The 55,181-nt window shown below is 42.6% G+C and carries 72 protein-coding genes and 1 pseudogene (1 of these 73 running past the window's edge); 59 read left to right on the top strand and 14 right to left on the bottom strand.

Annotated elements, in window-relative coordinates:
- Positions 1-17 precede the first annotated feature (17 nt).
- Complete coding sequence (locus AC4EG4_RS00980; protein ID WP_490986686.1) at positions 18-953, top strand: aminoglycoside phosphotransferase family protein; 936 nt, start codon at positions 18-20, stop codon at positions 951-953.
- Between the two features lie 209 nt (positions 954-1,162).
- Positions 1,163-1,378, top strand: coding sequence for a hypothetical protein (locus AC4EG4_RS00975; RefSeq protein ID WP_490978142.1), 216 nt, complete (start codon positions 1,163-1,165; stop codon positions 1,376-1,378).
- Between the two features lie 69 nt (positions 1,379-1,447).
- Here AC4EG4_RS00975 and AC4EG4_RS00970 read toward each other — a convergent pair whose 3' ends face one another.
- Entirely contained in the window at positions 1,448-2,140 is a 693-nt protein-coding gene (locus tag AC4EG4_RS00970) for a DUF3169 family protein (protein ID WP_490986685.1), read from the bottom strand.
- Positions 2,137-2,343 (bottom strand): helix-turn-helix transcriptional regulator, encoded by a 207-nt coding sequence (locus tag AC4EG4_RS00965; RefSeq protein WP_490978144.1) that lies wholly within the window; start codon positions 2,341-2,343, stop codon positions 2,137-2,139. Before AC4EG4_RS00965 ends, AC4EG4_RS00970 begins: the two co-directional genes overlap by 4 nt.
- A gap of 426 nt (positions 2,344-2,769) precedes the next feature.
- Here AC4EG4_RS00965 and AC4EG4_RS00960 point away from each other — a divergent pair, with 426 nt between their 5' ends.
- The 14 genes and pseudogenes from AC4EG4_RS00960 to AC4EG4_RS00895 all read left to right on the top strand — a co-directional run bounded on the left by AC4EG4_RS00960 (position 2,770) and on the right by AC4EG4_RS00895 (position 10,865).
- Entirely contained in the window at positions 2,770-3,681 is a 912-nt protein-coding gene (locus AC4EG4_RS00960) for an NAD(P)/FAD-dependent oxidoreductase (protein ID WP_490986684.1), read from the top strand.
- Between the two features lie 36 nt (positions 3,682-3,717).
- Positions 3,718-4,305, top strand: coding sequence for a class I SAM-dependent methyltransferase (locus AC4EG4_RS00955; protein ID WP_490986683.1), 588 nt, complete (start codon positions 3,718-3,720; stop codon positions 4,303-4,305).
- Positions 4,306-4,526: 221 nt separating this feature from the next.
- Positions 4,527-5,915: a M1 family metallopeptidase gene (locus AC4EG4_RS00950; RefSeq protein ID WP_490986682.1), complete on the top strand. Its 1,389-nt coding sequence runs from the start codon at positions 4,527-4,529 to the stop codon at positions 5,913-5,915.
- A gap of 171 nt (positions 5,916-6,086) precedes the next feature.
- Complete coding sequence (locus tag AC4EG4_RS00945) at positions 6,087-6,644, top strand: ATP-binding protein (protein WP_490986681.1); 558 nt, start codon at positions 6,087-6,089, stop codon at positions 6,642-6,644.
- Positions 6,645-6,867: 223 nt separating this feature from the next.
- Positions 6,868-7,323 carry a hypothetical protein gene (locus AC4EG4_RS00940; protein ID WP_490986680.1) on the top strand — a complete coding sequence of 152 codons (456 nt, stop codon included), beginning with the start codon at positions 6,868-6,870 and terminating at the stop codon, positions 7,321-7,323.
- Positions 7,324-7,438: 115 nt separating this feature from the next.
- A complete protein-coding gene (locus AC4EG4_RS00935; protein WP_490986679.1) occupies positions 7,439-7,927 on the top strand; it encodes a hypothetical protein in 489 nt (162 codons plus the stop codon).
- 26 nt (positions 7,928-7,953) lie between these two features.
- Positions 7,954-8,118 (top strand): hypothetical protein, encoded by a 165-nt coding sequence (locus AC4EG4_RS00930; protein WP_490986678.1) that lies wholly within the window; start codon positions 7,954-7,956, stop codon positions 8,116-8,118.
- A gap of 80 nt (positions 8,119-8,198) precedes the next feature.
- Complete coding sequence (locus AC4EG4_RS00925; RefSeq protein WP_490987170.1) at positions 8,199-8,657, top strand: NUDIX hydrolase; 459 nt, start codon at positions 8,199-8,201, stop codon at positions 8,655-8,657.
- Positions 8,644-9,018 carry an NUDIX hydrolase gene (locus AC4EG4_RS00920; RefSeq protein WP_490986677.1) on the top strand — a complete coding sequence of 125 codons (375 nt, stop codon included), beginning with the start codon at positions 8,644-8,646 and terminating at the stop codon, positions 9,016-9,018. The genes AC4EG4_RS00925 and AC4EG4_RS00920 overlap by 14 nt, the downstream gene beginning before the upstream one ends.
- 7 nt (positions 9,019-9,025) lie before the next feature.
- Positions 9,026-9,166, top strand: a pseudogene (locus AC4EG4_RS00915) (DALR anticodon-binding domain-containing protein); the annotation flags it as partial.
- A 21-nt stretch (positions 9,167-9,187) separates the two neighbouring features.
- Positions 9,188-9,598 (top strand): HIT family protein, encoded by a 411-nt coding sequence (locus AC4EG4_RS00910; RefSeq protein WP_490986676.1) that lies wholly within the window; start codon positions 9,188-9,190, stop codon positions 9,596-9,598.
- A 210-nt stretch (positions 9,599-9,808) separates the two neighbouring features.
- Positions 9,809-10,090: a GNAT family N-acetyltransferase gene (locus tag AC4EG4_RS00905; RefSeq protein WP_490986675.1), complete on the top strand. Its 282-nt coding sequence runs from the start codon at positions 9,809-9,811 to the stop codon at positions 10,088-10,090.
- A gap of 68 nt (positions 10,091-10,158) precedes the next feature.
- Positions 10,159-10,434, top strand: coding sequence for an ArsR/SmtB family transcription factor (locus AC4EG4_RS00900; RefSeq protein WP_490978158.1), 276 nt, complete (start codon positions 10,159-10,161; stop codon positions 10,432-10,434).
- Positions 10,435-10,478: 44 nt separating this feature from the next.
- Positions 10,479-10,865 (top strand): VOC family protein, encoded by a 387-nt coding sequence (locus AC4EG4_RS00895; RefSeq protein ID WP_490986674.1) that lies wholly within the window; start codon positions 10,479-10,481, stop codon positions 10,863-10,865.
- A 51-nt stretch (positions 10,866-10,916) separates the two neighbouring features.
- Here AC4EG4_RS00895 and AC4EG4_RS00890 read toward each other — a convergent pair whose 3' ends face one another.
- Positions 10,917-11,438, bottom strand: a complete 522-nt coding sequence (locus AC4EG4_RS00890; protein ID WP_490987169.1) for a GNAT family N-acetyltransferase — start codon at positions 11,436-11,438, stop codon at positions 10,917-10,919.
- A 193-nt stretch (positions 11,439-11,631) separates the two neighbouring features.
- On the opposite strand from AC4EG4_RS00890, the gene AC4EG4_RS00885 reads away from it, so the two are divergent.
- Complete coding sequence (locus tag AC4EG4_RS00885) at positions 11,632-12,390, top strand: MBL fold metallo-hydrolase (protein ID WP_490986673.1); 759 nt, start codon at positions 11,632-11,634, stop codon at positions 12,388-12,390.
- A 241-nt stretch (positions 12,391-12,631) separates the two neighbouring features.
- Here the strand turns inward: AC4EG4_RS00885 and AC4EG4_RS00880 are convergent, their stop codons facing one another.
- Positions 12,632-13,432, bottom strand: a complete 801-nt coding sequence (locus AC4EG4_RS00880; protein ID WP_490978161.1) for a TIGR00266 family protein — start codon at positions 13,430-13,432, stop codon at positions 12,632-12,634.
- A 117-nt stretch (positions 13,433-13,549) separates the two neighbouring features.
- Between AC4EG4_RS00880 and AC4EG4_RS00875 the strand changes: the two genes are divergently transcribed.
- The 3 genes from AC4EG4_RS00875 to AC4EG4_RS00865 all read left to right on the top strand — a co-directional run bounded on the left by AC4EG4_RS00875 (position 13,550) and on the right by AC4EG4_RS00865 (position 15,039).
- The gene (locus tag AC4EG4_RS00875) at positions 13,550-14,038 is read left to right on the top strand and encodes a cupin domain-containing protein (RefSeq protein ID WP_490986672.1); all 489 of its coding nucleotides are present in this window, start codon (positions 13,550-13,552) and stop codon (positions 14,036-14,038) included.
- 76 nt (positions 14,039-14,114) lie between these two features.
- Positions 14,115-14,378, top strand: coding sequence for a hypothetical protein (locus tag AC4EG4_RS00870; protein ID WP_490986671.1), 264 nt, complete (start codon positions 14,115-14,117; stop codon positions 14,376-14,378).
- Between the two features lie 166 nt (positions 14,379-14,544).
- A complete protein-coding gene (locus AC4EG4_RS00865) occupies positions 14,545-15,039 on the top strand; it encodes a hypothetical protein (protein ID WP_490978164.1) in 495 nt (164 codons plus the stop codon).
- 178 nt (positions 15,040-15,217) lie between these two features.
- On the opposite strand, the gene AC4EG4_RS00860 is transcribed toward AC4EG4_RS00865, so the two are convergent.
- Positions 15,218-15,862 (bottom strand): SDR family oxidoreductase, encoded by a 645-nt coding sequence (locus AC4EG4_RS00860; RefSeq protein WP_490978165.1) that lies wholly within the window; start codon positions 15,860-15,862, stop codon positions 15,218-15,220.
- A gap of 193 nt (positions 15,863-16,055) precedes the next feature.
- Between AC4EG4_RS00860 and AC4EG4_RS00855 the strand changes: the two genes are divergently transcribed.
- Genes AC4EG4_RS00855 through AC4EG4_RS00845 form a run of 3 tightly spaced genes read left to right on the top strand, consistent with a single transcriptional unit; the run spans position 16,056 to position 17,806 of the window.
- Positions 16,056-16,262 carry a hypothetical protein gene (locus AC4EG4_RS00855; protein WP_490978166.1) on the top strand — a complete coding sequence of 69 codons (207 nt, stop codon included), beginning with the start codon at positions 16,056-16,058 and terminating at the stop codon, positions 16,260-16,262.
- A gap of 20 nt (positions 16,263-16,282) precedes the next feature.
- Positions 16,283-17,293: a S66 family peptidase gene (locus AC4EG4_RS00850; protein WP_490986670.1), complete on the top strand. Its 1,011-nt coding sequence runs from the start codon at positions 16,283-16,285 to the stop codon at positions 17,291-17,293.
- A 15-nt stretch (positions 17,294-17,308) separates the two neighbouring features.
- Positions 17,309-17,806, top strand: a complete 498-nt coding sequence (locus tag AC4EG4_RS00845) for a GNAT family N-acetyltransferase (RefSeq protein ID WP_490986669.1) — start codon at positions 17,309-17,311, stop codon at positions 17,804-17,806.
- A gap of 50 nt (positions 17,807-17,856) precedes the next feature.
- Here the strand turns inward: AC4EG4_RS00845 and AC4EG4_RS00840 are convergent, their stop codons facing one another.
- Positions 17,857-18,867: a PQQ-dependent sugar dehydrogenase gene (locus AC4EG4_RS00840; protein ID WP_490986668.1), complete on the bottom strand. Its 1,011-nt coding sequence runs from the start codon at positions 18,865-18,867 to the stop codon at positions 17,857-17,859.
- Positions 18,868-18,942: 75 nt separating this feature from the next.
- On the opposite strand from AC4EG4_RS00840, the gene AC4EG4_RS00835 reads away from it, so the two are divergent.
- A complete protein-coding gene (locus AC4EG4_RS00835; RefSeq protein ID WP_490978170.1) occupies positions 18,943-19,065 on the top strand; it encodes a hypothetical protein in 123 nt (40 codons plus the stop codon).
- 117 nt (positions 19,066-19,182) lie between these two features.
- On the opposite strand, the gene AC4EG4_RS00830 is transcribed toward AC4EG4_RS00835, so the two are convergent.
- The 4 genes from AC4EG4_RS00830 to AC4EG4_RS00815 all read right to left on the bottom strand — a co-directional run bounded on the left by AC4EG4_RS00830 (position 19,183) and on the right by AC4EG4_RS00815 (position 20,925).
- On the bottom strand, positions 19,183-19,497 hold the full coding sequence (locus AC4EG4_RS00830) for a hypothetical protein (RefSeq protein WP_490986667.1): 315 nt from the start codon (positions 19,495-19,497) through the stop codon (positions 19,183-19,185).
- Positions 19,498-19,516: 19 nt separating this feature from the next.
- A complete protein-coding gene (locus AC4EG4_RS00825) occupies positions 19,517-19,726 on the bottom strand; it encodes a hypothetical protein (RefSeq protein WP_490978172.1) in 210 nt (69 codons plus the stop codon).
- Between the two features lie 117 nt (positions 19,727-19,843).
- Complete coding sequence (locus AC4EG4_RS00820; protein WP_490978173.1) at positions 19,844-20,233, bottom strand: ribonuclease HI family protein; 390 nt, start codon at positions 20,231-20,233, stop codon at positions 19,844-19,846.
- Between the two features lie 8 nt (positions 20,234-20,241).
- Complete coding sequence (locus AC4EG4_RS00815; protein WP_490978174.1) at positions 20,242-20,925, bottom strand: queuosine precursor transporter; 684 nt, start codon at positions 20,923-20,925, stop codon at positions 20,242-20,244.
- A gap of 147 nt (positions 20,926-21,072) precedes the next feature.
- On the opposite strand from AC4EG4_RS00815, the gene AC4EG4_RS00810 reads away from it, so the two are divergent.
- On the top strand, positions 21,073-21,270 hold the full coding sequence (locus AC4EG4_RS00810; protein WP_490978175.1) for a zinc-finger domain-containing protein: 198 nt from the start codon (positions 21,073-21,075) through the stop codon (positions 21,268-21,270).
- A 66-nt stretch (positions 21,271-21,336) separates the two neighbouring features.
- Here AC4EG4_RS00810 and AC4EG4_RS00805 read toward each other — a convergent pair whose 3' ends face one another.
- Positions 21,337-21,546, bottom strand: coding sequence for a cold-shock protein (locus AC4EG4_RS00805; protein WP_490978176.1), 210 nt, complete (start codon positions 21,544-21,546; stop codon positions 21,337-21,339).
- A 165-nt stretch (positions 21,547-21,711) separates the two neighbouring features.
- On the opposite strand from AC4EG4_RS00805, the gene AC4EG4_RS00800 reads away from it, so the two are divergent.
- The 5 genes from AC4EG4_RS00800 to AC4EG4_RS00780 all read left to right on the top strand — a co-directional run bounded on the left by AC4EG4_RS00800 (position 21,712) and on the right by AC4EG4_RS00780 (position 26,325).
- Positions 21,712-22,347: an HD domain-containing protein gene (locus AC4EG4_RS00800; protein WP_490978177.1), complete on the top strand. Its 636-nt coding sequence runs from the start codon at positions 21,712-21,714 to the stop codon at positions 22,345-22,347.
- The gene (locus tag AC4EG4_RS00795) at positions 22,344-24,221 is read left to right on the top strand and encodes an ABC-F family ATP-binding cassette domain-containing protein (RefSeq protein ID WP_490986666.1); all 1,878 of its coding nucleotides are present in this window, start codon (positions 22,344-22,346) and stop codon (positions 24,219-24,221) included. The genes AC4EG4_RS00800 and AC4EG4_RS00795 overlap by 4 nt, the downstream gene beginning before the upstream one ends.
- A gap of 26 nt (positions 24,222-24,247) precedes the next feature.
- Positions 24,248-25,378, top strand: coding sequence for a conserved virulence factor C family protein (locus tag AC4EG4_RS00790; protein ID WP_490978179.1), 1,131 nt, complete (start codon positions 24,248-24,250; stop codon positions 25,376-25,378).
- A 137-nt stretch (positions 25,379-25,515) separates the two neighbouring features.
- On the top strand, positions 25,516-25,818 hold the full coding sequence (locus tag AC4EG4_RS00785) for a hypothetical protein (RefSeq protein ID WP_490978180.1): 303 nt from the start codon (positions 25,516-25,518) through the stop codon (positions 25,816-25,818).
- Positions 25,819-26,118: 300 nt separating this feature from the next.
- Positions 26,119-26,325, top strand: coding sequence for a hypothetical protein (locus AC4EG4_RS00780; protein ID WP_490978181.1), 207 nt, complete (start codon positions 26,119-26,121; stop codon positions 26,323-26,325).
- Between the two features lie 196 nt (positions 26,326-26,521).
- On the opposite strand, the gene AC4EG4_RS00775 is transcribed toward AC4EG4_RS00780, so the two are convergent.
- Both AC4EG4_RS00775 and AC4EG4_RS00770 read right to left on the bottom strand, forming a co-directional pair.
- Positions 26,522-26,758, bottom strand: coding sequence for a hypothetical protein (locus AC4EG4_RS00775; RefSeq protein WP_490978182.1), 237 nt, complete (start codon positions 26,756-26,758; stop codon positions 26,522-26,524).
- A gap of 141 nt (positions 26,759-26,899) precedes the next feature.
- On the bottom strand, positions 26,900-27,118 hold the full coding sequence (locus AC4EG4_RS00770; RefSeq protein ID WP_490986665.1) for a hypothetical protein: 219 nt from the start codon (positions 27,116-27,118) through the stop codon (positions 26,900-26,902).
- 289 nt (positions 27,119-27,407) lie between these two features.
- On the opposite strand from AC4EG4_RS00770, the gene pnuC reads away from it, so the two are divergent.
- The 20 genes from pnuC (at position 27,408) to AC4EG4_RS00670 (ending at position 42,246) form a co-directional block, all read left to right on the top strand.
- A complete protein-coding gene (gene pnuC / locus AC4EG4_RS00765; RefSeq protein ID WP_490978184.1) occupies positions 27,408-28,145 on the top strand; it encodes a nicotinamide riboside transporter PnuC in 738 nt (245 codons plus the stop codon).
- Positions 28,146-29,198, top strand: coding sequence for a multifunctional transcriptional regulator/nicotinamide-nucleotide adenylyltransferase/ribosylnicotinamide kinase NadR (nadR, locus tag AC4EG4_RS00760; protein WP_490978185.1), 1,053 nt, complete (start codon positions 28,146-28,148; stop codon positions 29,196-29,198). It begins immediately after the preceding gene.
- Between the two features lie 167 nt (positions 29,199-29,365).
- Positions 29,366-29,608, top strand: a complete 243-nt coding sequence (locus AC4EG4_RS00755) for a hypothetical protein (protein WP_490978186.1) — start codon at positions 29,366-29,368, stop codon at positions 29,606-29,608.
- Between the two features lie 165 nt (positions 29,609-29,773).
- Positions 29,774-29,905, top strand: a complete 132-nt coding sequence (locus AC4EG4_RS00750) for a hypothetical protein (RefSeq protein WP_490978187.1) — start codon at positions 29,774-29,776, stop codon at positions 29,903-29,905.
- Positions 29,906-30,420: 515 nt separating this feature from the next.
- Positions 30,421-30,858, top strand: coding sequence for a BrxA/BrxB family bacilliredoxin (locus AC4EG4_RS00745; RefSeq protein ID WP_490978188.1), 438 nt, complete (start codon positions 30,421-30,423; stop codon positions 30,856-30,858).
- The gene (locus AC4EG4_RS00740; RefSeq protein ID WP_490978189.1) at positions 30,855-31,631 is read left to right on the top strand and encodes a class I SAM-dependent methyltransferase; all 777 of its coding nucleotides are present in this window, start codon (positions 30,855-30,857) and stop codon (positions 31,629-31,631) included. The genes AC4EG4_RS00745 and AC4EG4_RS00740 overlap by 4 nt, the downstream gene beginning before the upstream one ends.
- A 280-nt stretch (positions 31,632-31,911) precedes the next feature.
- On the top strand, positions 31,912-32,505 hold the full coding sequence (locus tag AC4EG4_RS00735; protein ID WP_490978190.1) for a YpjP family protein: 594 nt from the start codon (positions 31,912-31,914) through the stop codon (positions 32,503-32,505).
- Between the two features lie 183 nt (positions 32,506-32,688).
- Complete coding sequence (locus AC4EG4_RS00730) at positions 32,689-33,633, top strand: thymidylate synthase (RefSeq protein WP_490978191.1); 945 nt, start codon at positions 32,689-32,691, stop codon at positions 33,631-33,633.
- 52 nt (positions 33,634-33,685) lie between these two features.
- Positions 33,686-34,183 carry a dihydrofolate reductase gene (locus AC4EG4_RS00725; protein WP_490978192.1) on the top strand — a complete coding sequence of 166 codons (498 nt, stop codon included), beginning with the start codon at positions 33,686-33,688 and terminating at the stop codon, positions 34,181-34,183.
- Positions 34,176-34,916 carry a lysophospholipid acyltransferase family protein gene (locus AC4EG4_RS00720; protein ID WP_490978193.1) on the top strand — a complete coding sequence of 247 codons (741 nt, stop codon included), beginning with the start codon at positions 34,176-34,178 and terminating at the stop codon, positions 34,914-34,916. The genes AC4EG4_RS00725 and AC4EG4_RS00720 overlap by 8 nt, the downstream gene beginning before the upstream one ends.
- A 96-nt stretch (positions 34,917-35,012) precedes the next feature.
- Positions 35,013-35,852 carry a DegV family protein gene (locus tag AC4EG4_RS00715; RefSeq protein ID WP_490986664.1) on the top strand — a complete coding sequence of 280 codons (840 nt, stop codon included), beginning with the start codon at positions 35,013-35,015 and terminating at the stop codon, positions 35,850-35,852.
- A 20-nt stretch (positions 35,853-35,872) separates the two neighbouring features.
- Complete coding sequence (locus AC4EG4_RS00710) at positions 35,873-36,670, top strand: GDSL-type esterase/lipase family protein (protein ID WP_490986663.1); 798 nt, start codon at positions 35,873-35,875, stop codon at positions 36,668-36,670.
- A 13-nt stretch (positions 36,671-36,683) separates the two neighbouring features.
- Positions 36,684-37,259 carry a YpmS family protein gene (locus AC4EG4_RS00705; protein WP_490978196.1) on the top strand — a complete coding sequence of 192 codons (576 nt, stop codon included), beginning with the start codon at positions 36,684-36,686 and terminating at the stop codon, positions 37,257-37,259.
- Positions 37,260-37,275: 16 nt separating this feature from the next.
- Complete coding sequence (gene msrA, locus AC4EG4_RS00700) at positions 37,276-37,806, top strand: peptide-methionine (S)-S-oxide reductase MsrA (RefSeq protein ID WP_490978197.1); 531 nt, start codon at positions 37,276-37,278, stop codon at positions 37,804-37,806.
- Positions 37,803-38,228, top strand: a complete 426-nt coding sequence (gene msrB, locus AC4EG4_RS00695) for a peptide-methionine (R)-S-oxide reductase MsrB (protein WP_490978198.1) — start codon at positions 37,803-37,805, stop codon at positions 38,226-38,228. The genes msrA and msrB overlap by 4 nt, the downstream gene beginning before the upstream one ends.
- A 58-nt stretch (positions 38,229-38,286) precedes the next feature.
- Positions 38,287-38,502, top strand: a complete 216-nt coding sequence (locus AC4EG4_RS00690) for a YozE family protein (protein WP_490978199.1) — start codon at positions 38,287-38,289, stop codon at positions 38,500-38,502.
- Positions 38,503-38,572: 70 nt separating this feature from the next.
- Positions 38,573-39,277 carry a purine-nucleoside phosphorylase gene (gene deoD / locus AC4EG4_RS00685; protein ID WP_490978200.1) on the top strand — a complete coding sequence of 235 codons (705 nt, stop codon included), beginning with the start codon at positions 38,573-38,575 and terminating at the stop codon, positions 39,275-39,277.
- 267 nt (positions 39,278-39,544) lie between these two features.
- Positions 39,545-41,074 (top strand): lmo1851 family serine protease, encoded by a 1,530-nt coding sequence (locus AC4EG4_RS00680; RefSeq protein WP_490986662.1) that lies wholly within the window; start codon positions 39,545-39,547, stop codon positions 41,072-41,074.
- 54 nt (positions 41,075-41,128) lie between these two features.
- The gene (locus AC4EG4_RS00675; protein ID WP_490978202.1) at positions 41,129-42,010 is read left to right on the top strand and encodes a CobW family GTP-binding protein; all 882 of its coding nucleotides are present in this window, start codon (positions 41,129-41,131) and stop codon (positions 42,008-42,010) included.
- Positions 42,007-42,246, top strand: coding sequence for a hypothetical protein (locus AC4EG4_RS00670; protein WP_490978203.1), 240 nt, complete (start codon positions 42,007-42,009; stop codon positions 42,244-42,246). Before AC4EG4_RS00675 ends, AC4EG4_RS00670 begins: the two co-directional genes overlap by 4 nt.
- A 79-nt stretch (positions 42,247-42,325) precedes the next feature.
- Here AC4EG4_RS00670 and AC4EG4_RS00665 read toward each other — a convergent pair whose 3' ends face one another.
- Positions 42,326-43,702, bottom strand: a complete 1,377-nt coding sequence (locus tag AC4EG4_RS00665) for an MATE family efflux transporter (protein ID WP_490978204.1) — start codon at positions 43,700-43,702, stop codon at positions 42,326-42,328.
- 296 nt (positions 43,703-43,998) lie between these two features.
- On the opposite strand from AC4EG4_RS00665, the gene murG reads away from it, so the two are divergent.
- From murG to AC4EG4_RS00620, 9 genes are all read left to right on the top strand, one after another.
- Entirely contained in the window at positions 43,999-45,075 is a 1,077-nt protein-coding gene (gene murG, locus AC4EG4_RS00660; RefSeq protein ID WP_490986661.1) for an undecaprenyldiphospho-muramoylpentapeptide beta-N-acetylglucosaminyltransferase, read from the top strand.
- 29 nt (positions 45,076-45,104) lie between these two features.
- On the top strand, positions 45,105-46,058 hold the full coding sequence (dapF, locus tag AC4EG4_RS00655) for a diaminopimelate epimerase (protein WP_490986660.1): 954 nt from the start codon (positions 45,105-45,107) through the stop codon (positions 46,056-46,058).
- Positions 46,059-46,076: 18 nt separating this feature from the next.
- A complete protein-coding gene (locus AC4EG4_RS00650; protein ID WP_490986659.1) occupies positions 46,077-47,723 on the top strand; it encodes a diguanylate cyclase domain-containing protein in 1,647 nt (548 codons plus the stop codon).
- Positions 47,724-47,968: 245 nt separating this feature from the next.
- On the top strand, positions 47,969-50,785 hold the full coding sequence (locus AC4EG4_RS00645; protein ID WP_490986658.1) for a 2-oxoglutarate dehydrogenase E1 component: 2,817 nt from the start codon (positions 47,969-47,971) through the stop codon (positions 50,783-50,785).
- A 24-nt stretch (positions 50,786-50,809) separates the two neighbouring features.
- A complete protein-coding gene (odhB, locus tag AC4EG4_RS00640; RefSeq protein WP_490986657.1) occupies positions 50,810-52,072 on the top strand; it encodes a 2-oxoglutarate dehydrogenase complex dihydrolipoyllysine-residue succinyltransferase in 1,263 nt (420 codons plus the stop codon).
- A gap of 89 nt (positions 52,073-52,161) precedes the next feature.
- Positions 52,162-52,752: a DedA family protein gene (locus tag AC4EG4_RS00635; RefSeq protein WP_490978210.1), complete on the top strand. Its 591-nt coding sequence runs from the start codon at positions 52,162-52,164 to the stop codon at positions 52,750-52,752.
- 142 nt (positions 52,753-52,894) lie between these two features.
- On the top strand, positions 52,895-53,092 hold the full coding sequence (locus tag AC4EG4_RS00630) for a DUF6501 family protein (protein WP_490978211.1): 198 nt from the start codon (positions 52,895-52,897) through the stop codon (positions 53,090-53,092).
- An 88-nt stretch (positions 53,093-53,180) separates the two neighbouring features.
- Entirely contained in the window at positions 53,181-54,038 is an 858-nt protein-coding gene (locus tag AC4EG4_RS00625) for an AAA family ATPase (RefSeq protein WP_490978212.1), read from the top strand.
- Positions 54,039-54,047: 9 nt separating this feature from the next.
- On the top strand, positions 54,048-55,181 hold the 5' portion of the coding sequence (locus AC4EG4_RS00620) for a vWA domain-containing protein (RefSeq protein WP_490986656.1). It continues 720 nt past the right edge of the window; only the first 1,134 of its 1,854 coding nucleotides appear in the window; it begins with the start codon at positions 54,048-54,050; the stop codon falls past the right edge of the window.

Raw genomic sequence — 55,181 nt, 5'->3', positions numbered from 1 at the left:
AGCGAAGGAGAAGTCCAATGGATGCTAAAACCGTTATAGAAAAGTTCGGATTTCGTGTAAATGAAGAGCCTAAAAGCATTTATCCTTTTTCGCCTGTTTACCGGATTAAAGATGTTAAAAAAGACCTTATTATCAAGAAAACACAGCATCCCATGTTAAAAGCTGAGCGTTTAATGAAATACATAACCAGGTTGAGTGAGCGTGGTGTAAGGATTGTAGTGCCTGTGGCTTTACCAGTCGAAAATCCAATTTCCATACACGAAGATACGTATGTCGTTTATCCATTTATCGATGGAGCGGGATATACAGGAAAGGATTGGGAGATTGAAGAAGCTGGCCGGATGCTTGGCAGGATCCATTCCCTCTCTCCTTCAACGAACGAATATAAACTAGATCCTTATGATGTGTTTGATTTTAATGAAGCTGAAGTGAAAGAAAGTTTCGCACATATTTTAGAACACGCGAAGATCTGGAAGATCAAGATAGGCATAGAGCTAGAAGTGCAGCTGATGCAGTCTGTCCACAGTCAAGATGAATTTAAAAGCAGCAGCTTGCCTCATGTCACAACCCCCCATGATTTCAAAGCGAACAATTTAATTTATACGCCTGAACCTTACTTAGTGGATCCGGACAATGCATGCTGGATCCCTCGCGTGTTTGATTTGGCATTGGTCCTCCTGCTGTTTCATAATGAATTGGACACAGCTCCAGATCAGCCGTTTAGCAGTAAGCAATGGAACCTTTTTTTAATGGGTTACAAAGAATTCATTGTCCTGACGCCAGAAGAGGAAAAATACTGGCAAAAAGCCATTGAGCATGTGTTTCTTGATGAGGTGATGTGGCTGATGGCAGATGTACCGGATGACTGGGACAATCCGGCGCAACGCAATTTGTTCAAAGGCCTATTTGAATTAATGCAAAATCTTGATGTATACAGTATCGCAGAGCAATAGGGAGAGTTTGCTGATCAATCTATTGGGGACTTTTGGTGATGATGGTGAATTAAGATATGCAGAGAGACTGTGCCTAAAAGACATTTACTATTCTATCTGGAGGCCGACACGTGCTATAATGAGAAACTTAAGGCTTTTGAAATCTTTGCCTATAACTGAACGGATGCCAAAAGCCTCCGCTTATCGATCAAATATGGAGGTGTAACAACATGAACAAACGATGGACTTATAAAGAAATTAAAGCATTTGTCGAGAAAAACTCAGACAGTACCTTATTGTCGACGGAATATCACGGTTTTTCTCAAAAGCTGCTGTTTAAATGCGCATGCGGCAATAACTTTGAAAAAACATTTACGAAATTCAACACAAAAAATCAACGTAAATGCGACGTCTGCCAACCGCCAAAAGCGCCTCGCGGGGCGTAATCAATACATAAAACCCTGATTTCTATCAAAAGAAATCAGGGTTTTTACGTTCGTCTTCAATATTTAGGGTTACTTGTTTCGTACACTAATTTGATATTGTGTATTTGTTATTACGAGAACGCTGATGACGATGAAAATACTGAATAGCTGGGATGATTCTGACGCGATCGAGTAAAAAAGAAGCAGTACAACCGCTCCAATCAACAAAGAATTCATTGTCAGATAAGTTTTGTAGAGACCGCCCAACATAATATGTCTTTCACCATCGTCTGAAACCTCCAGCAACTTTTTGGCATAATTTTTGTCGCTGACTGATGGAAGCTCACGGTTTGGATACATTTTTGGGATTAAGTTTTGAATAACAAAGGACATGAAAAAGCTGGAAAATAAGAGGAATATTCCGGGGATTAGCAACCAAAGAGACTGATTAGTTAAGCTGCTCAAGCTTAAGGATGCCAAACCCAACAGCATAGCCAGATTGGAACTAAGATTTGCATCGCTATATTGCCTGTACATTTTTCCTTCTGCTGCATCCTCCTCGTCTCCAGTCAATTTTTGTTGGGTGAGGTTTTGAATACTAAAATACCGATAGATTGAGAACAAGAAGAATAGAACACCCATCGCCAAAATAATAAAATTTATAGCAGGTGCATAGGCTGAAAAGTCTAAGCGGAAATCTTCCTGAAGTGCAACTAGCATTCCAAAAAATCCAATCAATGCACCGATAATAAGTTGACCGCTAATTTTAACTATTTTTTTCATTCCAATTCCTCCTCTTCAAATTGAAAAATCTCTTCTACAGGCTCATTAAAGACCCGTGCAATTTTTGTGGCAATAAGTAAAGAAGGCATAAATTCTCCACGTTCAATCAAGCTCACCGTCTGTCTGGAAATCTTTGCACGCTTTGCCAATTCTGTCTGGTTAATGTTTAACCGTGCACGCAACTCCTTTAATTTTGTTTTCATGTCCTCACCTCTTATAAAACCAAGTGTAAATCATATGTTTCAAAATGACAAGTATATTAGTCAAAATAACGGGTTTGTGTTTAGAAATAACATATCGAATTGCTTAAATTTTCAAGTGGCTTGCAGCAAGAATAAATAAATGACCAATCAATTGCTTGACTGATTATTTATTAAGTGATATCTTTTTGTTAATTAGAGATAAAATGAGTCTTTGATATCTCTGATTGAGAAATACGAAAAAATTTAACTGCTTGTCAATGACTGGATTGTCGAGAAGTCAGATTAAGCCAGGTGTACTTTTTTTTATAGGTGATCAATAAAGGCAAAAACGTGGCTTGTGAATCGGAGGGAAGTCGAAAGCTAAGGGAACAGAGGAAAAGAACCAGCAGAAACTGTATCTAAAACTGACAGAAGGAAGATGATGATATGATAATGGACTGTGCAATAATTGGCGGCGGACCGGCAGGATTAAATGCCTCGCTGGTTCTTGGGAGAGCAAGAAAGAAAATTGTCTTATTTGATGACAACAAGCCACGCAATGCCGTGACTTCGGAAGCACATGGATTTATCACACGCGATGGCATTGATCCGCAGGAATTGAAACGAATTGCGCAAGAGGAGTTGTCCCGTTATCCGGACATCAAAATTGAAAAGCAGCGGGTGTTGCATGTCAGCAAGGAACAAGAGCTTTTCCACATCAAGGCCCAAAATGGCGATCTGTTCAAAGCCAAAAAACTAATTTTGGCAACCGGGTTCAAAGAAATTCTTCCGGACATCAGCCGGATAGAAGAATTTTATGGAACCAGCCTCTTTAGCTGTCCTTTCTGCGACGGCTGGGAGCTCAGAGATCGTCCGCTGGCTGTCATAGCAGAAATACCCGGTGCTTTTCATATGGCCAAAGTAGCTTCCAACTGGACAAACGACCTGGTTTTTTGCACAAACGGAAAGCAAATTCTATCTGAGGAAGAAAAAATAGCTTTAAGTATGAACGGTATAGAAGTCAATGAGAAAACCATTCAGACGCTGATCGGAGAAAATGGAGCGCTAAAAGGAATTCAGTTCGAAGATGGAGAAGTTCTTTCACGGACGGGCGGGTTTGTTGGATCGCAGTGGGTGCAGCCTTCTTCTATTGCCTCTTTACTAGGCTGTGAGCTGAACGAGCGGGGTGGAATTGAAGCCGATCGTTTTCAACGCACCACTGTTAAAGGCGTGTTTGCCTGTGGAGACACCTTGATGGGCGGACCGTCGCAGTTGATCATCGCCGCTGCAGAAGGCAGTATGGCAGGAATTGGCGTTAACGGAGAACTGTTGGAAGAATCGTTTATAACAGTAAGTTGAAATCCACTATTTAAAAGCAGAAGAGGAGAAATGCAAATGCTCAACGAATACGATAAAACACACGGTGCAGCTCACCAGCATGGCAAAGTATCTTACCTGGAAAGTGCAAAAAGAAGAGCAGAGTTCTCACCGGAAGCACTGCTGAATATGATTCCATTAAAAACAACTGATCATCTATTAGATTTTGGTGCAGGCACGGGTTATCTGGCCATACCCGCAGCAAAAAGAGTGGCTGGTCCAGTATATGCACTCGACATCGATCCGAGCATGCTGGAAATGATTCGCGAGAAAGCAAACAGCGAAAATCTTTCCAATGTTGTTCCGATTATGGGAGGCGACGGAGAACTGCCATTACCAGATGAATCCATCGATATAGTTCTTGCTTCATTGGTGCTGCATGAGATCTATCCTCTGACTAAAACGTTAACGCAAATAAAAGATGTACTAAGACCAGGTGGTTATTTAGTCGTCACCGAATTGGAGCCAAAAAATAGTTCAAGCCATAGAGCGCTGAGAATTTCACGAGCTGGAATGGAACAGGAAATAACTGATGCAGGAATGCGCCTAATAGAAAAATTCTTTCCAACCGAAAATATTTATGTATTGATTGCACAAAAATGCTAGCAATAAAGTAAAATATTTATTTTTTTGGTTGTATTAGAGATAACAAATGTCTCTAAAGTATCTAATAGATCAAAGAATTGTATCATTGAGCAAAGAGCAGAGTTTGTATCTGCTCTTTTATTCGTTGTCAAAAACTCCAAGCCAGCACCAAAAACAAATGCTAAAATTGAAGAGTAATGGACGAAAGGTATTAAAAAAAGTAAGGGAACGGGAGATGCAAGATGAAACGGAACATGTGGTTGGGGGTGCTGGCAGCTGTTATAGGTGCAATTGTTTTCTTAATTTTGAAGAACACTTTTTTTTGCGGTGAATGTGGTCAGCAGGAAGCCGAGCGGATTCAAAATGCCACAAATGCAGTTTATGATATTGGGATTGAGTTGAACGAGGCAGATGAATTTCAAGTGGCGGCTTCAGTTGATGTAACGAACGATTCTTCAGACACCTGGTCCGAAATCGGATTTTATTTGGTGCCAAACGCCATGAATTCGAAGGCAACGCCTTTTTATGAAGACGATGATTTGGAAATTGATATTTCCTCTGTAAGTGTTGATGGTCAAGTGGCTGAATTTAATTTGGATAACAATGAGTTGATGGTTGAACTGGCAGCAGATTTGAAAACAGCGTCAAAAGCGAATGTAACCATTGAGTACTCAATGGTGCTGCCGCAAAATGGCATGCGCTTGTCTCAAGTAGACGATAATTATTACTTGGCGCATTGGTACCCAATGCTCGGCCACTATCAAGAGGGCTGGGACATTAAAGATTACGATCCAACCGGTGAGTCTTACGATACCGACTACGGAGATTTTACCGTGAGCTATGACTTGCCCAAGGATTACTTGGTCGCGAGTTCAGCTGAAGATGGCTCTATTGAAGCGGCTGCGGACGGGGTTGTTACAGGGGAAAACATTAAAGATTTTTATTTAGCCATTATGAATCCGGACGAATGGGAATTTGAAACGGTATCAGCCAACAATACAAATTTGCGTGTATTTACCCCGCGCTCAGTGAACATGCTGGAGGAAACGTCTGAACTGGCTGTGGATGCTTATGTCTATTTTGAAGAAAAGATTGGCGATAACCCATTTGGCGAACTGGACATCATCGGCAACAATGGCTATATGGAATACCCGAACATTATTGAAGTGGCTGCAGATGAAGCATCTCAAGAGTCGGTCCTGGTGCACGAAATTGCTCATCAATGGTTTTATTTTATTGTGACGAACGATCCGTACAATGAAGCGTGGCTGGATGAAGGGATAACGGAATTCAGCAGTTCACTTTTTCTCAGCGACTATTATGACGATGAGGAATACGGATTCTGGAGTGCCTCCACAGCCCAGGATTACTATCCGCCGGAAACCTATGTTAATTTGCCGCTTGACCGATTTGAAGACGAGTCATACTACTCCACCATTTACGGCAAGGTGCCAATGCTGCTGAAGGAGTATTTCGACTTGCTGGATGAAGAAGGAGCAGCACTTGAATTCCTTTCGGCTTACTACGAAGAATTTCAGTTCGAGCAAGTGGATACAGAAGCATTTAAAGCGTTTTTTGAAGACTATTTTGAAGGAGACCAAAGCGAGTTTTTGGACAGCTGGTTAGAATAGGAGAACGTTAAGAAGAGAGAGACTCGCAATGAGTCTCTTTTTTTGTGCATTTTCAACTTACTACCATTAAAAAAACGATCTATAAAATTTATATTAAATGGTAAAATATAGAGAATATATTAAAGTAAATTTGACTAAAAGCATAATCGTCTTTAGAAAGGAGTTATTTATATGAGCAGATTTGTGATTGTGACCGTGGGGAAAACCCATAGCGGCAAAACAACTTTTGCTAAAGAATTAGAAAAGAATTTATCTAATTCTATAATAATTGATCAGGACAATCACGCTGAAATTCTCAATACTTATTACCCTGTACTGGTACCCAATCAAGGACCCAATACAATTAAATATGCTCTAACTCAAACTATTGTCGACCATACTGTGAGTGAAACAAATTGTCACATAATTTTATGTAATTCGAACTTAAACCAAAACAATCGCAAAAATCTTCTGAACTATTTTCAAAAAAAAGGATTTTTTAGTGTGATTGTGTATTTTGAAATTCCAGATACCATCCTTGCAAAAAGAATAAAGGCGAGTAAGCGAGACAATAAAATTCTTAGGACGGCTATTTCTTTTGAAGAAGTACTTAAGCAACAAAAAAGTGTCAATGATAACTCGAATAAAGCCCTGATTATAGAAGAGGCCGATCATCTCCTTAGCATAAATAGTGAGAGAGAAGTAGAAGAGGTTATTGCCAAAATTGTAGAATTGCATAAAAATGCTTAATTACCATATCGATCTTGGCGTTTATAAGGAAGGATGCGTATTTAATACCAATTCTGTTCGGAGACAAAATCATTATACATCTTAAGTCTTAGTCTTAAGCCATCCCAAGGCGGATTATTTAAGTGGCCATTCAGTTTAACATGGGTTTAAAGGCATACTTAAATAAAGTCTAGGAGGTTTAGCTATCGATTCGAAAAAAATGCAGTCAGTTAGGAAATATATATTGTTTTCTATTGTGCTGCTGAGTATATGCGCAGCAAGTTTTGGACATTTTTCGAACTCACTTGAAAAAAATCATTTGGTTCAAGGTATCTTAATTGAGGTGTTTCAGCACGATTCAAAAGTGCAGCAGGATTTGAGCAGAGGAGAAGCTACCCTTTCAGCTGAAGAATTCGCGGATCATGCTGTCAAATTTGCGAAAGAGGTTCTGATCTATCCATTCTTCATGCTCCTAATTGCGCTATTCCTTAGTTTAATCGGTTTTTTTACAGTTGAAAATCATACTTCTGTAGCTGCTGGGTTTCTTGCAATGGCCGGTGTTTTTTCTCTTTTTACATTTGTTCCGGCCGCCTTTTTATTTATTGCTTCCAAAAAATCGCTTGAAGCAGAGCAAATATTGACCGTACCCCAAAATAAAGGAAAAATTCAACGCATTTATAGTGTGAGAAAAGAAGCTTAGCGATAAGCTTTTTTTCTTTGGGAAAGATTAACGGCAGAAATTATAGAAAGGAATTATTGAACAAATGGAGAATATAACCAGATAACAATTAAAATCAGAGCGGGTGATGTGCTTGGTGCATAAAATACTCATTTTCTTGTATGTCGTTTCTGTATTAATGACCATTGCGGCGTTCTATGGAATGAATTATATGACTGAACCTGTAAGGGATGATGACTTTCGCGGCAGCAACGGCAATCCTGCCTTCTTTATTGCGGCGGTTGGAATGCCGTTTATTCTGTATTTCTTGTATGGCACGGTGGAATTGTCGATGCGTGCTGCCAACAAATGGCTAAGCCAAAAGGGAAAGTTACTTGGCCTTCTGATCAGCACCAGCTTTATTTTAGCCGTTTCATGGATTACCTTTAGCAGAGCTCACGAATATCGCAATTATATCGTTGCTACAAAGGATGCCTACAGCAATCCGGAACAATTCGCTTTATTTAACGTTTTTTCCAACCATCTCTTTTTCAATCCACTGACATTTATGTTGGCAGTGGCATGTTGTTTCCTAATCGGAACCATCTGGAGTTTCGTGAGAGGAAAGAAAAGACTGATTACGTGACAGCAGAAAGAAAGGAATTCAAGAAAATGCAAAGTTATGTGAGTTATGGTTTGTTATTGATCTTGCTCCTTATATCCTTAGCAACTACTTGGGGTGAAACACATAAGACAATTATGTACAGCATTGCCATTGCTGGCTTGATGGGATTGGTATCGATGAAAATCATTGAAAACAGAGAGAACAATAAATAGTAAATTTGCTAATGCTCTTCAGCCAGTTGTATTCTTACGCTAAATCCATTTGGAGTACAGCCATGAAAGCAGGTATTTTAATGAGAGAACGCGGAGCAGTTATCCTTATTCAAAATAATAAAGTAGCGCTGATCAAACGTGTTAGAAATGGCAGCACGTATTACGTTTTTCCAGGTGGTGGAATAGAACCAGGAGAAACCCCGGAGAAGGCAGCTGAACGAGAAGCAATGGAAGAACTTGGAGTGGAAGTCAAGGTTCTTCGTTGTATTGATCGGATCAATTTCAACGGCATCCACTCCTTTTTTCTGGCAGAAATAAGGGGCGGGAATTTTGGTTCAGGCAGTGGAGAAGAATACATAGATCCTGATCGAAACAGGGGGGCGTATTTGCCGTTATGGGTGGATTTAGACGAATTGGATTCCATAAATATTATTCCAAAAAAGATTGCTGAAAAAATTCAGTCGGAAGGGAATTTGTTAAGTGACCAACGAAAGGATCCTATGGAATGGAGCAGCTGGCATTGTGATGATGAAAAATAAAATGCTGATGGTGAAAGAAAAAGAAACTAAAGGGTGGAGTGTGCCATCAGGCGAAATTGAAAAAGGCGAGAGCCCTGAACAGGCATGTGAAAGAGAGGTTTGGGAAGAAACAGGGTTCACGGTTGAAGTCGAAAAGTCTGTTTACACCAAGAACGTCCGCATCGGCCATTATAAGGTAACCACTTATTATTTTCTTTGCCGGATGACGGATGGACAACTTGCTTATGCAGACCCAGATGAAGAAATCACCGAAGTTGCCTGGAAAACCTACGATAAGTTGTTGGCAATGCAGCATGATTACCCCGAAGATTTGGAAATGCTTTTGTCTTTTTTTGATAAAAATACATTGGAGCTTAAGTGACGGGTAGTTTAACGCCTACTATGCACATATGAAAATCCTGAATGCCGACGAAGAACAAGAGGAGAGGCTGGCATTGGTTCAAGCTGTCACCATCGTTTTAAAAGAAGGATTGAGGCTGCTCGGCATAAAAGCGCCTGAAAAAATGTAGAGGAGAGGAAGGAGGAAAAACATGTCTTACAAAACCGATTGTCCATTTTGCAATCCCAACAAAGATCATAACCAACAGATCGTATTTGAAAACCAAACCTGCTTTTTTCTGCAGCATGACAACGAGCAGGAGGTGCTGGAAGGCAGTGGGGTGATTGTGCCGAAGCTGCACCGTGTCACGACATTTGATTTGACAAAAGAGGAATGGAGCGACACATATGACTTGCTGCATCTAGCCAAGGAATACTTGGAGGCGAAGTTTGCTCCAGATGGTTTCACGCTAGGCTGGAACGTGGGAGATGCGTCCAATCAATCGGTCAAACACAGCCATTTTCATGTCATTCCTCGGTATAGCGATGAACCGTTAGCTGGAAAAGGACTTCGCCACTGGCTGAAAAAAACCGAAAACAAACGAACGAAAGAAAATTTATAGCACAACTAAAGGAGAGTGCTCTCTTAGAAATTACTTATTATGGAATATAAAAATGATATACTAGTTATCTGTCAGAAAAATCACTTTATGGATGCGTCAAGAAATAAACGGTTGCATAGGCATTGCAGTTTCTATCCGGAGGAGGAGTGAGGGTGAAGCAAAAGATAAAAGAATGGAAAACACCGGCTATTCTGCTTGGGTCATTGGGCGTTGCCGGTATTGATACTTGGGGACGCGGGTTTTAAAGGTAAGCCAACCTCCAATAAGAAAGCCGAAGTGGGCTACGGATTTTTGGAACCTTATTGGGGAATGGGCTATGCGACAGAAGCAGTTGAGGGACTCTTAGAATGGGCGTTCAAAACAAATCTAGTTGAAAAGATCGTTGCAGAAGCAAATTCAGATAACATTGGATCGATAAGGGTGTTGGAAAAGATGGGGATGAAAAGGACGAACGAACATGACGGTATGATTTATTGGCAAAAGAACAAGTAGCGTTAAGACCGAATATCGGTCTTTTTATTCACTTGACATGCAACTAAAAGGTTGCTTATAATGGGTGTATGGATAATAAAGATGCAATATTCAAAGCACTCAACGACTCAACGAGGCGTTTGATATTGGACGAACTGTCCGAACGCAATGAAATGACTTTGTATGAACTGACCGTTCGCCTCATTACGAAACACCATCTTACAATTACCAGGCAGGCAATCGCAAAGCACCTTTCCCTGTTAGATGAAGCGGGGCTGGTAAAGTCTACGAAAAAGGGGAAGTATCGGGTTCTGACTTTCGACAAAGAACCATTAGAAAACTTGCTGGAAGGATGGATCAGGTAAGAGTCGTGACATGGAAACCATCTCTAATGAAGGAGGCAAACAGTATGGATATTATTGTAACCAGTTTATTTGTCGAAGATCAGGACAAGGCTTTGGAGTTTTATTCGGAAACCCTTGGCTTTGTCAAAAAGCACGACATCCCAATGGGGGAGTTCAGGTGGATCACAGTTGTTTCTCCCAATCATCTAAGGGGAACCGAGCTTGTGCTCGAACCGAACGCTCATCCTGCTGCAAAAGAATACCAACAAAAGATTTTTGCGGAAGGTGTTCCAGCTACCATGTTTGGCGTGGAAGATGTCCAAAGCGAGTATGAACAATTGCTTGAAAAGGGTGTAAGCTTCACGGTAGAACCAACAGAAATGGGCAACGTCAAAATTGCTGTGCTCGACGACACCTGCGGGAACTTAATCCAACTTGCGCAAATGCTTTAAAAATGGTAAAAATAAAACCGCCTTCAGCTGAGGGTGGTTTTTTGTAGCGATTTAGAGTTTCTCCAATACCTCATTTAGATTTTCCCACTCGTATATCAATTCGTTCAATATTTTCCCGTCGTAGTTCAGCTGAATTTTGTTCACTAGCTTCGCTCCATAATATTCGTAAAAATACTTAGTTTTATTGTCTTCCAGCACTTCTACAAAAATTCGTTCATAATCCAATCTTTTAAATTGCAGAAACAGCGCTTTCAACAGCATTTTTCCAATTCCTTGGCCTTGATAAGCTTCAAGTAAATAGATGGAAGTTAAATCTCCAGATCTCTCCACTGTATTGGTATCTCTTTTCGAAGCAGTGCCAAAGCCGATAATGTCGCCGCTGCTGGTTTCAGCAACTGCCACGTAGTCTTCTATTCTTCCGATATTGCTTTCCCATAAAGCTGTTCGTTTTTCATAGTACAGTCGGTCGAGAAAGCTGCTTGGCATAACGCCTTGGTAAGTCGTTCTCCAACTATCTACGTGAACTTTAGCGATGCCTGAAGCATCTTCTATTGTTGCTTTGCGTATATGCATCATTTCATCCTTCCTGATTTTGTATTAGTTTATAAATAATAACATGGAATAGTCTCAACAATCTGGGCGAACGCAAAAGTTTTCCGCTTAATGAAAAAATAGTATACTGATGATTAGTAGCCGGTATGGGATTAAACTGTCTAATTTCAAAGAACATGTACACTGAGACATTACAGTAAAAGGAGTTGTCTATTTGAAAATCCAACATATCCGAAACGCAACGTTAATCGTTGAATACGCGGGCAAAAAATTTTTAATTGATCCATTTTTAGCACCAAAGGGTACGTATCCGCCTTTTGCGAATTCGGCCAGACAAGATCAAAAAAATCCGTTGATTGATTTGCCAGTTGCCATTGAACATATCGTAGATGTTGACGCCGTGATTGTGACGCATTTGCACTTGGATCACTGGGACGATGCTGCAAAAGAAGCATTGCCAAAAAAAATTAAGCTATATACTCAAAATCAAGAAGATGCTTATGAAATTCAAAAAGCCGGCTTCGATAATGTAGAAGTTTTACAGGAACATACAGTCTTCGAAGAGATTCAATTGACTAAAACAAAAGGCGAGCACGGGAGAGGTGAGGTCCTCAAGCGTATCGGCCTGGTATGCGGTGTAGTATTCAACCATCCTGATGAAAAAACCTTGTATGTTGCAGGTGACACGGTTTGGTACCAGGCAATCCAGGATGAACTAACGAAACACCGCCCAGAAGTGATTGTGCTGAATGCCGGAGACAATCAATTTCTGGAAGGCGGTTCATTGGTCATGGGGAAAGAGGATGTCCACTCTGTTTTTGAAGGAGCTCCGAGTGCTAAAATCATGGCTGTTCACATGGAGGCAGTCAATCATTGGGCTTTATCAAGAGAAGAATTGAAAAGCTTTGCAGATGAAAAAGGAATGGCTGAACATCTAATAGTTCCGGATGATGGAGAAACGTATACTTTTTAAAGCAGCTACAGCTACTAAGTCCATTAGAAACTAAAATTTCTATGATTACATTAATTTGTCAATCCTTTAGCCGTTTCGAATATTTAGGGGAATTGTGTATTTAAATCCCGTTACATTAGTGTATTATTCACTATTACTGTATTTATAAAAGTCAAAAAGCGTCTACTCCTATCCTTGATCAGGAAAGAGTAGACGCTTTTTAGCTTTGCTTTCTTTATGGCATGAATCACAGCTGGAAATATTATCTTCCACCCAGTAGGTCAAACAATCCACCGGCGGCACTGCCTTCACCTTGTGAACGGCCTGCAGGGTTTTGCGGAGCTGCCGCAAACACGCGACTAGCCAGGCGGCTAAACGGCATTGATTGAATCCATACACTGCCGGGGCCGCGAAGTGTTGCAAAAAACAAGCCTTCGCCGCCAAACAAGGCGGTTTTGATTCCTGGAACTGTTTCGATATTGTAATCGACATCACCGGTCATAGCGACTAAACAGCCAGTATCAACTCGGAGCACTTCGCCTTTTTGAAGATTTTTGCGGTAAATGGTGCCTCCAGCATGGACAAATGCCAGCCCATCCCCTTCTAATTTTTGCATGATAAACCCTTCGCCCCCAAAAAAGCCTGCACCGAGTTTACGCTGAAATTCAATACCGATGGAAACGCCTTTAGCGGCGGCCAAGAATGAATCTTTTTGGCAAATGATTTTGCCGTTCAGCATGCTTAAGTCCATCGGAATAATCTTGCCTGGATAGGGAGCTGCGAAAGACACGTGGCGTTTGCCCGTTCCTTTGTTGGTGAATGCTGTCATGAATAAGCTTTCGCCTGTAACAACACGTTTTCCAGCACTCATCAGTTTGCCCATCAAGCCGCTGCCACCGGAACTTTTGGAGCCATCGCCGAAAATCGTCTCCATCGCGATGCCGTCTTCCATCATCATTAATGCGCCAGCTTCTGCGATAACAGTTTCTGAAGGGTCGAGCTCGACTTCCACAAATTGCATATCATCGCCATGCAGTTTAAAATCGATTTCGTGATTGTTCATTCCAATTCCTCCTCGGTTAAACCGGTATTTTTGATATATAATGGATACGTCTAAAGAGATAGAAAGTTTCACTAATTTTTGTGTATGAAAAAATATTTACGAATGGAGAGAGGCGCGATGAATGCAGAAGATTGGATTACCCATCTGGACATGGCAGCACATCCCGAAGGCGGTTACTTTAAACAGTCGTTCGTTTCACCCCAGAAAATTAGCCTGACGACTCATCCGGCAGAACGGAACTTGTACACCAGCATCTACTTTTTGCTGCGGTCGCAGGACATTTCCCATTTTCACAGGTTGAAATCTGATGAACTGTGGTACTTCCATACGGGCAATGCCGTAACCGTTCATATTTTAGATGCGGATGGAAACTACCGGGCCGAAAAGTTAGGGCTGTATTTGGCTGCAGGGGAACGGCCGCAGGTATTGGTGGAAAAAGGCAGTATTTTTGGATCGACGGTCGATGCGGAGAACACATTTTCATTGGTAGGGTGCATGGTTTCGCCAGGCTTTGACTTTGCAGATTTCGAATTATTGCGGCAGGCTGAACTGCTCAAACTCTATCCGCAACAAGAACAAATCGTTAAAAGGCTGGCATACGAATAAATTTCAAGTGCTCTATCGGCGATCCGGGATAAATGCTAGACTTGTGATAGACAAAGAAAAAGGGTGAGGGAGAAAAATGGGCAGTTTTTTATTGATTTTGATTATTGCTGTAGCGATTTTTGTAGGCATTGCATCCAAAAAATACTACGATAAGCCATACATTGTGAATTTTGGCATCGCTCTTATGATGGCGCTGTTGGTTATACAGACATTCCAAATGACGCCTATCGGCGGACTGGGCTATGCCGCAATCGCTTTATGTTCGATTGCCTTTGTGTTCCAGCTGGTGTTGGGAATAAAAAACGTCAAAACCGTATCGCAAAGTGAAAATACCAATTGAAAAATAATGTACGAAGCACCGTTGCGAACGGTGCTTTTTGCATGCATCCGTTTAAGCAAGAGAGGCTTGTGAAGTTGTTTTAAAAATAACGCGCTATGTAACTTTTTTGAGTTTAAGTTCGACTAAAGCAGTACAGGGAAATTTGACAAGAAGGAATGGTAATTCGATGGAAAAAGCATTGATGACTATCACTTTATTTCTATTCTTTTTAATGCCAACACAAAGTCTTGCACTCTCATGTGCAGAGCCTTCTTCGCCAGATAGAGCTTACCGGGAATACGATGCTGTGATTATAGGGACGGTTGAAAAAATCAAGGACCGCAACAGTGTCAAGATTTTAACAATCCGGGTCAATAAAAGTTTTAAAGGTGTAGATGAGAATATGATTACGGTAAAAGAAGATATTATGTGGGGAGAAAGTCAGCTGGATGCAAATTACTTGTACTACCTGAATGCAGAAGGTGGAAAATGGATCCATCCGCTTTGTTCTCCGACAACGGGCAATACAGATTTAGCAGATGAAGTTTTTGCGGATAAAAAGGAGATAGCTTTGCGGGATGGCAATCTTGCTGTGAATGATACAAGAGGCGGAGGAAGGACACTTTTTTTGGAAATGATGATAGTAATACTCGCAACGAGCCGCCTGAAAATGAAAAAATAGAGGGATTTCCAGTTTCCCTCTAAACTATTTGTAAATGTTTCTTAATACTATGTTTGGCAACACGATAGAGCTGGTGTCTCAAAAAAGATGTGAGATGGGAATCCCCACCGCACATCTAATCAGCAATCTCCTGTAATTTTAATCTAAAGTGAATGCTGCCACTTTAAGGTGAAGGCTTCTATAAACGGTTGAGTGCATCCTCGATACCGTCTTCACCAGACACAATTTCAAAAGTTTTATTGTAGACATGCTCATTTCCAAGAGAATGCAGCAGCACACGGGCTACATCTTCTCGTGGAATTTCTCCCGAATCCAGATTTTCAGTTGCTGAAATCTTTCCGGTACCGGGATCGTTCGTCAATAAGCCGGGACGAATAATTGTATAAGTCAATCCACTGGCACGCAAAATGTTATCGGCGTGGTGCTTGGCGACATAGTAATGGGCCATGTCTTCTTTCCACATTTCCCGTTTGTCGGCGTTGATGGCGCTGATCATCAGGAAGCGTTCGGTGCCGGTTTGTTCAGCTGCTTCAATCGTTTTGGCGGCACCATCCAAATCAATCAGCAAGGTTTTGTCTGCGCCTGTAGCACCGCCGCTGCCCGCTGCAAATACGACGGCATCACAGTCTTTCATAGCGTCCGCAATTTCTTCGACACTGCCTTCAAGGCTGGTCAACACGGTTTCCACGCCTAAGCTATTAAAAAAACTGAGTTGCTCTTCTTTGCGGATCATTGCTTTTGGGATATGATCGTCGCTGTCCGCCAACATTTTTACAAAATGACGTCCAATCTGTCCATTTGCCCCTACTACCAACACCTTCATCCGGATCAGCCCCCTCCATTTTTTCTGTACTTACCCATCATATACCCTAAGAAATCCAAATCAAGCTCCACTTTGCTTAGTTTATTCTGAAAAATGACAATTAGTCGAAAAGGGGACTATATTCTCAAGTTAAGTTTAGTATAATGAAAGATATCTTATTAAGTAACTGCTAACCGATTCTAGGAGGAACACAATGGAACCATATACCGAAACCAAAGCAATGAGCAATAATAAAACAACTGCAAAAAGAGAAACACCACCTGATTTTTCACAATTCAAAGGGAAAAGATTAGATAAAGAACCAAGCCGTTTTATGGAAATGCTCGGCTATGTATTTTGGTTTTGTTTGGGTGCCGGTATTTTACTGGCGATGATTTTTTCACTATTCTTTTTCGTTTAAACCAAAAGGGGGACTATTGGATGATTCGTTATCCTGCGAACACCTTCAAGACAATCGGCATCACCGCAACCTCTTCCGGTGTGGGGCCTGAACAGCATCATCTATTGGAACAGGCCATCGCCCGGCAAAAACAGAATGGATTCAACGTGGTCACCGGCGACACGGCTTGGACGCAGGAACTAGCTAAGTCAGCCCCTGCCAAAAAACGCGCCAACGAATTTATGGAAATGATGAATAATCCGGAGATTGATTTAATCGTTCCGCCTTGGGGTGGCGAACTGCTGATTGAAACATTGGAATACTTGGATTTTGCGAAGATGCAGCCAAAATGGGTGCTTGGGTATTCAGATCTCAGTGTACTCTTGTTGGCCATCACCTTGAAAACAGGGCTTGCCACAGCACATGGCACGAACATTGTGGATTTGCGCGGCGAAAAGAGCGATGATACGACCGGACGCTGGTCGGATGTGCTTAAAACAGCTGCGGGAGAAACCGTTGCACAACAATCATCAATACTTTTCCAAAAAGAATGGAATCATCAGAACCCTTCGCCAGTGGTCTTTCATTTAACCGAGCCGACCAATTGGAAAACGGTTTCCGGAAGGGAAGAGACGTTCTCCGGGCGCTTGCTAGGCGGATGCATCGACGTGATTCGTAACTTGACTGGTACACCGTACGGCAACGTTCAAGCGTTTCGGGAACAGCACATCCCTAGTGAAAGGGTCATCTGGTACCTGGAAAATTGCGAGATGTCTGTTGCAGATTTAAAACGGTCGCTGACGGGAATGAAATATGCAGGCTGGTTCGAGAATTGTGCCGGCATTGTTTTCGGCCGAAGTTCTGCAAACATGCCGGTTGAAGGCTATACAGTTGAACGGATGTACCAGGACCTGGCGGAAGAATTAGATCTGCCCATCGTTTACGACATTGATTTGGGGCATGTGCCGCCACAGGTCACGTTTGTCAACGGCGCCTATGCAGAAATTCAAGTCGCAAACGGCAAAGGAACTGTCATTCAAAAATTCAACTAAAAAGGATGTCGGACTATGGAAATACGCCAGTTGGATGCAGAAGACGCCCAAGCTTATTTTGACTTGCGCATAGAAGCATTAAAGGACAGTCCGGACGCCTTTGCTACACGGCTGGAAGACGCCATTCAAAGACCCATCAGCAAAACAGCGGAAAGTTTGGCGTTGGAAAATGCGGTCACATTTGGTGCATTTCAAGATGGTCAACTGCAGGGCAATGTAACGCTTGTTCGCAATGCAGCTCCAAAGCTGGAGCACCGCGCATCCGTTGTCGCTGTATACGTGACACCCAACGCCAGAGGGAATGGGCTTGCCAGCCGACTTATGCGGGAATTGCTTCACTATGCAGCAAAATGGCATGGCTTGGAACGTTTGGACTTGATGGTGGCGAGTGAAAATCTGCCAGCCATCACATTATATGAACAAATGGGCTTTGAAAAATACGGAACAGAAATAAATTCAATGAAAACATCGGAAAAATACATTGATGAAAATTTAATGGTGAAATTTATGTAGCATCAATTCAAGCAAAAAGGTGTATTGGATGGCTCCAATACACCTTTTTGCTATTCATTCAGCTTATACAGATGATCGTCGCCATCAACAGGCGTACCGCGACCATCTGTATTGTTGGTGATAAAATAGACAGAGTCTCCATCTGAATACACATCCCGGACACGGCCAAATCCTTCTACCGAGTCCAAGACTTCAGCACTTTCAGGATCGAGTATCTTAATAGCGGTTCCGCGCAGGGAAGCGACATAAAGAGAACCGTCGTGCATATCCATTCCACTGGGTGCCCAAGTATCGTCAGCGCCGGTAGTGAAAAAAGGCGATTCCAGGCCTTCTTCGGATTCTTCACCTTCGATGGTCGGCCAGCCGTAATTATTGCCTTCTTCAATCATGTTGATTTCATCATTTGCCGATTGGCCGTGCTCGGATGCATACATGGTATCATCGTCCCATGTAATGCCTTGTGGATTGCGATGGCCATGCGAATAAATTTCAAACTCGTTGGAGCTGTTTAGCTTTAAAATTTTGCCATTCACCGAGGCTAAATCTTGTGCAAGTTCGGGCGTCGAAGCATCGCCAATGGTTGCAAATAAGTTGCCTTCCGGATCCAATTCTAAGCGTCCGCCATGGTGAACATTGCCGGTCGGAATTCCTTCAAGTAAAATTTCATTTTCCAGCCATTGCCCGTCTTCCAAAACAAGTGAAACGATTTTATTGTAATCATTGCCTTCACTTTCGTAGACATAGTAGCCATAAGCTTCCTGACTTTCTTCGAAATCCTGTTTTAAGACAAATCCTAAAAATCCAGCTTCCGAAGCATCAGAAAGAGTATCGGAAAAATTGACTTTCTGTCGTGTAAGGGTTCCCTCTCCATCTATATGGGCAACTTGCCCCGTCCGTTCCGAAATGTAAAACTCATCGCCTGCCTTGTTGATTGCCCAGGGCGATTCAAGTCCTGTCGCTACTGCTTCAAAAGGAGCCGTCGCTTCGTCCGGGTTTGGAGCAGCATTGTTGCAGCCTGCCAATAACAGTAGTGAAAATGAGGGGATTAGTATTTTTTTCACAAAAAAACCTCCTTTTTTCCATAATAATAGAATCGTGCCTCAATAGGAAACAATACCTTAAAGGGAGGTGATTCCATGCCGCTGCTCAAAGACGTCAAGGAAACGGAAGAAATCCGCAAAAAGAAAAACCTGATCCGCATTATGACTTGGGTAATCGTAGCTGTTGTGCTGGTACTGGTTTGGTATTTTACTAAATGAAACTTCTTTTTTAAAGTTTACTTACCTACTTTGCCCAAAACCATTTGAATAAACGCTGATTGCATAACAAAGCCCCAAAGGACTAAACTTTCTAAAGTCTTTTGGGGCTTTAAATTATTAGGCTGGCTTTTTTTTCGTTTGAATAATTTCGACGATTGCTATTCCAATTGTGATGCCAATCAATACATTTATGATTAAAGGACTTAAAAACTCATCACGGAAGATCGTGGCAACGGTCAGTATGTAAAAAGCAGCCTGGGTAATTTTAGCGATGCGCGGAACGCCATCTTTCGGGTAGCGCAAGCGTGCCATCTGAAAGACCAGAAAGGCCAGGAGCAATGCCAAATAATGTGGCCAAGCCAAGCTGACCACCACATTGTTAACGATGGCAAATACCAGCAGCGGAATAAAATAAAACAACAGCGATTTCACAATTGGGGCCTCTTTTCGATTATTTTTTCGTGTTGTTTTGCTGTCTGCGGGCAACCAGCAAATACAAATTATAGATGGAAATAATCAATGCAATAGTGACGATGACAACCGAAACTACCGGATAAACCGAAGCTCCGTTTTGCATAATTTCCACCACTCGTGTGTAGATAATCCATGGTCCAATAACCAAAATAAAAATATCAAGTGCAGTACCTAATTTAGTTCTCATTAGTTTCCTCCAATAAAAGATAGTATCTCAATCTTATCAGACTTTAGCTTCAGCGTATGCATCAAAACCATAACAGCCGCCCATATAACTACAGGCGGCTGCCACAGGTTGGACAGATTATTTATGCTTGCGCAGCTCAGTTCTTGCCAACGCATCTGCTGCTCGGTTTTGAGAGTCGGGAATCCATTTAATAAAGCAGTAGTCAAAGTGGCTGCCAAGCTCTAATGCTCTTGCCAGCAGCGGTTTGAACTTGGGATTTTTAATTGAGCCTCTTTCAAACGCATCTACTGTTACCTGGGAATCTGACTTGATGGACACCATTCCTGACGATAAGCCTTTCGCAAGTTCCAGTCCTTTTACGAGCGCGGTAAATTCAGCCGTATGGTTGTCCATTTCTCCTACATATTCGCTCCATTGAATCATATGGCCTTCGCCGCGAATAAAAATGCCTACAGCGCTGACTTGAGGAGCACCGGCAGTTGCCGCATCCACAAACACTTCGAGCATGAGATCACCTACTTTTCGTCAATGGGGTTGATTCGCTTCGCCAAATAGCCGAATGGGGTATCCAAAACGGAGACAATAAATTTCAGCACATAAGTCGAGATGAAAATTTGAAGCCATACATCAAATGGAAATACGCCCCAAAAAGCGATGGAAGTAAAAATAAGCGTATCCAAAAGCTGGCTGATCAATGTCGATCCGTTGTTGCGGATCCAAAACTGGCTGTCTTTAGGAAACATTCTGCGCAGTGCACTAAAGATAATGACATCTAAATGCTGACTGGCAAGGTAAGCGACCATGCTGCCGATGGCGATTTGTGGAATCAATCCGAAAATAGTCTCCAATGAGCCTTGTGCGAAATCACTTTCGGCTGGAATGAACTTAATGCCAAACTGCATGACCAGCACCATGATAAGCAAGGAAGAAAAACCGAGCCATACCGCTTTTTTGGCTTCTTTTTTGCCATACTTTTCATTTAGGATATCAGTTGCCAGAAATGTGGAAGCATACAAACTATTTCCTAAGGTTGCCGTTAGGCCAATAATTTCGATGGTTTTGGTCACTTGAATGTTGGCCAAAACAGTTGAAATGGCGACCCAAGCAAACAAGCCGGTTTTTCCAAAAAACTTATACATGATCAATAATAATACAAAATTGAACAGGGCAAAGCCCAGTCCCCAAAATTCATTAAACAAAAAACTTCCTCCTTAGTTTTGGTAGAGCGGGAATTTGCGAACCGCTTGGTCCCTCTAAAAATATCCTCAGTTAGTATAACTATTGTTGGAATAAAAAACAAATGCGTAGTAGAATGAGGAAATGACGATTTGCTAAGAGGTGACAAAGTGAAAAAAGTTTCCATTATCAACGAAATTGATGAAATGCTGGCTACATATTGTGAAGGCTGCTTTGTGCGGACCCAACTTCGCAAAGACGAAGGGAAAACGGCTGCCCACAGATTTTGCATCAGCAACTGTACAGTCGGCACCCAACTCCAATTCCTTGGAAATGAGCTCAACAAAGTCGGAACCGGTGACAAATAACAAAGTTGTTTTTCTGCAATATAAAAAGCAGGAACGGAATTTCCGTCCCTGCTTTTTTCTATTGTTTTACTCTGAATCAATCTGGATAACATTTGCAGCCTGTGGTCCGCGGTTGCCATCAATAATATCGAATGACACGGTCTTGCCTTCAGCCAATGTCTTAAACCCTTCGCCCTGGATGCCTGTAAAATGGACAAATACATCATCACCATCATTATACTCAATAAATCCGTATCCTTTTTCTGAGTTAAACCATTTCACTGTTCCCTGGTGCATGCGAGTTCCCCCTATTATTGAGTATGCCATGGACCTATAGACGCCATGTTATGGATGGCTATACTATACATGAAGCCTACGAAAACGTCAATAATCGTTGGGAATACAGGCATTCTGGAGTGATTTCAGGTTATAATAGAAGAAACAGGCGATAGGAGCGGAAGCATGGAGCAGCAAAAAATCAAGCAATGCCAAAAGGAAGTACAAAAAATTTACGAGCAGTTTGATGCCAGCCACGATTGGCAGCATATTGAACGCGTCATGAAAAACGCCAAAAAGATTCTTGAGCACGAACCAGCAGATGCTTATATGATCGAGTTGGCCGTGCTGCTGCACGACGTCTCGGACCCGAAATACAAAAAGCCAGGGGAACACCTGGAACAGGATATTTTGGATCGTCTGGAATTGCCGGGTAGACAGCGGCAGCACATCCAGGACATCATTGCATCGGTTTCCTTTAAAGGCGGAAATGGCAGAGCAGCAGAAACCATGGAAGCGAAAATTGTCCAGGACGCAGACCGTCTGGATGCTATTGGGGCGATTGGCATCGCACGTGCATTTGCCTACGGGGGAGCCAAAGGACGAAAGCTATACGATTGGGATGAAAAAGCCCGCACCGAGATGACCGAACACGAATATCGGCAAGCGCAGACGAGCAGCGTGACACATTTTTACGAAAAGCTACTATTGCTGAAAGATCAAATGACGACGGAAACGGGTAGGCAGATGGCTGAAGAACGCCATCAATTTATGCTATCCTTCTTAAAGCAACTACAAACAGAAACGGATGGGAATAAATGAGCCACTTAAATATTACAAAACTAACCAAAACAGTTGGAGCGAAAACTTTATTTAAAGATGTCGAGTTTTCATTGTATCCAGGAGAACGTGCCGGGTTGATCGGCGTCAACGGAACAGGGAAATCGACCTTAATGTCTATTTTGGCGGGATCAATGGATGCTGACAATGTTGTCATGGATCACCCTAAAAAATATCAGATTACGTACTTGATGCAGGAGCCTGAGTTTGATGAGTCCTTGACGGTACTCGAAACAGTATTCTCAGGAAAATCGCCAATTTTGGCGTTGAACCGTGCCTATGAAAATGCATTGAAGAATATGATGGTCGATTCAAGTTCTACGAAATTGCAGGATGAACTGATGGACATCCAGGAAAAAATGGAACAGGAAAATGCATGGGACATCAATGCCTTGGCGAAAACGGCTTTATCAAAACTGGGGATCGATATGTACGACCAGATGGTCAGCGAATTGTCAGGCGGCCAGCGCAAGCGTGTCGCACTCGCGAAAGCATTGATCGAACCAGCAGACTTAATCCTGTTGGATGAGCCTACCAACCATTTAGACGCTGTTTCAACAGAATGGCTACAGGAAACCTTATTGCGTATGGGTTCAGCCATGCTGTTTGTGACGCATGACCGGTACTTTTTAGATGCTGTTTCAACACATATTTTCGAAATTGCCGACCAAACCATGTATACGCATAAAGGAAACTACGGCGATTATTTGGAAAACAAAGCGATTCGGGACGAAATGAACGCTTCGTCTCAACAAAAACTGGAAAACCGTTTCCGGTCTGAACTAAAATGGATTCGCCGAGGGGCGAAAGCTCGTTCAACCAAACAAAAAGCGCGGATTCAGCGTTTTGATGAAATCAAAGAAGATGTGCAAAAAGTAAATGACAATACGTCGCTTGAACTATCAATGCAAAGCCAGCGTCTTGGCAAGAAAATTATTGAGGGCAAGGACATGGGCGTCGCATATGGCGACAAGCAAATTTTCAGCGGCTTTGACTTTCTTTTGCAAGGGGGAGACCGAATCGGCATCGTTGGACCGAATGGCGCCGGCAAATCGACTTTGATGAAAATGTTGGCTGGTGAACTGGAACCGACTACCGGCAAGATGGAATACGGCAGTACCGTGAAAATTGCCCACTTTACACAGCATTTGCCGGAAATGGACGAATCGCAGCGGATGATCGAATACATTCAGGAAACATCAAGTGATTTTGAAGCTGAAAAAGGGGTTCGCTTATCAGCGACTCAAATGCTGGAGCGCTTCTTGTTCCCATCAAATGGACATGGTACGCAAATCGGCAAATTGTCCGGCGGAGAGCGCAAGCGTCTGTATTTATTAAAACTATTGATGGAACAGCCAAATATTTTGTTCCTGGATGAGCCGACAAACGACTTGGACATTCAAACACTTTCCGTACTGGAAGATTTCCTGGAAAACTTCCCGGGCGTCGTTATTACGATTTCGCACGATCGCTTTTTCCTGGACCGCATCGCGCGGAAATTATGGACAACAGGCACTGGGCGTATCGAAGAATACCAGGGCTTATACTCTGAATTTATTAAAGACAAAAGCAATCCAGTGGAACTCGCTGAACAGGAGCTTGTCGAGACGTTTACAGCCCAACCGGTAAAAGCAAAAAAAAAAATGAGCTATAAAGAACAACAGGAATACGACGGCATTCTTGATAAAATTGCACAAACAGAAGCGAAAATCGAATCAAGCGAAGAAGAAATGGCGTTGGCTGGTGCAGATTACGATAAGCTGCAAAAATTGACCCAAGAAGTCAATGCGTTAACGGCCGAATACGATGCTTTGGTCGAACGCTGGACCTATCTTCAGGAAATCGCGGAAGCATGATCTACTAATTGCAGGAGGGATTTTTTGTGAAAATCATTACCATTGAACCAACACCAAGCCCGAATACGATGAAAGTCATCATCGATCAGGAGTTGCCGTTTGGCAAAAGCCATAATTACCATAAGGACAATTTAGAAGGCGCTCCGAAAGAAGTCCAAGAGATGCTCTTGATTGATGGCGTAAAAGGCGTTTACCATGTAGCTGACTTTTTAGCGGTCGAACGCATTTCCAAGTTCGATTGGGAGGCGATTTTGGCGCAAGTCCGTAATGTCTTTGGGGAAGATCGCGAGCACAGCAGCGAAGAAATCGAGTTGGATGAGCATTACGGAGAAGTATATGTACATGTTCAAGAGTTCAAGGGAATTCCGCTCCAGGTCAAAGTCTTTGACAACAGTTCAGAAGAACGTTTTGGCATGCCAGAGCGCTTTGTCGCGGCGATGCAGCTGGTGATGGACCCGACAGAAGAGAACTACCTGCTGCAGCGCAAATGGGCAGATTACGGCGTCCGCTACGGCGATAAAGCGGAGATTGGCAAAAGCATGGTTGAGGAAATTGAAGCTGCCTTTCCGCAAGAGCGTTTAGATGTCTTGACTGCGAAACAAGATGCGGAACAACACGAGGCAGCACCACGTGGACGCAAAATTTCGGCGGAAGAATTCAATGCACCTGATTGGGAAACCCGTTTCCAGCTTTTGGATCAAATGATTGAGGCAGATGCTGATGACTTGCCGCTGCTGTCGCTGGCGTTAGACGATGAAAAAATGTCCATTCGACGCCAAGCAGCTATTTTCCTGGGTGATATCAAGGACAAGGCAGTCGTGCCTTTCGCTGAACGCGCAATGAAAGACAAGAGTTGGGCAGTCCGCAGAACAACGGGGGACACCATCAGTGATCTTGGTTTTGAGGAATTTGAACCGGTTATGATGGAAACCTTGAAAGACAAAAACAAATTGGTTCGCTGGAGAGCAGCGATGTTCTTGTACGAAACAGGAACTGAAGCGGCTTTGCCGGCGTTAAAGCAAGCGCAGGAAGATCCGGAGTTTGAAGTCAAGCTGCAGATCAAAATGGCCATCGCACGAATCGAACAAGGCGAAGATGCGAAAGGGTCCGTTTGGAAACAAATGACCGAAGCACGCCAAGCCATGAAAGACGAATAAGAAAAAGGTCGGGGACTGAAGAGTCCTTGGCCTTTTTCTGTTCCAGATAAATTAAATGTTTCCAAGTGTCCAATAAGAGGTAAAGTGCACCTAAACGATAGAAAATAAGGGGTCATCATTACTAGGAGGAATTTAAAGTGGAAAACAGTGTGTATTCGATGGAAATCTTATATAGCGGCAAGTATGAATCATGGGAGTTTGAAGACCGGCAAAAGCGGGATGCTTTTTATGGCAAGGTAGCCAATCAGTTTGCAGGCCAGAAGGTAACGGAACAGGAAGATCAAGTGGAAGATACGCAAATTGTACAGCTTTCCTCTAATAACTTAGAAATAAAAGAAGACGGAAAATACGACCAGGACACATCTTATGAATGGTTCGAATACGATATTTTCAGCCAAATGCTTGATTTTATTAACAAAGAATACGATAAAAAAGAGTAGCACTTCCAGTACTGTAGAATAAAGCTAAGGGCCAGCGGCATATTGCGATCACATAAAAGTAAAGTAAATGACAAGCAAACTACCTAGTTTAGGTAGTTTTTTTTAGTGTCACAAATACGTTGTTTAAAGACGTGGAATAATACGAATCTCGGGTAAAATAGGTATTTTAAATCACTTTATATATCAAAAGGTATAAAATTACTAAAATTCGTAAAATATATAAAAAAACATTAGGTCCTTATATACGTTTATTGGTAATAAAATTATGATATCGTGTATGTATACATAGGAGGGTTACGCGTGAATCTTACAGTCAATGGGGTCATCTTAAATCACAAAAGAAGTTCGTTAATAATTCGAGAACTTATGCGAGAAGAAGTTGCTGAACATCCAAAAGATGTGGAAGAATTTTTGAAAAACTATACAGTGGAAGAATCAGACAGTTCGATTATACTTCGTCCACCGTCGGTTGAAGGCATTCAAATATCGCTATTCAAGTCATCGTGAAAGATGGCTTTTAATATGGTCTAAGAACTTCACAGAAAAATAGATGAATATATATAAAAGCAATTTGCCGTTCGCAAACAAACGGCAAATTGCTTTTTGGGTTAGCGTTTAAAACAATATTTCATGCGGCTAGTATTTTTGCGGAAACATCGTGCATACATCGTATAATTTTAACTGTCTTTATTATGCTAATGAATCAGCAAGCTTTGTTGGAATCCATTTTGTTAAAAAGTCTTTCAGCAGCTTGGTCGATAGATGTGTAATGTTCCACATAATGGCTTTTACGTGATGTGATCTCTATGATGAATGTGTCTCTGATGCACTTAACGATGAGTGCATCTTCGCCGTCATCAATGGCAAATGTATGGGTGATGGTAGATGTATTGAAATTGCATGTGATAACCAAAAGTTCTTTAATATGATCCAGTTGCATGAAAATCGCTCTCTTTCAAGGTAAGGCATAGCTGTTTCACTTTTAAGTGAATCCAAGGCGAGTTCCATGAAAGGCAATATATTTCACTATCTTCGAGAAAGGCATAAAAAACCTGAAAATGTCAGGGATGGAAAGGTTAAGTCAAATTAACTTGTATTCTACTACTTTCACTGCTTCAGCAAGAGATTCATACAATTCTACTCTTTGATCCATTAAAAAAGTAAGTTCTAAAGTCGAAGTTAAAGGTACGCATCTCGCACGAATCAAACCATTACCATCTTTGCTAAAAACATGAGTGATTTTGGCTGTGTTGTATTGACGCATTGTAGATAATATTTCATTAATTCTTTCCGGGCTCATCGTAATTCCTCGCTTCCACTTTGGAAATTGACTAATAAAAGTCTCGAAGAATCCATTAATATCTGTCGGACCTCACTATAGCATACAAAAGCAAAGTCTGTTCGTCAGGTGAAGCAAGTAGAAACTCATGCAAACGCATCAGGCAAGGAGCATAGGCCCAAAAGATAATATTGTGTGTAGTGAAAAAATATACATCGTGCTAAAAGTAGATGTTATAATTTGGGTATAAAAAATATAGCTTCAAGTAGTGCAAAAAGAGTTGTAACGCATAAAAATTGGAGGAACCGCTATGTCCATTACTGCCACCGAATCAAAATCACATCGATTTTTAAAAGACTGGAGTTTGTTCGAAAAATCTTGGCTTCTTATTTTCACGGCCGTGAACATTTACCTGTTTTTCGCATGGGACGACACATTACTCGGTTTGATCAGCTCTCTCAGCGGTATGCTTTGTGTACTTCTAGTGGCAAAAGGGAAAATCAGCAATTATTACTTCGGCATAATTCAAACATCTACTTATGCCTACATTTCTTTTACATATGGGCTTTACGGAGAGGCGATGCTCAATGGCCTCTTTTACTTTCCGATTCAATTTATCGGACTTTATTTATGGCGCCGTAACACCATAAAAAATAAAAATAGTGTTCAGGGTGAAGATGTAGTTGTTAAAACGATGAATCTACGTTCTTGGCTGTATACTGCAATTGCCATCGTTATAGGAACCATTCTGTACGCCATCTTGCTGGGGACAATCGGTGGACGATCTGTCGGTCTTGATTCTGCAACAAATGTATTGTCTGTTACTGCACAAATTTTTATGCTGAAGCGCTTTGCCGAACAATGGCTGATTTGGATAGCAGTGAACATTCTTTCCATCATACTTTGGGTTGTTACGCTAGATGCTACAGGCGGCAATGACTATACATTAGTTGTCATGTGGACGGCTTTTCTTGTCAACTCAATTTACGGATATTACAACTGGAGAAAAATGGCTACAAAACAAGTGTTAAAAGAGGAGACCAGTTAAATGGCAATGGGCAAAATTGGAATGTACGGCGGTAAGTTTTTAATTATCCATCAGGGGCATGTCAGTGCCATGATTCGGGCGAGTACAATGGTAGAAGAGTTGCATGTCATTTTAACGCATGACGAGGAGTATGAACGCAAATTTTACTTTAATGGTACGACGATGAAACCTATCCCATTCCACCAACGGCTTCGCTGGTGGAATGAACTCACGAAAGACCTTCCTCATGTGAAAGTCCATGCCATCGCTGAAAAGCAGACGGGTGAATTTTATGACTGGGAAAAAGGTTCCATTGGCATTAAGGCAGCAATTGGCAAAGAAATTGATACCGTCTTCAGTTCAGAACATGCATACGGCGAACATTTCGAAAAGCTCTATCCAGGTGCGAAGCATGTTGTACTGGATGCAGAACGGCAAACCTACCCGATTTCCGCAACGCAAATACGAGAAGAAGGTGCGATGAAGCACTGGGCCATCATCCCGCACGTCGTGCAGCCTTATTTTGTTCGGACCGTTGTCATAGTTGGAACCGAAAGCGCTGGGAAGTCGACATTGGTGAAAAATCTGGCAAATCTCTACAACACCAGTTATGTTGAGGAATACGGGCGCAAGTTTTATGAAAATATTGGTGCTGAGATCACCATAGAGTCAGATTTTCCGAAGATTGCATTCGAGCACAAATACCACGAAGAAGAACAAGCAAAGCGTGCGAACAAGCTGCTGTTTATCGACACAGAAGCAAATGTCACGCAGTATTTTTCCTGGGCTTATCTCGGTTACGAACAGCCGGTACTGGACCAAGTAGCCGCGCTCCAACAATACGACTTGTGGATTTTCCTTGAACCTGATGTAAAATGGGTCGATGATGGCACTCGTCTATTCGGTGCGCAAGAAATCCGTGATCGCAACAATAACTATTTGAAAGCAATACTCGATCGCCAAAATATTCACTATCACTCTATCAGTGGAAACTACAGCGAACGTCTGGAACAGGCAGTTCGATTGGTAGACGAGGTTTTAGAAGAACAGCTATACAGCAGCAAAGAAAACTAACTCATTCGGATACGGGATGCTGGTTGTGAGCGAGAGCTTCGATCGCATCCTTTTTTGATTGAAGAAAAAAAGATGAATCGTTTAAGACCAATGGGGCAAAAACCGTTTTTCGTTTCTTTTCAAAATGTTGCTTTTGTTGTATATTGATAAAAGAAAAGAGTGATGATATGGGCAGTGCAGTATTTCCGGCAAAAAAGAAAAAACTGGAAGCTATGATCCAAAAATATGGCAAAGACATGACGTGGCATACGTTCAAAATAAACTTCAAAAATGATTTTCCCGAAGATTGGGAATTGATTAATACTGCTTTTGAAAGTTATCAAAAAAATACCAAAAGAGGAAAAAGTCATCCGATGCCTCATCCGGATAAATACCTCAAAAATATGTATACCAGCATTTCTAACGAGTAACTGAGAGAGCGTCCAATGGGCGCTCTTTTTCTGTGAAACTTATTGATGCCCTAAAACGACTAATGAAAATAATGAAGCACGATGAAACATTTGCAAAAGCCATGAATAAGCGAGTTGAACTGTTAGTTGACTAATTTGCTGATGAGCAAAAGAGGAGGAACAATTATGTTCATGATCTTAAATGCTGCTGTAATTTCGCTTTGGATCACATCACTTGCCGCTTTTGGGAGCAGTTACATTCGTTACCTTAAAGAGGAGCGTGCTTTTGAAAAAAGCGAAAGAACCGATTCTACTTAATGTTTGAGTGTATAGAGGCATTTCAATATTCCATCAACCATCTGAAATTATACGAATAATCAGGAGTGATGGGTATTTTCTGCTGCATGCCCCGTTAGCTGATAGTTGAATCATATATTGCTAAAAAATCGAAAGGTCATTCTTGGTATGAACAGAATGGTATTCCATATGATCGAAAATATCATATTAGCAACCATTTCAAAGCTAAGCTCTTTAAGCAGTTCAGTAAAACAATTTTCCTTTTTCTTCGGCTTTTTCTTCATGTCCTATCTCCTAGTCTGCTCAAGTTTTTAAATACTGCCACGAGAGTCTCTCGTGGCAGTATTTGTTTTCGTTATAAATTATTATATAGAAAATTTTTACATCGATCTGATTTTTTAAAAATAGTTTATTCCAGCATAAAGTATGCGGCTCCGAAACAGTCCACTATGAAATTCCAGACCATCTAGGTTACACTGAAAAGGATAAGAGACTATCTCCATGCCAAAACTAATTAGATGAAAAGGGGCGAAAGCATGAACGCATATGACGAGTACATGAAAGGCATTGTCGTGCCGATGCGCCAAGAGTTGACGGGTGCAGGATTTAAGGAATTATTGACGGCTGAGGAAGTCAATGAACATATGAGCAGTTCTGAAGGGACAAGCCTTGTTGTCATTAACTCGGTTTGCGGTTGTGCTGCAGGTTTGGCACGTCCAGCAGTTATCGAAGCGCTTCAGACAGTAGAAGCAAGACCGGAACATTTGGTAACGGTCTTTGCTGGCCAAGACAAAGAAGCAACTGCGCAAATGCGCAATTATTTTGAAGAAGTTCCACCGTCATCGCCGTCCATTGCGGTATTGAAAGATGGCCAGCTAGCTTACTTTATTCCGCGTGAACAAATTGAAGGCTATCCAATGGAACAAATTCGCGACCATTTGTCGCAGGTTCTTGAACAGGTGGCAGCTCAGTGAAAACAGTAGTAACGACAGCATACCGGCCAACTTCATACACATTGGAGCGGGCAGCTCGTGTTTCGGCAGATCTTTCGCTTATGCAAGTCTCTCGCAACAAACGTTCTATTGAGAAATTGCATGCAGATGAAGAGGCAGATGTGCTGGTCTGTTTAAAAGAACGGCTTGAGTTTTACCCATTGGGTAAAAAGGAGCCGTTCTTTTTTCATCCCAATTCCGCGGCTTTCCGGACAAAACGGCCGCTTGAACAAGATCCGGTCATCGAAGTTTCAGGACTCGAACCTGGAGATTCTTTTTTAGACTGTACTTTGGGTTTAGCTTCAGACTCGATCGTGGCTTCTCAGCGTGTTGGTGAGGATGGCAGGATCGTTGGTTGCGAGAGCCATCCCATTCTTGCCTACGTTGTTGGAGAGGGCTTGAAAGGGTATAAGGAGATGCCTCATTTAGAACAGGCAATGCAGCGCATCAACGTGATTTCATCCAATGCGGTCTCATTTCTGGAGACGCTCGAATCCGATTCGTTTGATGTGATCTATATGGATCCAATGTTTACTGAGGAAATTGCCGAGGCTTCCAACTTTGCTCCGCTCAGAGGACCTGCCAACCAAGAGCAATTGACAGACGGGTGGGTTGCTGAAGCAAGACGGGTGGCACGCAAATCGGTTGTGTTAAAAGCTCACTTCCGCTCAGGGGATTTTGAACGATTTGGATTTGTCCGGCGCGTTCGGCCAAATACAAAATTCCATTACGGTGTGATTACTATTCAGCCATAAAATAGACACAAAAAGAACCTTCTGAATTGTCCAGAAGGTTCTTTTTGTGTGCATATTAGTCTGTAAAAGAAAGCGAAGTCAAGTATCCGAGCATAAACAGGAGACCCAGTCCAATCAATAATGATGCATCCATGAAAATTCCTCCTTTTCAAAAAAAACAAGGCGTTGTTAATGACTTTATTGTACAATGAATTTCAAGAAGATGAAACCTTTACCAATATAAATCGTATAAATAAGCAAACGTGTTACTAAAATGTTCATAAATGAAAAGGTGATGTTGATGAAAAATTGGTGGCAAAAGTCGCTGATGATTGCAGTTGCCGTTTTGACATTAGGTGCGATCTCCCCGAATCATTTAATTTGGGAGTCGCTTCTAGACGAAAAAGGACAACCCAAATCACACGCTGCTGAAAGCGATAACAAACAATATTTCTATGATTGGATCGACCCGAGTGAATTTTACGACACCAGCGTATCCATACTCGACACAGTCCACCAGTCTGCTGAAGAGCAATCTTATTTAAAATTCGGTTCGCGGATTGGCCCTGTCATTCAAGATGAGTTCCAGACGATGATTCTTCCAAACATCCAACAGGCAATTGACATGCATTTGGCTACACTAGACACCAGCAAATTGAACAAATTGGCCATTTCTGAAAAGCCGTCAGGCGACTACTCGGAAAAGATTTTCCATGTGTATGATACCGAAACCAACAAAGATGAGATTCGTTTCCATGTGAGAACGGAAAAAAAGCCGCAAGTGGGCTATTCCTTCAATTTTCATTACCATCTAGCCGAAGATGATTTCCAAAAACACATTACCGTTGGCGATATTTATTGGTCCAAAAATACGCCGCCCAAATGGCTTTCCTAAACCGTTCACTTTGTGGCGGTTTTTTGTTTTGCACCATTTATATAAGTTAAAATAAGGATCATCTTTAATTGTGCTCTTTAATGCAATAAGTTCAGCAGCCAGAGCGATATTTGAAATAACTGTCATGCTTTATTAACACAGGCAGTATTGTTATGATTAAACATAACAATGGAGGCGAATTACATGAAGCAATATTTAGATTTATGCGAACACGTTTTACATAATGGAGCGACAAAAGAAGACCGGACCGGCACAGGCACTTTAAGTGTCTTCGGCCACCAGATGCGATTTGATTTGAGCGAAGGATTTCCGCTGATGACCACTAAAAAAACAGCATTTCGCCTAATCGTTTCAGAACTTCTTTGGTTTATTAAGGGCGATACAAATGTCCGAACTTTACTTCAGGACAATAATCATATTTGGGATGAATGGGCATTTGCCCAGTGGATAGCAAGTGAGGAATATGCAGGGCCCGACATGTCCGACTTTGGACGGCGTGCGCAAAAAGATCCGGAGTTTGCAGAACTGTATAAATTGGAGATGCAAAGTTTTCAGCGAAAAGTCATTGAAAATCCGGAGTTTGCGGAAAAATATGGAGATCTTGGACCGGTTTACGGCAAGCAATGGCGTTCGTGGGCGACAACTGAAGGCGGCACCATTGACCAATTAAAGAACGTCATCAAATCCATCAAACAAAATCCAGATTCGCGCCGCCACCTCGTGACCGCTTGGAACCCGGAATTCATTGACGACATGGCTTTGCCGCCGTGCCACATCATGTTCCAATTCTACGTAGCAGATGGCAAACTATCCTGTCAGCTGTACCAGCGCAGTGCAGACGTCTTTTTGGGCGTGCCATTTAATATTGCTTCCTATGCGCTGTTGACGCATCTTATTGCGCGCGAATGCAATTTGGAAGTCGGTGATTTTGTCCATACGACAGGTGACACCCACTTGTATTCCAATCATATGGAGCAAGTCAAGGAGCAATTGACCAGACAACCCAAACCTTTGCCAACCTTAAAAATCAACGAAGACATCGCATCCATTTTTGACCTGAAATTAGAAGATATCACCATCGAAGGCTATGATCCGCATCCACGGATCAAAGCGCCGGTCGCAGTTTAACGGTCCATACTTAAAGTTCACTCCCGTTAAAAGCGGGATAGGAGGAAGATTTATGATTTCATTGATGGTAGCGCATGATCCCAACCGGGTCATCGGAATAGACAACGAATTGCCTTGGCACATTCCAGCTGACTTGGCGTATTTCAAAGAGCAGACAATCGGAAAAGGCATCGTCATGGGGCGCAATACGTTTGAATCCATTGGCCGCCCGCTTCCAAAACGCCGCAACATTGTTGTGACACGCAACGACGATTATCAGGCAGAAGGCGTAGATGTGGTCCATAATCTGCAGGACGCTGTGAAATTGGCTAAAGAGTTTCATGAAGAAGTGATGATTATTGGCGGCGAACAGATTTTTAATTCGATTTTAGATGACGCTGACCGACTGTATATCACGCTCGTTCACCAAACTTTTGAAGGGGATACGTATTTTCCGGAATACGGCCGTGAATGGAAGCTTGTTTCAGAGTCAGAGCAGCAAATCTCAAACGAAGTGCCATTTTCGTATCAAGTATATGAGCGGCGCAAAAAGAAAAAAGATTATGCTTAATTCGGTCCGGACTTTCTCATTCCTATTTGGCTATTTGCCGATCAGTGCTGTTCATTTGAAAAAATTCATTAAACAAAAACCACAGCTGAGTATTGAGGAGTACGACAAGTTGATTCACTCGGAGCCTCAAAAATGGGCGACAGGCATTATGAAACGAACGAAAAGTACTGTTTCCGTAACAGGTTTGGAGAATCTTCCTGCTGGGCCTGTCCTTTTTGTCAGTAACCACGAAGGGAATTTTGATATTCCGGTCTTGCTGTCAACTATTCCCAAACCGTTTGGCTTTATTTCCAAAAAAGAAGTGAAGAAAATGCCGATCATTCCGATGTATATGGAAGAGATGAACTGTGTGTTTTTGGACCGTACCGATCGCCGGAGTGCTTTAAAATCAATCACTGATACCGTTGAAAAACTGAAACTAGGCCACTCCATCCTCATTTTTCCGGAAGGCACCAGAAGCAAAGGGCAGGGGATGGGTGAGTTCAAATCCGGTTTTATGCGCATTGCGAAAGATGCCAATGTCCCAATCTTGCCGATTGCGATTTCCGGAACTTCTGATATTATGGAAAAAAACAACAACAAAATTATGGCAGCAACTGTAACAGTTCAATTGCTCGAACAAGTTTCCTCGGAAGTAATCAAAGAGTTAGGAGCCAAATCAGCAATCGAACTGATTCGTTCACGAATCGAAGCAGCTCTTCAATCAGAGCTCTCTAAAAATCCTGTCAGTTAAATGTTTTTTCGGATCCCAGCCATTAAACTAGCAGCCCTATCAGTGGTTGTTTATCGACTATTTACTTAAACTAAAGCGAAGAAGGAAGTGTTTTGCATGCCGAAAATTCACATTGTCACGGACTCGACTGCGGATTTAAAGCCGGAAGTCATCAAAAAATACAATTTACATGTGGTTCCGCTAACCATTCAAATTGGCGGAAAAACATATTTAGACCGTGTAGACTTGGACCCGGAATCTTTTCTGGAGCTGATGAAAAACTCGGATGAAATGCCAAAAAGCTCACAGCCAGCTCCAGGAGTATTTAAGGAACTATATGATGAACTCGGGAAAACGGGAGATCAAATCCTTTCCATTCATATGACTGGTGGAATGAGTGGCACGGTTGAATCGGCGAAAGCAGCAGCTCAACTGACGGATTCAGACGTTACGGTCATCGACTCGCGTTATATTTCCCATGCTCTGGCATTTCAAGTGTTTGAAGCGGCCGATATGGCGAAAGATGGGAAATCAATGGAAGAAATTGTTGCGCGGGTAGAACAAATTCGGCTGAATACGAAGCTTTTTGTGGTTGTGGACACCCTCGATAATTTGGTTAAAGGTGGGCGCATCGGAAAAGGCCGCGCATTGCTAGGATCGTTAATGAAGATTAAGCCAATCGCGTCTTTGGATGACGGGGAATACACACCAGTTGCTAAAGTGAGAAGCCATAAGCAAGTAGTTGAATACTTGATGAAAGACTTTGTGGACCGGACAGCAGGGAAAATTGTGAAAGGTGTTGGCATAGCCCAAGCAAATGGTCTGGCTATGGCGGAACCACTTCGTGAAAAAATTAAGGAAACAGGTTTTACCGATATTAAATTTGATTTTACAACGCCGGTCATCTCCACGCACACAGGAATTGGAGCCATTGGTTTTATGTATTATACGGATTGATTTGAAAGGGAGAGAAAAAATTGAAGCGCATCCTGTTCATCATCATTTTGTCCATGGGTATAGTAGCGGGATGCAGTCCAACTTTTATCTTTGGCGATAAAGAAGCACAAGTAAGAACCGAACCATTAATCAATTCATATACCATTCCGCCAAATTTCATACCTCAAGCCGTTGTGATGACGGCGCTTGGGGATTCCTTGTCTCAAGGTGTAGGTGATGAAGAAAACTTGGGCGGCTACACGGGTCGATTGGCAAACGAGATTCGAAATTGGCAAGGAATTGAAGGTGTTGCCGTTGAAAATACAGCTAAGCGCGGACGCCGCAGCGACCAGCTTCTGGCCATGATTCAACAAGGTGAACTGACCGGACCTGTCGCGGAAGCTGATTATTTGTCGCTGACAATTGGTGGCAACGATGTGATGCGAATCATCAAGCGCGATTTGTTTTCACTGAATATGGAAGCATTTGAGGGTGAACTGGTCCTCTATGAAAATAGATTTAACACAATCTTCATGGCAATTCGGGAAATCAACCCGAATGCGCCCATGATCGTCATGGGCATCTACAATCCGTTTTCGCTGATCACGGATGAAGTGGAAGAATTTGATCAAATCATCGCATCCTATAATGAGGCGATGGAGGAAAGAGTTGAACAAGATCCTCAGGCATGCTTTGTGCCTGTCAGCGATTTGTTTGTCGGCAATAAGAATTTGGTTTATCATTCAGATTTTTTCCATCCGAACAGCAATGGGTATGACCTTATTGCCGAACGCATGTTGGAACGGATGGAAGAATGCGGGATAAGCTATGAAGAATAAGGGGTGGTGACAAATGAAAAAATGGCGTTTTGCTTTCTTTGTACTTTTGGCTGTAAATGCTCTAGCTTTAGTGGGACTTGTTGTTTACGTAACCACTCCATCTCAGGACCATACAACTTACCAAGCCTTGCAAAATTCATCGACTGCTGGAAATACAGTTGTCGTCAACACCACGAAAGCCGATTTTGAAGGAATAGCCAATACGTATATACAGGATGCAATGAAAGATCAACCCATTCCATTGGCGCTGTCGGTTAATGACGACGTCAGCATATCAACCGAACTGACTATCTTTTCAGTGACCTTGCCAATATTAATGAAGTTTGAACCACTTGTTCAAGAAGATGGCAATTTATTGTTGGAACAAAAGTCAGTTGAAGTCGGCATGCTGGATATTCCGCCTGAATCTGCGTTAAAGTTGCTTAGAGACTCAGTTGAACTTCCAGAATTTATGGAAGTGATGCCTGCCGACGAAGAAGTGCTGCTGAAACTGACGGAAATTCCGTTGGATGATGGCATCTCAGTGCGGGCAGCATCGTTCAACTTGCAAGAAGACGATATTCGGTTATTGGTGACAATTGAACCATAGGGAACGGAGTGAGCATATGAAAACGGAAAAAGCGACATTTGCAGGAGGCTGTTTTTGGTGCATGGTCAAACCATTTGATTCTTTGGATGGCATTGAAGAAGTAGTGAGCGGCTATACAGGCGGCGAATTGCCGAATCCGACCTATGAGCAAGTATGCTCGAATGCTACAGGACATGTTGAAGCAGTCCAAATCACGTTCCAGCCTGACATTTTTCCTTACGAAAAATTACTTGATGTATTTTGGACACAAATTGACCCAACTGATGCTGGGGGACAATTTTTTGACCGTGGGGAGTCTTACCAAACAGCGATTTTTTATCATTCTGAAGAACAGCAGCAAGCTGCTGAAAAATCCAAGCAGGAACTGGACAATTCCGGCAGATTTCAAAAACCTGTAGCGACACCGATTGTTGAAGCAAAACCGTTTTATTTGGCAGAAACTTACCATCAAGATTATTATAAGAAAAACCCTGCCCATTACAATCGTTATTCGGTTGGTTCCGGGCGGACAGCTTTTATTGAAAAGAATTGGGGTGGACAATCATGAAAGAAGACTTGAAAGCTAAATTAACACCGATGCAATATCATGTAACCCAGGAAAGTGGCACAGAGCCGCCATTCCAAGGAGAATACGACCAGCATTTTGAAGAAGGCATCTATGTGGATATTGTTTCTGGCAAACCATTGTTCAGTTCTTTGGACAAATTTGATGCGCATTGCGGTTGGCCGAGTTTTGCAAAGCCGATCGAAGGATCTGAAGTAAAAGAGAACTTGGACACGAGCCATGGCATGAGAAGAACGGAAGTACGTTCTGAGACTGCCGACTCTCATCTTGGACATTTGTTCCCGGATGGTCCGTCATCTCTTGGCGGCCTGCGGTACTGCATCAATTCAGCAGCGCTTCGTTTTGTTCCAAAAGAGCAATTGGAAGCAGAAGGCTTATCCGAATACAAAAAACTGTTTGAATAATAAGTTGCCCGGACAACTGTCCGGGTTTTTTTTGCTTAAAATCTGGAAGGAGCCTTTCATGGACCGATCATTTTATCAATTTGCATTAAAATACCGTGGAAAACTGCATGAAGATGATTTTTCCCGATTTGCAGACTCGATGTTTTTGGACCACTCTTTTCCAAAATCATCTTCAAACTTCGACCAGCTGTCCAAATATGTCGAAGAAAAGGCGCATCCTGTCATGAGAGCGTCCATCTTTGATGAAATTTGGGAAGAATACGCGGGCGAATAATGCTGGTCATTGCACTATAGGAAAAAAAACAGTATGATTAATTCGACTATATTAAAGTGAGGTTTTTTAAATGAGTGTTCATATCAATGCAAAAAAAGGCGATATCGCTGAAACAATTTTACTGCCAGGAGATCCACTCCGCGCAAAATACATAGCGGAAACTTTTTTGGAAGATGTAACGTTATACAATGAAGTCCGCAATATGTTTGGTTATACCGGAACATATAAAGGAAAACGCATTTCCGTACAAGGAACAGGAATGGGCGTACCGTCGATTTCTATCTACGTAACAGAATTAATGCAGGAGTATGATGTGAAAAAATTGATCCGCGTTGGAACTTGCGGTTCAATCCACAAAGACGTAAAAGTCCGCGACGTCATTTTGGCACAAAGTGCTTCAACCGATTCAAAAATGAATGAAATTATTTTCAACGGCATCAACTATGCGCCAACAGCTGATTTTGATTTATTGTTGAAAGCATATAACGCAGGCGTTGAAAAAGGATTGAACTTGCGTGTCGGAAATGTCTTTACCGAAGATGTTTTCTACAACGAATTTGCAGAACATGAAAAATGGGCGCAGTACGGTGTGCTAGCACTTGAAATGGAATCTTCAGCCCTTTACACATTGGCTGCAAAATTTGGCCGTCAGGCATTATCAATCCTGACTGTCAGCGATCACTTGTTGACGGGCGAAGTAACAACTTCTGAAGAACGCCAAACAACATTCAACGATATGATTGTCGTGGCTTTGGACGCAGCAATACAAGAGTAGAAAGAAAAGCGCAAGCGCCCGTGTAGATTCGACGGGCATAAGACGCACTGGCGAAGTGGCGTTTCTTCAGCCGCACAGCCAGGGTGGCTTATGACCCTAGAATCTGGGCGCTGGAGTCTGGACAAGAAGAAAAGCGCAAGCGCCCGTGTAGCTGGGGGCTGAAGTCTAGACAATAAAGAAAAGCGAAACATAACAAAAAGACTGTCTCGGCAGTCTTTTTCTTTTCATATTCTTGGCTCTGCAGCAATTATGAAAGTGGTGAAATAGATGGATGATAAACGTCCGGAGGAAGAGCACGAACAGATTCCGCCAGTAGAAGAATCGCCGTCGCACACTATTAAGATGAAGACATTCTCATTTATAATGCTTGTGTTTCTTTTGATAATAGCTACGGCAGGTTTGACCGTTTTTGCATTGACGTTTGGCGACGACAAAGCAGTGGAAGTCAATTCACCAGAAAGACGTGAGTTCGAAAAACTTTACACAGCTTATGATCAAATACAAGATCAATATTTTGAAGAAGTTGACCGAGAAGTTCTTGTGAACGGAGCCATTAACGGTATGGTTGATTCATTGGAAGATCCATATTCCGATTACTTGAATGAAGAAGAAGCATCGCAATTTCTGGAAGGGATTTCGTCCAGTTTCCAGGGGATAGGTGCAGAAGTGCAGGAACGTGGTGGATATGTAACGGTGGTATCACCCATTAGAAATTCACCAGCTGAAGAAGCAGGCGTTCAGCCAAATGATCAAATTCTAGCAGTTGACGGTGAAAGCATTCAAGGTTTTACCACAACTGAAGCTGTTATGCTGATTCGTGGTGAAAAAGGAACTGAAGTTACTTTAACCATTCAACGCGGGGAAAACACTGATCCAATTGACATCACCATCGTTCGCGATGAAATACCAATTGAGACCGTGTACGCAGAAATGATCGGAGACAATGTGGCCCATATTCAAGTGACAAGCTTCTCTGAAAACACCTACCAAGAACTATTGGATGCCATTGAAGCGATGGAAGCTGAAGGAATGGAAGCGGTCGTGATGGACGTTCGCCAAAACCCGGGTGGCTTGCTGGATGTAGCACTTGATATTTCCAACTTGTTTATTGAAGATGGCAACCCTTTATTTGAAGTACAGGCAAAAGGTGCAGAACCCGAAATTTACATGTCGTCACCAGGTACCAAAATCGAAGTGCCTGTTACTTTGTTAATTGATGGCGGCAGCGCCTCAGCCTCTGAAATTTTAGCTGGAGCGATGAAAGAATCGGCTGATATCCAATTAGTTGGAGAAAAAACATTCGGCAAAGGGACAGTTCAAACTGCTAATGATCTTCAAGACGGCTCTAATCTGAAATTTACAACAGCTAAATGGCTGACACCTGATGGCAATTGGATTCATGAAAAAGGAATCGAGCCGGATGTGGAAGTCGCCTATCCAGAGTATGCATCTCTTCCAGTTTTAGATACTTCATTGGAACTGCAAGATGGCGTCATTTCTGACCAAGTGGAAACTGCTGAACAAATGCTTGAAGCGCTAGGTTATGAAGTTGGTGATATAGACGGCGTCTTCGAAGAGCAAATGACAGAAGCTGTTGAAACGTTCCAAGAAGAAAATGACCTGGAAGTAACGGGTATCTTAACTGGGGACAGTACAGTCGCAGTTATGGATGCATTACGCCAGAAAATTGAAGATGAAGATCCACAACTGTTGCAAGCAAAAGATATTTTGATGGAAGAAGCTGGAATTATACCGTCAGAAGAAAATGAAGCTGCATCAGAAGAAACTGAAGAGTGATGTTAAAGGTCCGCTTAGGCGGGCCTTTTCTTCAGGAAAAGAAAGGATGAGAACATGAAAGATGTATATTTGTTCAGCGGATTTTTAGGAAGTGGCAAAACGACGCTGCTAAAAAGCATGATCAGCCAAATGAAAAGCCAAGGCTTAAAGCCGGCAGTCTTCATGAATGAATTAGGAAAAATGAACATGGATTCGGATTCTGTAGAGGATGGAGTGCCGTTAAAAGAAATTCTTGATGGCTGTATTTGCTGCACGGGATCAGAGAAATCTGAAGCACAAATTCAAACTTTACTGGCTGAAGAAGAGTTTGATGTATTGTTGATCGAAACAACAGGTGCGGCGCATCCGGTAGAAGCATTGGATGCCATCTTTTCACCTTTGTTTGCTGAACAGTTGAACTTTAAGGGAATTGTAACGGTAGCAGACAGCAAACGCTGGATGGACCGCAATCGCTTGTCTCCGCAGATCCGTTCTCTATTTTTGGAACAGATCCGCCATGCCGATCTTATTCTCGCCAATAAAATGGATTTATTGACCGATGCTGAACAAGGCACGGTAACTTATGAAATTCAGTCGCTAAATCCGACAGCACAAATTATCCAAACGGTCCATGCCAAAGTACCATTTTCAGCATTGGAAAAAATAACGCCTACAGCGGCAGAAGACGTTGTGAAAACTCCTGTTGCAAAAATGAATTTGAATGCGAAAGTTCTTCAGTTTAATGCGCCGGTCCAACGTGAAAAGTTTGAAGAATGGCTTCGAGCTTTGCCTGATTCTGTGTTTCGCATTAAGGGGTATGTGCCGCTTGAAGGAGATAAATACCCACACGCCTTTCAGTTTGCATATGGGATGGCACAGTGGCTTCCGGAATATATAAAGATGCAAAACCAGGTGGTTGTGATAGGGGAAGGGCTGGAAGGAGTCGAGTTGCCGTGATTGAATCGTACCGTAAACTTTGGTCAGATCGTAAAGCTGTGGCAGGGATTTCAACACATCTGGACCTTGAAAAAAACATTTTGATTGAATTGAACGATGAACTGACCCATCCACGTGTTCGAAAATCCAAAGCGGAAAAGTTAGCATTGGCATTGGCTCGAATCGAAGCTTCGGATTTATCGGCGTCCGAAAAAAGCGGCTTGAGTGCATTGTACAAAAATCTTGCTTCCCGCTAATGTGCTTATGTGTTTAAATACTTAGGCAATCCGACTAAAAAAACTGGCAAGGAAAATTAATCATTTTCCTTGCCAGTTTTTATTTTACTGCTTGTTTGTGAGTGGCTGTTTGACCAGAAATTCTTTTTTGAATCGAGAGCAAGCGAATAGACAAGGTAATCGCACCTGCCGTTAAGCCAATAATCAGGCCGATCCAGTAGCCAAAAGCACCAAAGTCGGTGAAGTTGGCGAGCAAATAACCAGAAGGCAAACCAATAACCCAGTAAGACACAAGCGCCATGACAAAGGTGATGTTGACGTCCTTGTAGCCGCGGAGTGCTCCTTGGACAGGTGCTTGAATCGCATCCGACAATTGGAACAACGCTGCAAACAGCAGGAATTGCACAGCGAGTTCAACCACTACCGGGTCAGATGAGTACAAAGCGGCAATTTCACTGCGCATGAAAAACAGAACACAAGCGGACAGAGAGCTTAATCCGACAGCGGATCCGACGCTCAGCCAACTGTATTGTTTGGCATCCTGGAAGCGCTTGGCGCCGACTTCATAGCCGACTAAGATCGTTGCACCCATGGAGATGCTGAGCGGCAGCATATAAAGCAGAGAGGCGAAATTCAAGGCAATTTGATGAGCTGCGATGGTGACAGTGCCGTAAACTGCCAAGAGAAAAGTGACGGCAGAGAAAATGCTGGTCTCCACAAAGATTGAAATGCCGATTGGTACACCGATTCGACTGATTTCGATCCAGCTGCTCAATGAAAATTTTGGCCACTTGCGGAAAATATTATAAGCGTTAAATGGATTTCTTGTATGGATGATCCAAATGGCAATGGCAAGAATCAGCCAATAAGTAATGGCCGATGCGAGTCCGGCGCCAACGCCTCCAAGTTCCGGAAAACCAAACTTTCCGAAAATCAGCAAGTAGTTGAAGAAAATATTAATCGGTGTGGACAATAGCGAGATGACCATTGTTACACGGGTCGCTCCAAGTGCATCAATGTACGAGCGCAGAGCATTGTAAACAAATAACGGAATCAGCCCAATCGACATCGCAAAGATGTAGCGGCTCGCGACATCAGCAACGACCGGTTCGAGATCCATAAATGCAAGCAGGTAGTCGATGCCGAAATAGAAAAAGGCAAAGACAATTGCGGCCAGCAGGACAGCCAAATAAATTCCTTGCTGGACGGATTGTTTTACTTGTTCTTTTTTCTTAGCCCCCATCAATTGTGCTACAATTGGAGTAATGGACATGAGAATACCGGCTAATCCGATGTAAACGGGAACCCAAAAGGATGACCCAATAGAAACACCAGCCAAATCTTCTGTTCCGTAGCGGGCAGTCATGTAAATATCGAAAAATGTTACCATATACATCGCGACTTGCGTAACAAGAATCGGAAACACAATTTTTAGTAGCAGCAGCATTTTTTCTTTTTTGGTAGTTGTTTGGTACATACTTCTTTCCCCCGCCAATCCCTAAAATTAATTTTTGCATTGCACCGGCAACTTTTAGCATAGATGGATGCGTTGGTGCTGAAAAAGCTAGTGGATGAAAAGGCAATCCATCTTCAATTTTGAAAATAAAGTAAAACGAAGTTGCAATTCAAGAAAAGCTAAATCATTATGTAGTGAATTCAATGTTTTATGTTATCCGATTCCAATTTAACACATGAAATCCAGTATAGCATAGATGGTATTGCGCTAAAGCAAATCTGGCTGCGCCAAATTAATAGATGAAAGTAGGACTAGCAATGAACAGCAAAACCATTTTATTAACCGGAGGCGGAACCGCAGGACACGTCTCCCTAAATCAAGCATTAATACCAGAACTGAAAAATTTAGGTTTTCACGTTGAATACATTGGTTCCAAAGAAGGGATTGAAAACGAACTGATCCGCGATTCGTTTCCATCGGTCCCGTATCACCCCATTTCCAGCGGTAAATTAAGACGTTATTTTTCGACTAAGAATTTTTCGGACCCTTTCCGTGTAGGGGCTGGACTGACACAGGCACTTAATATTATCCGCAAAACCAAGCCTGTCGCAATTTTCTCAAAAGGTGGATTTGTCTCGGTACCGGTCGTCATGGCTGGGCGAATGATGTCTGTGCCGGTTATTATCCATGAATCGGATGTGACACCAGGACTTGCTAATAAGTTAGCTTTGCCATTTGCTGATCATATTTTTACAGTCTTTAAAGAAACTTTGGCGCACGTGCCAAGTACGAAATCGACGTGTACGGGATCTGTCATTCGCAGCGAACTGATGGAGGGATCGGCAGCACAAGGGCAGGAAATTTGTCCTTTTGATAACAAAAGGCCCGTCTTACTGGTTATGGGTGGAAGCCAAGGTTCGGCGATGATCAATTCAGCTGTCCGAAACAACTTGGAACGGCTGTTGGAACAGTTTAATATTATTCACTTATGCGGCAAAGGCAATAGCATGCCGGAACTGAACGTCCATGTGAATTACCACCAGTTTGAATACGTGACGCATGAACTGCCGCATTTGCTGCACATGACCGATTTTGTGGTGTCTCGGGCAGGGTCCAATTCCATTTTTGAATTTTTGGCATTGAAAAAGCCCATGCTGCTCGTGCCGCTTTCTATGCAAAAAAGCCGTGGCGACCAAATATTGAATGCCAATTTGTTTGAAAAACAAGGATTTGCCCATGTGGTTGAAGAAGAAGAGCTGTCGGCTGACCGGTTTATGGAAGAGCTGGATCGTCTGCAAGCTGATAAAGACCAATTAATTGAAACCATGACACAAGCGGAAGCACCGATTACCGCTGCGGAAATGGCGAAACTGGTTTCGTCCTATACAAAATAACGCCGAGTATATTTGAAGAGGTGACTGAAATGGAAATGACAATGTTAAAAGTTCATGGCTCTATGAATACCTTCTATATGTTTGAATCTGCAGAACGTGCTGATTTTGCACAGCTGGCTATCCAGCTTTCTGCGTTGGATCCAGAAATTGATGGGATATTAGTGATATTGCCATCTGCAGTGGCACATGCAAAAATGCGTGTCTTTAATAATGATGGATCAGAAGCATCGATGTGTGGAAATGGCCTGCGCTGCGTAGCCCGGTTTGTTTGTGAACGGGACGGAATGCAGGAAGCGGTCATCGAAACCATGAAAGCTTCTCTTCGTGTGAAACATGAAGAAACCTTGAATGAGGGAATCGAAACCTACTCGGTTGAAATCTCGCCGGTTTCTTTTTCGCTTAGCAGCTTGCCTATGAGCTACGGAGACAATCGCGAATGGATTCATCAAGCCTTGCCATTTGTTTCAGAAGAAATTCCCTTTTCTGCAGTATCAGTTCCCAATCCGCATTTGATCGGGATTGTTCCATCTGAACTGCAAAGGGATGTCAGTCACCAGCAGCAATGGGCGCAATACTTTAATGGCAAAAACGAATATTTTTCTGATGGGGTCAATGTTAGTTACGTAACGCCAATGGAGGACGGTATATTTGTCCGAACTTATGAACGGGGTGTTGGATTTACCAATGCTTGCGGAACCGCGATGACCGCTTCTGCATTGATTGTTTGTATGGCAGGGCTGATGCCTTACGGGGATGTTTCGGTCTACAACCCAGGAGGCATGGTGAAGTGTTCCATTTCCAAGCAAGGTGAGGACCTTCACCTGCAGCTTACCGGCAATGCGACTTATTTATCGGCAATGAAATTCAACTGGTCGGAAAATGTGGAGGAAAGCAGCATCTTGGCCTCTGAACCCCTGAATGAACAAGTGCATTACGAAGAGTTTATTGAGCACATTTCTACCATCTCAAAACAATTTGTATAATGGAAAGCGGTGAAATAGATGCCAATGCCTTTTACGGTGGGACAGTTGGATCTTCTTTATAAAAATGCAAAAGATCCAGTTTTTTTTATGAAACAAAATGGCGACACATTTGACTATGTGTATGTCAATCCTGCTTGTTTAATTATTTTCAAAAAAGAATTGGTGGGTACAAGTTTGGATGAGAGCATGCCGTATGAGCTGTCCAGAGAAATTAAAAAACAATATCTCATTGCTTTGAAGGTGGGTGAGAAGCGTACTTACCGTGATTACAGCTTGTTCAGTGACAATGCTGCTGCGATGGAAACAGAATTGACTCCCATTGAATTTGGCGGACAAAGATTCGTATTGGCAGTAACAAAAAATGTAAGCTCGCAGAAAAAAGTGGAAGAGGACTACCTGTTCTATCAGTCATTGGTACAAAACTCGGTCGATCCTATGCTCATGATTTCTGCAGAGTACATGATCATTGATCTGAACCCAGCTTATGAAAAAACATTTGGTGTCAAAAAAGAAACGTGGATCAATCGCTACTTTAAAGATTTGCCCGACCATCAAAAAGAACTATTTCGGTCTGGCAAAGACCTTATTGATCAATTTGTCCCTGGATCCAAAAGTTCTTCGCTCCTTATGAAGCGTCGAAAAGGCGATGGCACGATGGCGAAATTTTCAGCAAGTTATTCGCCAATTAATGAAAATGGTATTATCCGGGCATTTCATGTTGTATTTCGCGAGTTGACCAGTGAACTGCTGTTGAAAAATGAGCTGAAAAAGACAGAGAATATACTGGAAAGCTACAAAGATGCGCTTAATTACGCAGCGCTGGTCGCAATATGGAGTCTGTCTGGTACGATAGAGTTCGTCAATGATAATTTAAACAAGCTTACTGGCTACATGCCTGAAGAATTAATAGGTTTGAATGTTTATGATATTGGAGAAGCGATCGTGTCTACTGAAGAGTATGAAAAAATACGGGCAGAAGTTTTGCAAGGCACTATCTGGCGCGGTCAGCTCCAGAGCATGAAAAAAAATGGCGAAATTTTTTGGGTCGATGCAACCATTATTCCGTTGTTGGAAGTGAACGGAAACATTTACCAAGTACTATCAATATTGTTCGATATAACAGAAAGAAAACAACTGGAAGAGCAGCTCCACTTCATGGCTTATCACGACAGTTTGACTACTTTGCCAAATCGCCGTTTAATGGTCAAAAAATTTCAACAAATGAAAGAGCACGCGGAAAAAAATGGCGAACATATCGCATTGCTCTACATGGATGGAGATAATTTTAAATCGATCAATGATCAGTTTGGACATGATGTGGGAGATGACTTTATCTATCATTTTGGCCAAGCGATCAAAAAGAGTTTGCGTAAAGGGGATTTGGCTGCCAGGATAGGCGGCGACGAATTTCTCGTAGCACTTTGCGGAATTGCTCCTGAAGAAAGCCAATTGCATATTGAAAAAATTATTGGCCGTATCAACCAAACGTTGGCTGAGGGATGGGAAATAAATGGACATCATTTCACGCCAAGTTCGTCGATCGGCATATCTGTATATCCCATTCATGGAAACGATTTTGATGATCTGGTCAAAAAAGCGGATGCTGCCCTCTATGTAGCCAAGAGCAACGGAAAAGGGAAATGCTACCTTTATACGTCTTCTTAAATAAGCAAAAACCGCATAATGTAAATCACTGCAAATAATGAAAGCGCTTTACACAAAAGTGTGTGAATCTTTTCACGGAAATGCTTTGTTTTTCATTCTGGAAGTAGTAAGATTGATAGGGAATTTTAATCTTTTATTGCTATAACGCCTTCTGCTTTATGTCTAGTGGGATGCATGATAAAATAAATGAGACATATAACAAATTAGTATGACTGCCGTCAAACAAATAGTTGGAGGTTTTTTTAATGTCTAGCAATTATTCAGATGCCAAATCCCCATGGAGTTCCATTACAGGCCCTAACTTGGGATACATAATGGAGATGTATGATCTGTATCAAGAGTCGCCGGAATTGCTTGATCCAGAATACGTCGAACTTTTTAAGCAATATGGACCACCTACTGAAGTAGAAATTTCTACAAGCGAACAGCCTTCAGTTACAAAAACTTTAGACCCTACTAATTTTGAAAAAGTTTTGGCTGCTGTTAATTTGGCTGAAGCAATTCGCGCACATGGCCATCTGGCATCGGATATTTATCCGTTGAAAGATCAGCCAAAAGATACTTCCCGCTTAGAAGCATCAACATATGGCCTTAGCGATCAGGATTTAAAAGATGTTTCCGTTTCGTTGCTTTTGAACAATGCACCGAGCCATGTAACAAATGGATTGCAAGCCATTGATTATTTAAAGTCGCTTTATACAGATAAAGTTGCTTTTGAATTTTCACATGTGATTCAGCCGCAGGAACGCAGCTGGCTGCAGGATAAAATTGAAGCAGGTGCAGTTAAACCTACATTGGATGCCGATAAGAAGAAACAAGTTCTTGATTTGTTGACGCGTGTTGAAGGCTTTGAGAAGTTTGTGCACCGAACGTTTGTCGGACAAAAACGATTTTCAATCGAAGGCGTTGATTCACTGGTTGTCCTAATGGATGAATTGGTGCGTCTATCTGAATCCGCCGGCACACAAGACATCATGATCGGGATGGCGCATCGCGGTCGTTTAAATGTGCTTACACATATTTTAAACAAGCCATATGAAATGATGTTCGCCGGTTTTGCGCATGTTGGAGACAACGCGTTTCTTCCGGAAGACGGCTCACTCCAAATCACTAAAGGGTGGTTCGGCGATGTGAAATATCATATGGGCGCAGCTTACAAATCTGCAAAAGGAACAAGCGTAAAACTTGCTTATAACCCTTCCCACTTAGAAATTGTCAGCCCGATTGTTGCAGGACAAGCACGTGCAGCCCAGGAAATTACCGACCAAAAAGGACTGGCAAAAGTGGATGCGAAAAAATCCTATGCCATTCTTGTGCATGGTGATGCCGCTTTCCCAGGCCAAGGAATTGTAACGGAAACCTTAAATTTCAGCCGTGTTAAAGGCTATCAGACTGGTGGATCCATCCACATTATCGCCAATAACTTAATCGGCTTTACTACGGAGCAATTTGATTCCAGATCGACGCATTATTCTTCGGATCCCGCAAAAGGATTTGAAGTGCCGGTTATTCATGTGAATGCCGATGAGCCAGAAGCAGTAGTGGCTGTTGCGCGTTTGGCATTTGAATACCGTGAGAAGTTCGGAAAAGATGTTTTGATTGATTTGATCGGCTACCGCAGATATGGACACAATGAAATGGATGAGCCACTAGTGACGAATCCGACGATGTACCATGGCATCCATCAGCATGATACGGTCCGCGAACTTTACGGAAAACAATTGGCGGCGGAAAATGTGCTGTCAGAAGATGATGTACAAAAGCTTGATGCAGATACACAGAAAGAAATGCAGGAAGCTTACGATAAAGTTAAAGAAAATAAGTCAGCGGAATTTCCAAAACTTGAAATTCCAGAAGCTGTTCTAAACGGTTACCCTGAGGTGCCAACTGGCGTTGATAAGGACGTTCTGACGAAGATGAATGAAGAACTATTGTCTTGGCCAAGTGATTTCTCAGCTTTCGGCAAGTTGGCGAGAATTCTAAAGCGCCGGGAAGATCCGTTCAACGAAAAAGGCAAAATCGATTGGGCTCATGCTGAAACATTGGCCTTCGGTTCGATCTTGCAAGACGGCAACCCGATCCGCTTGACTGGACAGGACGCACAGCGCGGTACATTTGCACACCGCCATCTTGTTTTGCATGATGACAAAAACGGCAATGAACTTGTGCCGTTGCATCATATATCAGACGCTAAAGCGTCATTTGTTGTGTACAACAGCCCACTGAGTGAAGCGTCGGTATTGGGCTTTGAATATGGCTACAATGTTGAAAACGATAAAGCACTTGTGATTTGGGAAGCACAGTACGGCGATTTCGCCAATATGGCACAAATGATGTTTGACCAGTTTATTTCTGCAGGTCGTGCAAAATGGGGCCAGAAATCAGGACTGGTTATGCTCTTGCCTCATGGCTATGAAGGCCAGGGACCTGAGCATTCAAGTGCACGATTGGAAAGACATTTGCAGATGGCTGCTGAAAACAACTGGACAGTCGCTAACCTCTCCAGTGCAGCAAACTATTTCCACATTTTGCGCCGCCAGGCCAAAATGCTTGGAGAAGAGTCCATTCGCCCATTAATCATCGTTTCACCGAAATCTCTGCTTCGCCACCCATTAGTGGGGGCTGATGTAGCTGATCTAACAGATGGGCATTTCCAGACGGTCATTGAACAGCCGAATATGGGCAAAGATGTGAAAAAAGTAAAACGTGTTCTTTTCGCAAGCGGCAAAATGGCTATCGACTTGGCAGAGCGGGTGAAAGATGGAAAAGGTTACGAGTGGGCACACATTGTCCGTGTAGAGCAGCTGTATCCATTCCCGGCTGAGAAAATCAAAGCGATTGTCGACCGCTATCCGAATGCCAAAGAATTGGCATGGGTACAAGAAGAGCCGCAAAACATGGGTTCATGGACTTTTGCAGATCCATACCTGCGTGAATTGGCAGACGGAAAAGAAGTGAAGTACTTTGGACGCATCCCGCGCCAAAGCCCTGCAGAAGGCGATGGAGAAGCGCATAAAGTGGAACAAGCTCGTATCATAGATGAAGTATTAGCTAAATTGTAAGGATAATCTAAGGAGGAATTTTTTGTGGCAGAGATTAAAGTACCAGAATTAGCAGAATCGATTACAGAAGGAACAATCGCTCAGTGGCTTAAACAGCCGGGCGAAACAGTTGAAAAAGGTGAATTCATCGTTGAACTGGAAACAGATAAAGTAAACGTTGAAGTTATTTCTGAAGAAGCTGGAGTAGTTCAGGAACACTTAGCACAAGAAGGCGATACAGTTGAAGTTGGACAAGTCATCGCAATCGTTGGCGAAGGTTCTGGCGAAGCCGCTGCACCTAAAACGGAAGAAGCTCCACAAAAATCTGAAGAGCCTGCGAAAACAGATGCTTCTGCAACTCCAGAGCCTGTTGAAAAAGACCCGGCAGCTGAAGAGCAGTCATCAACTGACCGCACAATCGCAAGCCCGGCAGCACGCAAATTGGCACGCGAAAAAGGAATCGACCTGGCAGCTATTACACCAATAGACCCAATGGGCCGTGTGCGCGTACAAGACGTCGAAGCTCATGGATCGAAACCTGCAGCAAGTGCACCAGCTGCAAAAGTGGATGCACCAAAAGCAGCTGCCCCTTCTTCGGATGAAGAAAATGGCCGCATCGTCCGTGAAAAAATGACAAGACGCCGTCAAACGATTGCTAAACGTCTTCTTGAAGTAAGACAATCAACGGCGATGTTGACTACATTCAACGAAATCGATATGACAAACGTGATGGCACTTCGCAGCCGCAAAAAAGACCAATTCCTTAAAAATAATGATGTAAAACTTGGCTTCATGTCATTCTTTACAAAAGCAGTTACCGCTGCTTTGAAAAAATACCCATATGTCAATGCTGAATTAGATGGAACAGATGTCCTCCTAAAGCAGTTTTATGATGTGGGAATTGCCGTTTCAACAGAAGAAGGACTTGTTGTACCGATCGTTCGCGATACGGACAAAAAGAACTTTGCTGAAATCGAAGCAACAATTGGCGAGCTTGCTACTAAAGCACGCGATAAAAAACTTTCGATTGCAGATATGTCAGGCGGTTCGTTCACCATCACAAATGGTGGAGTATTCGGTTCATTGATGTCTACACCGATTTTGAACGGTACTCAGGTTGGTATTCTTGGAATGCACACCATCCAAAAACGTCCTGTCGCAATCGGCGATGAAGTTCAAATTCGTCCAATGATGTATGTAGCTCTTTCGTACGATCACCGTGTAATCGATGGAAGCGATTCTGTTGGTTTCTTGAAAATGGTCAAAGACATGATCGAGAACCCAGAGGACCTACTGCTGGAATCTTAATATAAACGATCAACCTGATAGTCCTGCGTTGCAGGACTATCTTTTTTTTGTCATCATAGAGGAAACAGGCCTAAAGGCGGTAGAAGTTCATGGATATCTCATTTTTTATTGAATTGGTGAAGGAATATGGCTATTTCAGCATGTTTGTCTTTAATTGGCTGCTGTTGTTTGGGTTGCCGATACCAAATGAAGTAGCTGCTGCATTTTCAGGCGTCATGACGGAAATCAGCTATTTCAAACCGGTTTATGCATTTTTGGCTGCGTACTTAGGTTTAATTTCCAGCAACACGTTTGCTTATTTTATCGGTCGCAGTTTAGGTCATCGGCTGCTGAACCGCTTGAATCGAACACGTTTAAAAGGTCCAATCAGCCGATTTAGTGCTTTTTTAGAAAAGCATGGGGAATGGGCGATTGCCTTCAGCTTTTTCCTTCCTGGAATTCGCTGGGCCATGCCTTATGTTGTGGGTGCAAACCGTTTTCCATTCCTGCGCTATGTGTTGTTTGCCTATACAGCGGGATTTGTCTGGATGTTCATTTATTTTAATGTGGGGAGAGCATTTCCATATGCCTATGAGTCAATACTTGGCCATTTGCAGGGATTTTTGATTTTGTTATCGGTTCTTGTAATTGTCGGGTTGCTGCTGCGATATTTGTATAGCACGAAGTTTGCAAAAAAGTAAGAGCAACTCAAAAATTGTACAGACGCTTTTCCCTATTGAAAAAATTATTTATAGTTGTGGAGTGTCGAAACAAAGCAGGTTTGAAATTACCCGGCGTTTTCCTTATACTGAAGACATAGACAGATAGAAAAGGATGAGGACAATGATTCACAATGAATGGCTTGAGAAAGATACCATCAGAACTGTAACTTGCAAGCATACAGAAGCAGCAAAGTTTTTAGTTTCCAATGTGCTGACTGCAGGTAAAGAATATGAAGTGAAAAATGAAACTGAAGAGTTTATTTTCGTAGTAGACAATACCGGAAAAATCGGTGGATTTTATAAAACGTATTTTGAATAAGAAACAATAGTTGGCTGTTAAAGCCTCAACGAATACCAAAAAGCCGATGGATTTGCATCGGCTTTTTCTGTGGAAAAGAGGAAAGAAAATGTCATTGATTGAACAGGATATAGCCAAACGCAATGAACGTACGCACGAGAACTATGATAAATTGATCGGAAAAGCGGGTTACATCGCACCAGATGAACACTTATGGCAGGATATTTTATCGGCAATCGTTCTCCGCAAGCCTGTATTGCTGAAAGGGCCGACGGGAGCAGGAAAGACCAAATTAGCAGAGAGCATTTCTGCATTGTTCGGCCAACCGATGCAAAGCATTAACTGCTCGGTAGATTTGGACGCAGAAGCGCTACTGGGCTTTAAAACTTTGGTTCAGCAGGATGGTCAAAGCGTCATCGAATTCGTCGAAGGACCCGTTGTAACAGCAATGAAAAAAGGCCACTTCCTGTACATCGATGAAATCAATATGGCCAAAGCAGAAACTTTGCCAATTCTTCACAGCGCATTGGACCATCGCCGTATGATGACCAATCCGTTTACTGGAGAAGTAATCGAAGCCCATCCTGATTTTGGTGTGATATCTGCCATCAATGAAGGCTATATTGGGACCGCGCCTATGAATGAAGCGCTGAAAAACCGTTTCATTGCTTATCCAATCCCATATTTGACTGGCCAGCAATTGGCGGAGCTATGGGATCGCGAATTTCCAAAAGCGGACGGGAATTTAAAAGCGTTTATGCTGAATTTAGCAGAAGACTTGATGAAGCAGGTAGAGAACGGTTTATTATCCGAAGAAGCTGCTTCAATTCGGAGTCTGCTGGATGCAACGGCTTTAGCAGCCTATATGGATCCGCTGCGTGCGGTGCAGTATGCGATTGCTGAAAAACTGGATGATGAAAGTGAACGCGATTTGTTTATGGATCTGGCTCATACTTGGAAAAAGTAGGTGAATGTAATGGCGTCAGTTAATCGATTTATCCAATTTAATAATGAAACTATCGATACAAAGATGCTTCACCAAATGGAGTTGCTCGCTGGCGCATTGGCGGATGCCCCATACTTGAAAGTGACAACGCGTAAACTGGTCGAGCTTCGGCCATCTGAATCCGCCCTGTCCATCAGTGTTTTTTGGCGGCATCGCACGAAACGGATTGAACGTAATGGTTATCTATCGGATATCTATTTAATGGCTGCGGGCTATTGGCGTGATTTCAACTTGACCGCATGGAGAAAATTCAAAAGGGACAGTATTGCCTTACCGAGTCTGCGCGAGCAATTGTTGTTATGCGCTGAAGAGTTCCGGTTATCCGAACAAATTAAAGCGGCTCGTCCCGGAACAGTGGCGGCTTTTGAAACGCGGGAAGCGGTTTATGCCGAATATCACGAAGATCAGTTTAAACAAAACAATAAAAAGGGCTTTAAAAGCGATGTGTTGATCAATGCTGCTTATTTGCGCTTGCGCGGAATAGACGTGGATATGGATGAGCGCTTTCAGTCGCTATTTTTCATTTGGACAGATTTGTTTGAGGCAAAGTCAACGATGGATTCCGTAAAGGTAGTAGAGCGTATAATGGACCGGGCAGAGTTTCTGCTCGAGGGAGATGCACTGCACACGTATTACACTTTTGGCGAATCGGTTGAAAAAGCGCCGCCTTTCCATTATCATGCCGGAATAGAGGCGGAAGAAGCGGACGAGTCGGAAGAAATAGAGACCATTGAAGAGTGGTTTCAGTCCTGGCACCGGGAAACTGAAATGAGCGAATCACCAGCGATGGAGTTTGAGCTGGAACGTGGGGACTCCCAGCTTGCAGAAGGCGGCAGGGAAGAAGAAGGGGCAGGAGACGTGCAACAAACCGCTAAAGGTGATTCCAGCGGCGAACACCTGGAAGACAGCGATGCGGAAGACAGACAAATGGAAAGCCAACCGAAAAGAGCAGAAGGCAAATTCGGGTCTGCCAATGACCAAGTGGTTTTTCACGAATCAAGGCTGCGGGCACAAGGTGATCATCGACTGGACATTGAGGCTTGGCGAAAAAAACAGGCACCATACGTGCGTGCTTTGCTGAAAGAGCTGAAAAAGCGGATGACT

This window comes from Planococcus sp. TJ-201, from assembly GCF_058268495.1.
Note: the sequence above shows the minus strand (reverse complement) of the source record. Positions and strands in the feature narration are given on the sequence as shown.

Coding starts and splice junctions, on each gene's coding strand:
- AC4EG4_RS00775 (WP_490978182.1), bottom strand. CDS start 26,758: ATGCAACTGGATCATATTAAAGAACTTTTGGTTATCACATGCAATTTC.
- AC4EG4_RS00865 (WP_490978164.1), top strand. CDS start 14,545: ATGGAAAAAGCATTGATGACTATCACTTTATTTCTATTCTTTTTAATG.
- AC4EG4_RS00845 (WP_490986669.1), top strand. CDS start 17,309: ATGGAAATACGCCAGTTGGATGCAGAAGACGCCCAAGCTTATTTTGAC.
- AC4EG4_RS00665 (WP_490978204.1), bottom strand. CDS start 43,702: ATGTACCAAACAACTACCAAAAAAGAAAAAATGCTGCTGCTACTAAAA.
- AC4EG4_RS00975 (WP_490978142.1), top strand. CDS start 1,163: ATGAACAAACGATGGACTTATAAAGAAATTAAAGCATTTGTCGAGAAA.
- AC4EG4_RS00870 (WP_490986671.1), top strand. CDS start 14,115: ATGGGCAGTTTTTTATTGATTTTGATTATTGCTGTAGCGATTTTTGTA.
- AC4EG4_RS00950 (WP_490986682.1), top strand. CDS start 4,527: ATGAAACGGAACATGTGGTTGGGGGTGCTGGCAGCTGTTATAGGTGCA.
- AC4EG4_RS00855 (WP_490978166.1), top strand. CDS start 16,056: ATGGAACCATATACCGAAACCAAAGCAATGAGCAATAATAAAACAACT.
- AC4EG4_RS00750 (WP_490978187.1), top strand. CDS start 29,774: ATGTTCATGATCTTAAATGCTGCTGTAATTTCGCTTTGGATCACATCA.
- deoD (WP_490978200.1), top strand. CDS start 38,573: ATGAGTGTTCATATCAATGCAAAAAAAGGCGATATCGCTGAAACAATT.
- AC4EG4_RS00795 (WP_490986666.1), top strand. CDS start 22,344: ATGAGCCACTTAAATATTACAAAACTAACCAAAACAGTTGGAGCGAAA.
- pnuC (WP_490978184.1), top strand. CDS start 27,408: ATGTCCATTACTGCCACCGAATCAAAATCACATCGATTTTTAAAAGAC.
- AC4EG4_RS00680 (WP_490986662.1), top strand. CDS start 39,545: ATGGATGATAAACGTCCGGAGGAAGAGCACGAACAGATTCCGCCAGTA.
- AC4EG4_RS00745 (WP_490978188.1), top strand. CDS start 30,421: ATGAACGCATATGACGAGTACATGAAAGGCATTGTCGTGCCGATGCGC.
- AC4EG4_RS00925 (WP_490987170.1), top strand. CDS start 8,199: ATGAGAGAACGCGGAGCAGTTATCCTTATTCAAAATAATAAAGTAGCG.
- AC4EG4_RS00635 (WP_490978210.1), top strand. CDS start 52,162: ATGGATATCTCATTTTTTATTGAATTGGTGAAGGAATATGGCTATTTC.
- AC4EG4_RS00970 (WP_490986685.1), bottom strand. CDS start 2,140: ATGAAAAAAATAGTTAAAATTAGCGGTCAACTTATTATCGGTGCATTG.
- AC4EG4_RS00800 (WP_490978177.1), top strand. CDS start 21,712: ATGGAGCAGCAAAAAATCAAGCAATGCCAAAAGGAAGTACAAAAAATT.
- AC4EG4_RS00965 (WP_490978144.1), bottom strand. CDS start 2,343: ATGAAAACAAAATTAAAGGAGTTGCGTGCACGGTTAAACATTAACCAG.
- AC4EG4_RS00690 (WP_490978199.1), top strand. CDS start 38,287: ATGGACCGATCATTTTATCAATTTGCATTAAAATACCGTGGAAAACTG.
- AC4EG4_RS00860 (WP_490978165.1), bottom strand. CDS start 15,862: ATGAAGGTGTTGGTAGTAGGGGCAAATGGACAGATTGGACGTCATTTT.
- AC4EG4_RS00880 (WP_490978161.1), bottom strand. CDS start 13,432: ATGAACAATCACGAAATCGATTTTAAACTGCATGGCGATGATATGCAA.
- AC4EG4_RS00895 (WP_490986674.1), top strand. CDS start 10,479: ATGGATATTATTGTAACCAGTTTATTTGTCGAAGATCAGGACAAGGCT.
- msrB (WP_490978198.1), top strand. CDS start 37,803: ATGAAAGAAGACTTGAAAGCTAAATTAACACCGATGCAATATCATGTA.
- AC4EG4_RS00920 (WP_490986677.1), top strand. CDS start 8,644: ATGATGAAAAATAAAATGCTGATGGTGAAAGAAAAAGAAACTAAAGGG.
- AC4EG4_RS00900 (WP_490978158.1), top strand. CDS start 10,159: ATGGATAATAAAGATGCAATATTCAAAGCACTCAACGACTCAACGAGG.
- nadR (WP_490978185.1), top strand. CDS start 28,146: ATGGCAATGGGCAAAATTGGAATGTACGGCGGTAAGTTTTTAATTATC.
- msrA (WP_490978197.1), top strand. CDS start 37,276: ATGAAAACGGAAAAAGCGACATTTGCAGGAGGCTGTTTTTGGTGCATG.
- AC4EG4_RS00825 (WP_490978172.1), bottom strand. CDS start 19,726: ATGAGAACTAAATTAGGTACTGCACTTGATATTTTTATTTTGGTTATT.
- AC4EG4_RS00705 (WP_490978196.1), top strand. CDS start 36,684: ATGAAAAAATGGCGTTTTGCTTTCTTTGTACTTTTGGCTGTAAATGCT.
- AC4EG4_RS00955 (WP_490986683.1), top strand. CDS start 3,718: ATGCTCAACGAATACGATAAAACACACGGTGCAGCTCACCAGCATGGC.
- AC4EG4_RS00820 (WP_490978173.1), bottom strand. CDS start 20,233: ATGCTCGAAGTGTTTGTGGATGCGGCAACTGCCGGTGCTCCTCAAGTC.
- AC4EG4_RS00980 (WP_490986686.1), top strand. CDS start 18: ATGGATGCTAAAACCGTTATAGAAAAGTTCGGATTTCGTGTAAATGAA.
- AC4EG4_RS00645 (WP_490986658.1), top strand. CDS start 47,969: ATGTCTAGCAATTATTCAGATGCCAAATCCCCATGGAGTTCCATTACA.
- AC4EG4_RS00770 (WP_490986665.1), bottom strand. CDS start 27,118: ATGAGCCCGGAAAGAATTAATGAAATATTATCTACAATGCGTCAATAC.
- AC4EG4_RS00945 (WP_490986681.1), top strand. CDS start 6,087: ATGAGCAGATTTGTGATTGTGACCGTGGGGAAAACCCATAGCGGCAAA.
- AC4EG4_RS00805 (WP_490978176.1), bottom strand. CDS start 21,546: ATGCACCAGGGAACAGTGAAATGGTTTAACTCAGAAAAAGGATACGGA.
- murG (WP_490986661.1), top strand. CDS start 43,999: ATGAACAGCAAAACCATTTTATTAACCGGAGGCGGAACCGCAGGACAC.
- AC4EG4_RS00675 (WP_490978202.1), top strand. CDS start 41,129: ATGAAAGATGTATATTTGTTCAGCGGATTTTTAGGAAGTGGCAAAACG.
- AC4EG4_RS00650 (WP_490986659.1), top strand. CDS start 46,077: ATGCCAATGCCTTTTACGGTGGGACAGTTGGATCTTCTTTATAAAAAT.
- AC4EG4_RS00875 (WP_490986672.1), top strand. CDS start 13,550: ATGAATGCAGAAGATTGGATTACCCATCTGGACATGGCAGCACATCCC.
- AC4EG4_RS00910 (WP_490986676.1), top strand. CDS start 9,188: ATGTCTTACAAAACCGATTGTCCATTTTGCAATCCCAACAAAGATCAT.
- AC4EG4_RS00625 (WP_490978212.1), top strand. CDS start 53,181: ATGTCATTGATTGAACAGGATATAGCCAAACGCAATGAACGTACGCAC.
- AC4EG4_RS00755 (WP_490978186.1), top strand. CDS start 29,366: ATGGGCAGTGCAGTATTTCCGGCAAAAAAGAAAAAACTGGAAGCTATG.
- AC4EG4_RS00720 (WP_490978193.1), top strand. CDS start 34,176: ATGCTTAATTCGGTCCGGACTTTCTCATTCCTATTTGGCTATTTGCCG.
- AC4EG4_RS00890 (WP_490987169.1), bottom strand. CDS start 11,438: ATGCATATACGCAAAGCAACAATAGAAGATGCTTCAGGCATCGCTAAA.
- dapF (WP_490986660.1), top strand. CDS start 45,105: ATGGAAATGACAATGTTAAAAGTTCATGGCTCTATGAATACCTTCTAT.
- AC4EG4_RS00735 (WP_490978190.1), top strand. CDS start 31,912: ATGAAAAATTGGTGGCAAAAGTCGCTGATGATTGCAGTTGCCGTTTTG.
- AC4EG4_RS00930 (WP_490986678.1), top strand. CDS start 7,954: ATGCAAAGTTATGTGAGTTATGGTTTGTTATTGATCTTGCTCCTTATA.
- AC4EG4_RS00630 (WP_490978211.1), top strand. CDS start 52,895: ATGATTCACAATGAATGGCTTGAGAAAGATACCATCAGAACTGTAACT.
- AC4EG4_RS00730 (WP_490978191.1), top strand. CDS start 32,689: ATGAAGCAATATTTAGATTTATGCGAACACGTTTTACATAATGGAGCG.
- AC4EG4_RS00725 (WP_490978192.1), top strand. CDS start 33,686: ATGATTTCATTGATGGTAGCGCATGATCCCAACCGGGTCATCGGAATA.
- AC4EG4_RS00850 (WP_490986670.1), top strand. CDS start 16,283: ATGATTCGTTATCCTGCGAACACCTTCAAGACAATCGGCATCACCGCA.
- AC4EG4_RS00960 (WP_490986684.1), top strand. CDS start 2,770: ATGATAATGGACTGTGCAATAATTGGCGGCGGACCGGCAGGATTAAAT.
- AC4EG4_RS00835 (WP_490978170.1), top strand. CDS start 18,943: ATGCCGCTGCTCAAAGACGTCAAGGAAACGGAAGAAATCCGCAAAAAG.
- AC4EG4_RS00715 (WP_490986664.1), top strand. CDS start 35,013: ATGCCGAAAATTCACATTGTCACGGACTCGACTGCGGATTTAAAGCCG.